Below are 56,639 nucleotides of genomic sequence, written 5' to 3' on the forward strand. Positions count from 1 at the left end.
CTCGCCCTGGTCGCAGGCCTCGCCTACAAGGCCTACAAGGACTATCAGGCCGGTCAGCAGCCCGGCAGTCAGGCCTCTGGCGCAAATGCTGGCCCAAACGCAGGCCCGAACGCTGGCCAGACGGGCGCATCGTCCGACATGGGCACCTCCGGTCCCTGGTCGCGCGCGCCGCTTGAACTGGAAGCCCCGCGTGGCACGGCCTTCGATCCCGAACGGGCACCGGGCGGCAGCCAGCAGGTGGCGGTGACCCTGCTTACCGCGATGATCGCGGCGGCCAAGGCGGATGGTCACATCGATGCCGATGAACAGCGCCGCATCTTCGGCAAGATGGATGAGGCCGGCCTCGACAACGAAGCCAAGGCGTTCCTGATGGACGAGCTGCGTGCGCCGTTGGACCTCGACAAGATCGTCGCCAGCGCCACCACGCCGGAAACCGCCGCCGAGATTTATGCCGCTTCGCGTCTCGCCATCGATCCCGATCACCGCGCCGAGCACGCCTATCTCCAGATGCTGGCGGCCCGGCTCGATCTTGATCCGGCCCTGGTTGCCGAGATCGAGAATGCGGTGAAGGAAGCAGAACTGGCCTGACCGCTTTGGTCTGACCACCACTTTTTGCGGCGAAGGCTGGGCCACTCGGCTATCGGGTGGCTGCGGCCGCTGCCCGCTGCCACTCTCCTGTCCGGATCTTGCAGTCCAGACAGGAGACACACATGGCATTCCAGATCGAACCATTGGCCGCTGACAGCTTCAGACATCTTTTCTCGATGTCCGATACCGAATTGGCTGCCCGCAATATCGACATCCACATCGCCGACAAGAAGCCGGGTTATCCCTGCCGTCTAGGGCTCCGTTTTGCCGAGGTCGGCGAGCGGCTGCTGCTCGTCAACTACGAGCATCTGCCGTATGACACGCCTTACCGGGCCTCACATGCGATCTATGTCTGCGCGGACGCCGAAAGCCTGCGCCCCGAGGTCTCGACGGTTCCGGAATCCCTGCGCGTGCCGGCCTTGTCCGTCCGCGCCTTCAACGCAGCGCACCGGATCGTCGATGCGAATGTGGTCAGCGGCAAGGACCTGACGGACGAGATCGAACGCATGTTTGCCGATCCGCAGGTCGACTATCTGCATTTCCACTATGCGAGCCGGGGCTGTTATGCGGCGAGGGCTGTGCGCGCCTGAGGGCAGGGTTTCTTTGCCGTGACAAGAAATGCAGGTCCGTTGTGCGGGCCTGCGCCTTGACCGCCGCCGCTGCCGGATGTCTCCTTGGTGAACGTGCAGACAACACTGCACGGCTGGAGGCAGCATGCAGGATCTGGGCACGTGGGATTACATCATCGTCGGCGCGGGTTCGGCCGGCTGTGTATTGGCCAACCGCCTGTCGGCCGATCCGGATGTCAAGGTTCTGCTGTTGGAGGCTGGCGGCCCGGACAATTACCACTGGATCCACATTCCCGTCGGCTATCTCTATTGCATGGGCAACCCGCGCACGGACTGGTGCTTCAAGACCGCAGCCGAATCCGGCCTTAATGGCCGCAGCCTCATCTATCCGCGCGGCAAGGTGCTGGGCGGCTGCTCGTCGATCAACGGCATGATCTACATGCGCGGCCAGGCGCGCGATTATGACGGCTGGCGACAGCTGGGCCTGACGGGCTGGGGCTGGGACGATGTGCTGCCGCATTTCCGCGCGTCGGAGGATCATTTCGCGCTGGACGACGATCTGCATGGCCAGGGCGGCGGTCTTCGGGTCGAGCCGCAGCGCCTGTCCTGGGAGGTGCTCGACGCCTTCCGCGATGCCTGCGTCGAGACGGGCATTCCGAAGGTCGATGATTTCAATCGCGGTGACAATTTCGGCGCGTCCTATTTCCAGGTCAACCAGAAGCGCGGCATTCGCTGGAACACGGCCAAGGGGTTCCTGCGCCCGGCGATGAAGCGGGCCAATCTCAAGGTCCTGACCCACGCCGAAGTCCAGTCCCTGACCCTCGAGGGACGTCAGGTCACCGGCGTGTCCTTGAAACTGAGAGGCCAGCCTGCTGTGGCGCGTGCCGCCGGCGAGGTTATTCTTGCCGCCGGTGCCGTGAAGTCGCCGCATATCCTCGAACTGTCGGGCATCGGCAAGGCCGCCGTCCTGGAGCGGATTGGCACCGAGATCCGGCACGAGATGCCGGACGTCGGCGAAAACCTCCAGGATCACCTGCAGCTGCGCACCATCTTCAAGGTCGACGGTGCCGTCACGCTCAACCAGATGGCCGGCACCCTGTTCGGCAAGGCGAAGATTGCCCTGCGCTATGCGCTCACTCGCTCGGGCCCGATGTCGATGGCGCCGAGCCAGCTCGGTGTCTTTGCCCGCTCGGATCCGTCCTTTGAGACCGCCAACATCGAATACCATGTGCAGCCGCTGTCCCTCGACAAGTTCGGCGAGCCGCTGCATCCCTTCCCGGCCATCACCGCCAGCGTCTGCAATCTCCGGCCAGACAGCCGCGGCCATGTGCACGCGGTCAATCCGGATCCGTCCGACCAGCCGGAAATCCGTCCCAACTATCTCTCCGCCGGCAGTGACCGCAAGGTTGCGGCGGACAGCATTCGCCTGACGCGCCAGATCATGCAGGCCCCGGCCATGGCGCGTTACCGCCCGTCCGAGTATCTGCCCGGATCGCGGTTCGAGAGCGACGAGGATCTGGCCCGGGCTGCCGGGGACATCGGCACCACCATTTTCCACCCGACCAGCACCTGCCGCATGGGCATCGATGACCGGGCCGTGGTGGACGAGCGGTTGCGGGTCCGGGGCGTCTCCGGCCTGCGCGTGGTCGACGCGTCGGTGATGCCGCTGATCACCTCGGGCAACACCAACGCCCCGACCGTCATGATTGCCGACAAGGGTGCGGCGATGATCCGCGAGGATCGCCGGCGCGGCTTGTCCAACTGAGGCGGCTCAGCAGACCGCTTCGATCTGGCGCGAATCTGCTCTAGTGTCAGCGCATGACGCAGCGTTTCATGAGACGGCGCCGGGGGCCGCGCCAACGGATTGCCATTGTCGCCGGACTTTGTCTGGTGGCGTTTCTTGTCGTCTGGCTGACCGGTGTTGCCAGCCTGCGCGTGTTTCTGGGGGATCTCAAGCTGCGCAAGGAGGCGGCGCTTGCCGTTCAGGCTGGAGCGCTGGAGAGTTTGCTGGACAAGTACCGGCTGATGACCCCGCTCTTAGCCCGCCGGCCTGACATCGCCCGCATCATCGAAACCGGCAGCCGCGCGGAGGGAGACCGGATCGCAGCCATTGCCGCAGCCATGTCCAGCGCGCGTGAGGTCTGGTTTCTTGATGCCGACGGCCAACCGGTCGCTGTCAGTCCGCCGCCAGACGGGCTCCCCACTCCCGCGCCGCCGGATATCCGTCATGCCTTCTCGGCCGCGATGTCGGGTCAACTCGGCCGTGAAGTTCTGGGCGGACAGGACAGGAATGCCGGCAGCTATATTTTCGCTTCCGGCGTGCGCGGCGAAACAGGCCTTGTTGGCGCGGTCGCGGTCAGGGTCAGTCTCGAAGATATCGAACGGGCCTGGGCGCTCAGTCTGGATGCGCTGATTGCGGTGGATGCGGAGGGGCGGATCGTAGCCTCGAATGTTGCCGGTTGGCGCGGCCTGTCCTACCAGCCAAGGGATGACCGGCGCGGTGCCTCGTTCCTCTTTGGTCTCGAACCGGGCGGGCTGGCTGGGGAATACCTGCTTGTCCGTGGTCCCGGCACCGGCATCGGGCGTCCCTATGTTGCCCTCGGCGAGGATCTGCCGATCCTCGGCTGGCGCGTCTATCTGCTCGCAGATACGGCCGAGGCGGAAACCCAGACCGCCAATGCCATGCTGATCGCCTTTCTGGTGTCCATTATCGCCGGTGGTGTGGTGTGGTCCGTGTTCGAACGGCAGGATGCGATGGCACGTCGCCTGCGCAGCAACCGGGCGGCGGCGCTCTGGCTGGAACGAAGGGTCCAGAGCCGCACCCGGCAGTTGACCCGCGCCAATGGGCTCCTGGCAGACGAGGTGCAGGAGCGCCAGCAGGCGGAAGAGGACCTGCGCCGGACCCAGGCAGGGCTCGTCCAGGCGGCGAAGCTGGCGACACTCGGGCAGATGTCGGCAGCGCTCAGTCATGAGTTCAACCAGCCGCTGGCCGTCATTTCCACTCACGCGGAAAATGCCGGCATGCTGATAGCGCGGGGGCAGGCAGACAGGGCGCAGGACAATCTCGCCCGCATCACGGCCATGGTTCATCGGATGGCCGAAATCGCCCGCACCTTGAAAGGGTTTACCCGCCGCGCCGGCACGGAGGTGCAGATTGTTTCGCTGACCCAGGTCGTGGAAGAAGCCCTGCTTCTGGTCATGCCGCAAGCCAAGCGCAACGGCGTGCCGCTGCGGGTCACGCGGCCGGATCATGATGTGCGTGTCGCCGGTGGGCGCATCCGGCTGGAGCAGGTGGTTGTGAACCTGTTGAGCAATGCGCTCGACGCCGTCGAGGGCCGGCCGGACCCTGAAGTCGAGATCCGCCTGAGGATCGACGATGCGGTCGTGCTCGACGTGCTCGACAATGGTCCGGGCATCCCTGAGGCGGTCATGGACCAGATCTTCGATCCCTTCTTCACGACCAAACCGGTCGGGGAGGGGCTGGGCCTCGGCCTTTCCATCGCCTACAAGATCGTTCACGATTTTTCCGGCAGTCTTGTTGCCTCCAACAGGGCGGAAGGCGGCGCCTGCTTCCGCATGCGCTTGCCGCTCGCAGAACCAGTTAACCGGGCGGCGGAGTAAGACATGGATCAGGCAACGGTCTATCTGGTGGATGATGAGGAGGATCTCAGGTCCGGCCTGGCCCAGGGCCTGGAACTGGCCGGGCATCACGTCATCACTTTCGATGATCCCGAGCACGTTCCGGAAAGCCTCGGGCGGGATGCCTATGGCGTGCTCGTTACCGATATCCGCATGCCGAAGATGGACGGGTTCGATCTGATGCGCCGGGCGCTGGAGATCGATCCGGCGCTTCCCGTCGTGCTGATCACCGGGCATGGCGATGTTCCGCTGGCAGTCGAGGCGATGCGCAGCGGAGCCTATGACTTCCTCGAGAAACCCTTTGCGGTCAGCCATCTGGCCGCTGTTATCGAGCGGGCACTGGAGAAGCGGCGCCTGGTGCTCGAAAACCGCATTCTGCGCGAACGCCTGGCCGACAGTTCCGATCTCGACAGCCGGCTTGTGGGCCGCGCACCGGTCATGGAGAGGCTGCGCCGGCAGGTGCTCGCGTTGGCCCCGACCGATGCCGATGTGCTGATCCTGGGCGAAACCGGGGCCGGCAAGGAGGTCGTCGCGCGGGCCTTGCATGAGCATGGTCCGCGGCGCGAACGGCCTTTCGTTGCCCTGAATTGCGGTGCACTGCCGGCTGATATCATCGAGTCCGAATTGTTCGGGCACGAGAAGGGCGCCTTCACCGGGGCCAGCGGCCAACGCATCGGCAAGCTCGAGCATGCCCATGGCGGCACGGTGTTTCTCGACGAGATCGAATCCATGCCGCTGGACCTGCAGGTCAAGCTGTTGCGGGTGATTGAAACCCGAACCATCGAGCGCCTCGGCTCCAACAGGGTGATCCCGCTCGACGTCCGCTTCGTCGCGGCCACCAAGGAGGATCTCGCCAAGGCCGCAGCCGAAGGTCGGTTCCGCAAGGATCTGGTCTACCGGCTCAATGTGGTGACCTTGTCGCTGCCCTCGCTGCGCGACCGGCGGGAGGACATTCCGCTGTTGTTCTTCCATCTGGCCCGCGAGGCCCGGGCTCGCTACCGACGCGAGATCCCCGATATGCCGCCGGACTACATGGCCGAGCTGATGAGCCGGGAGTGGCCGGGCAATGTGCGCGAATTGCGCAATGTCGCCGACCGCTTCGTCCTTGGGCTTGAAGGCTTCGACGAGGGCGGCACGCCCCGGGCTGACAGTCTGTTTTCGCGCGTGGCGGCTTATGAGAAGTCGCTGATCCTGGCCGAGCTGGCGCGCCAGTCCGGCAGCATCAAGGGCACCTATGAAACGCTCGGCCTGTCGCGCAAGGCGCTCTACGAGAAGATGCGCAAATACGGCCTTGGCAAGGACTACGAGAGCGAAGCCTGAGGGACGCGGCCTGATCTGATGTGTCGAGTTCGACCCATTTGCAACGTGATCCATGTGTCGGGTTCGACACATGGGTTTGCCGGTGGGGCGAGGGGTGTTTGGAAGGTGAGGGAATAATTTATTGATTTCAGTATCTTGCGGTGCGTCCATCGAGTTGGCATGGGCATTGCAAAAGGGCGAGTGCCGGACGCGAAGCTCCGGCCCTGAAGATTTGTCTGGGAGGACACCCATGAAGAAGATGTTGCTGGCTGCTGCTGCGGCCACGGTGATGCTTGCCACTCCGGCGCTGGCGGACGACTGCCAGCCGGGTGAAGTGGTCATCAAGTTCAGCCACGTGGTGGCCGCCGCCGGTCATCCCAAGGGCGAGGCCGCTGAAGTTCTGGCCAAGCGGATCAACGAGGAGATGAACGGCAAGGCCTGCATGCAGGTGTTCCCGAACTCCCAGCTGTTCGACGACGACAAGGTGATGGAGGCCCTGCTGCTTGGTGACGTGCAGCTCGCAGCGCCGTCGCTGGCGAAGTTCGAGGCCTACACACTGAAGTACCGCCTGTTCGACCTGCCGTTCCTGTTCAAGGATTCTGCTTCGGTGGACCGGTTCTTTGTCAGTGATGCCGGCAAGGGCCTGCTGACCTCCATGACCGATGTCGGGTTTCTCGGCCTTGGCTACTGGAACGCCGGCCTGAAGCAGTTCTCCGCCAAGAAGCCGTTGCAGTTGCCCTCCGATGCAAATGGTCTCAAGTTCCGCATCCAGACCTCGGATGTGGCCGAAGCCATGATCTCGGCCATGGGCGGCAATGCCCAAAAGCTAGCGTTCAAGGAAGTTTATGGCGCGTTGCAGACCGGTGTTGTCGATGGGCAGGAGAACACCTGGTCCAACATCTACACCCAGAAGTTCTTCGAAGTGCAGGACGGCATCACCGAGACCAACCACCAGCTCCTGGCCTATCTGCTGGTTACTTCGGATGAGTGGCTGAACAGCCTGCAGCCGGACGTCAAGGAACAGTTCCTGAAGATCGTCGATGAAGTCACGGTCGAAGCCAACGCCAGTGTTGCCCGGATCGAGTCCGAGAACCGCGAGCGCATCAAGGCGGCCGGGACCGTTTTGCGTGAACTGACACCGGAGCAGCGCCAGGCCTGGGTCGAGGCGATGAAGCCGGTGTGGACCAAGTTCGAAGGCGATATCGGTGCTGATCTGATCAACGCCGCCGTTTCCGCCAACAGCGGCAGCTAAGCACACAAGTCGACAGTCTCGCGCACCGGAGGGGTTTGCCCCTCCGGTCACCCGGTGGCATCGCGCCGCCGGGGCGGGGATGTTTTATCCTGGGGGCACGTCCATGCAACGTTTCGATTCCCTGGTTACCCGCTTCGAGGAGGGGGTGATCGCCTTTCTCATGGCGGCGATGACCATTGTCACCTTCACACAGGTGGTTGCCCGATATGGCTTCAACTCCGGCTGGACCGGCGCTCTGGAGTTCACCCGCATCCTCTTCGCTTGGCTGATCCTGTTCGGCATGAGCTACGGGGTGAAGATCGGATCGCATCTGGGCGTTGATGCCATTATCCGGCTGTTTCCGAAGCCGGTCTTCCGCACGCTCGCCGTGTTCGGTGCGCTGTGCGGTGCGGCCTATGCGGTGATTCTCCTGTCTGCGGACTGGCTGCAGTTTTTCGGCATCAATGCCCGTGGTGGCGCCATCGACTACTGGTCGAAGATGTACAAGGTCGGCATTGGTCTTGATGACCTGCGCTACCCCGAAATCATCCAGGAGACCTTCGGCACCAAGGAGCGCGTGCAGCGCTGGATTGCCTATCTGATCCTGCCGATTGGTCTTGCCCTGCTTGCCTTCCGCTGTTTCCAGGCAGCCTGGCAGATCATCACGGGCCAACGCGAGATCATGATCGCTTCGCATGAAGCCGAAGAACTCGTTGCCGAGAACAAGGACGTCCTGAAGGACTGAGGGTCACCACCATGGAAGCTGCCATTCTCTTTATCATGGTGCTCGGGCTCCTGTTTCTCGGAGTGCCGATTGCCATTTCGCTGGGCCTGTCCAGCGTGCTCACCATCGCGCTGTTCTCGAACGACTCCGTGTCGTCGGTTGCCCTGCAGCTGTTCACGGCCTCGCAGAACTACACGTTGCTGGCCATTCCGTTCTTCATTCTCGCGTCTGGCTTCATGTCGACGGGCGGTGTGGCGCGGCGCATCATCCGCTTTGCCATTGCCTGCGTCGGCCATATGCGCGGCGGCATGGCCATTGCGGCCGTGTTTTCCTGCATGCTGTTTGCCGCCCTGTCCGGCTCGTCGCCGGCGACCGTGGTTGCCATCGGCACGATTGCCATCGCCGGCATGCGCGAGGTTGGCTACACGAAGGAGTTCGCCGCCGGCGTCATTGCCAATGCCGGCACACTCGGAATTCTCATTCCGCCGTCGATCGTCATGGTCGTCTACGCGGCCGCAACGGATGTCTCGGTCGGGCGCATGTTCCTGGCCGGCGTCATTCCGGGCCTGGTTGCAGGCCTCATGCTGATGGCCGCGATCTACGTCAATGCCCGGATCAAGGGCATGCCGAAGCAGACCTTTGCCGGTGTGAAGGAAATTCTGTCGGCAGGTGGTGAGGCCGGCTTCGGACTGCTGCTCATCGGCATCATCCTGGGCGGCATCTACGGCGGCGTCTTCACGCCGACGGAAGCTGCCGCTGTCGCCGCCGTCTATGCGTTTTTCATCGCGGTTTTCATCTACCGCGACATGGGGCCGCTCAAGGGCGTGCCCATGCGCAAGGACGGAGAGTCGATCGGAACTGCCATCGTGCGCAACCTGTGGCTCACGATAGCAAACTTCGTGCCTGGTTTCTTCCACGCCGAGACACGCAAGGTGCTGGTTGACGCCGGTCGGACGACGATCATGCTGATGTTCATCATCGTCAACGCCCTGCTCTTCGCGCATGTGCTGACATCCGAGCGTATCCCGCAGATCCTGACCGATGTGATGGTGGATGCCGGGTTCAACTGGTTCACCTTCCTGATTGCCGTCAACATCATCCTGCTGATCGGCGGTCAGTTCATGGAGCCGTCAGGCTTGCTGCTGATCGTGGCTCCGGTGGTGTTCCCGATTGGCATGGCGCTCGGTGTCGATCCGATTCACCTGGGCATCATGATGGTCGTGAACATGGAAATCGGCATGATCACGCCGCCGATCGGCCTCAATCTGTTCGTCACGTCCGGCATAACGGGGATGAGCCTGATCCAGGTGGTGCGGGCGTCCATGCCCTTCGTGGCGATCCTGTTCCTGTTCCTGATCCTGGTGACCTATGTCCCGGCCCTGTCGACCTGGCTGCCTTACACGCTGATGGGCCCGGAACTGATCCTGAACAAGTAGGCACCCGCACCAGACACGAAACAGGCCGGCTCGCGAGAGCCGGCCTGAGCTTGATGACAAACCTCGACCTCACCGAAGTCATCCCGGCCAAGCGAAGCGCCGAGCCGGGACCGGAGAGCCGCGACCTCTATCTTTCAATGAGTTACCCTAGGAGAGACCTTGGCCCTCCGGTCCCGGGTCTCCGCTCCGCTGCGCCCGGGATGACGATAGAGGGTTTATCAGCAGTCTGAGGCCGGCCCCTGTGAGCCGGCCTTTGTTTTACGGGACATGCTCACGCTGCCGGCATGGGGCCGACATAGCGGGAGCCGGGGCGGATCAAACGGCCGGTCGCCCGCTGTTCGGCGACATGGGCGCACCAGCCGGCAACACGACCCGTGGCGAAAAGCGGCGTGAACAGACCGCGGTCGATGCCTGCCGCTTCCAGCAGCACGGCCGTGTAGAACTCGACGTTGGTGTTGAGCGGCCGGTCCGGCTTGTGCCGGGCCAGGGCTGCCACCGCCTCCCGTTCCACCCCCTCGGCCAGCGCCAGGCGGCCGTCGGCGGCTTCAAGCGTCGCCAGTCCCGCTTTCAGCACATCCGCGCGCGGATCCCGCTGCCGGTAGATCCGATGGCCGAAGCCCATCAGCCTTTCACCTCTTGCAAGGGCGTCGGTGATCCAGGGTTCCGCCCGCTCAGGGGTGCCGATGGCATCGAGCATATCGAGCACCGGGCCCGGCGCGCCGCCATGCAGCGGGCCTTTCAGCGCCCCCATGGCCCCCAGCACCGCCGATCCCATGTCCGCACCCGTCGAGGCGATCACCCTTGCGGTGAAGGTCGAGGCGTTGAAGCCGTGGTCGAGGATGGTGACAAGGTAGCGGTCGATTGCAGCCACCGCGCGTGCGGTCGGTGCCGTGCCTGTCAGCATGGTCAGCAGGTCTTCCGCGCTTGCGGCCGTCGGGCTTGGGGCAATCGGGGCTTCGCCTCTCCCGATCCGCGCGGCGGCAGCCAGCAGCACGGGCAGGGCGCCGGTGATTGCGAAGGCATCTTCTGCGGCCTCTTCGCGGCACAGGGCAGCGAGCCCCAGTCGCATCCGCTCGTAGATGCCGAGCCCGGGTCCGGCTGCCCGCATCACCGGGACGGCGGAGGCAAAGGCCTGCAGGCGGGCGGCGGCGAGGGCGTCGGCGAGGGCGTCGGCAAGGGGCCGGGTCTGCGGCATTGGCAGCAGCCCTTGCCAGAAAAACTCCAAGGCTGCCTCGAAAGTCAGATGACCGGCAAGGTCCTCGATGTGCCTCCCCCGCAGGATCAAACGGCCATTGGCGCCGTCGACTTCGCTCAGGATCGTGTCGGCGGCAACAATGCCCTCGAGGCCTGGGGCAAGGATGGCACGCGTGGCGGTGCTGGGAGGGAAACTGACGGTCATGGGACGCTCCTGTGTCTGGCAATCCGGCCAAGCTTCGCGTCCCGGCGTTGATATCGTCAATATTGATAGATACAATCAATGTGTGACAACTCCGCTCTATCTTTCCGCGCGTGAGGCTGCGGCCGAACTCGGCGTGCAGCCCGCCACGCTCTATGCCTATGTCAGCCGTGGCCTGATCCGGTCTGTTCCCGGTCCCGGCAAGCAGAAGCGGTATGATGCCTCCGACATCCGGGGACTTGCGGCGCAGCGCGACCGGCCTGAGCCGGTTGCGACAACGTCTCTGACCGGCGGCGCTGTCCTTGAGACGCGCCTGACGCTGATCGCCGAAGATGGACCGTGGTACCGGGGCCATTCAGCGCTGGATCTGGCGGAGAGTTTCACGCTCGAGGCCGTCGCCGGGCTGCTGTGGGCGTGCGACAGCGATCCCTTTGCCACACCGCCGCCGCCCGCCTTGCCGGTTCCACCCGACGGCTGCGCACCGCTGGAGCGATTGATGCTGGCGCTTGCGGCGTATCCCTTGATTGATCCCGCCGCCTACACCCGGGCTCCGGCGTTGCTGCCGGTCAAGGGCGCCGCTCTGCTCAGGATCGGTGTCGCCGCACTCGCGGGGCTGCCGGTTCCGTCTGCGGAACCGCTGCATCGTCAGCTGGCGCTAGCCTTTGGTGTAGCGACCGAGGCCGGCGCAGATCTGGTCCGGGCGGCGCTGATCCTGTCGGCGGATCATGAGCTCAACACCAGCGCGTTTGCCGTGCGCTGTGCCGCGTCCACCCGCGCGCCGCTGCATGCGGCGCTGCTGTCGGGCGTTGGGGCATTCAGTGGCCCGCGTCATGGGGCCGCGTCCGATCGGGTCGCGGCCTGGCTGGCCGAGATCCGCGATCCGGTGGATATTGCCCCGGTGCTGCAGCAGCGGCTTCAACGCGGGGATCCGCTCCCCGGCTTCGGACATATGGTCTACCGTGGCGAGGATCCGCGCGCGACCTGTCTCCTGGCGCGCGCACGTCGGGCCCTGCCGGACAATCCTGTTCTGGAATTGGCGCCTGCCTTGATCGCCCGGGCGGCGGAATTGTTCGGCGCGGCGCCCAACATCGACTTTGCCCTCGCACTTGTCGTACGTGCGCTCGGCCTGCCGCCGGATGCCGCGAAGATCCTGTTCTGTGCCGGTCGAATTGTCGGGTGGATTGGTCATGCGCTGGAGCAGATAGCGGTTCCCGAGCAGATCAGGCCACGCGCGACTTATGTCGGCGAGCGCCCGCGCCGGGGCAAGTGATAGAGGCCGAGGTTACCAGTTAACCTTGTTTCTCATGACAATCTTAAACAAGTTCACCGACCCTTGGGGCTGGTTTCCAGCGCCCATGAAAGGGGTCCGCCGTGCGTTTGCGGCCTGTTGTCATCTCGGGCTTCCTGCTTTCGGCCCTGCTTCTGCTCAGCGGCTGCGGCTCGCTGTCCGGCGTGACGGGGCTTGGCTGGATGACGTCGTCGTCCGACAAGATCACCTATAACGACACCGAATGGTGCGTGCCGCGCAGCCTGAAGAAGGTGCTCAACCGGGTCGCTGATCGCTATGGCCGGGTGACGGTGCACTCGACCAAACGCTGGTGGTTGGAAAACTGGTGGAAGGGCGGCGCCAGCAACTCCTACCACCTCGATTGCAAGGCGGTCGATTTCACCGTGCGCGGCGATCCCGGCGCGATCCTCGCCTTCCTGAAAGCGCAACCGGAAGTGGGCGGTTACAAGCGCTATGCCTTCGGCCACTACCACATCGACACCGGCCCGCGCCGCACCTGGTAGGCGGCAAGCGGCGCCTGCGGCAGCAGGTTCAGGCTATTCAGGCCAGTTCGCCCATTTCGATGGCGAGTTCCCACGAAACCGGGTCGAAGCCGAGCAGCGTCCGGCCCTTGGCAACCACGATTGGCCGCTTGATCACCGAGGGCTGGTCCAGCATCAGGGCCAGCGCGCTGGCGGCATCCTTCACCGCAGCCTGGTCCTCCTCCGGAAACTTGCGCCATGTTGTCCCCTTGCGGTTGACCACCTGGTCCCAGCCGAAGGTTTCGATGAAGCCCTGCAGCGTGGCTGCGTCGGCGCCATCCTTCTTGTAATCATGGAAGGTATAGGCAAGCCCCGCCGCTTCCAGAAAAGCCCGGGCCTTTTTCACCGTGTCGCAGTTCCTGATGCCGTAAACGATCATTCCACCCTCGCGTTTGCCGCCTCTGCTCATGGGCCCTAGATGCGCCAGCCAGCCGGTAAAATCCACCCCTGTTGATGCCGATGGCGACAGCCATCCTGCCGGACGGGCTGGACGGGCTTGCAGGACAGAGGTTGCGGCGGCATACGTAAACATGCGGTGCGGTTCGATCCGCTCCGGCAGGAGGGGATAAGGTCATGGCCCGGCAGGACACGCGCACACCACCTGGGAAGGGGCCGGTTACCCAGCAGCTCCGGCTTTATTCCGGGCTTGTCCTGTTTGTGTTTGCCTCAACGCATTTTCTCAATCATGCCCTTGGCAATATTTCCCTCGAATGGGCGCAACGGGCGCAGGATCTCAGGATTGTGGTCTGGTGGTCATGGCCGGGAACCATCCTTCTTTACGGCGCCTTGCTGCTGCATGTCGGTTTTGCCCTCTACCGGATCGCGATGCGGCGCACGTTCAAGATGCCGGCCTGGGAAGCGCTTCAGATCCTTCTCGGTCTTGCCATTCCGTATCTCCTGATCCGGCATATCGCGATGACCCGCGGGGCCGTGGCCCGCTATCATTCGTTTCTCGATTACCAGCACGAACTTTCGGTGCTCTGGCCCGGATCCGGCCTGACGCAGAGCTTCCTGCTGGTGATCGTCTGGCTGCATGGCTGCTTCGGCCTGCATTTCTGGCTCAGGTTGAAGCCTTGGTATCCGAACTGGCGTGGGACGTTGCTGACGTTTGCCGTGGCGGTTCCGATCCTGGCACTGACGGGCTGGATCAACGCGGCACGCCGCCTGGTGCTGGAAGGCCAGTTTCAGCTCAAGGTCACGGCCGAACAGACGGCCGAGTTGCAGGTGCTGGCCGATGCCGGGCGCATCGCGTTCTTTTCGCTGCTGCTGCTGGCCATTGCTGTCTCGCTGCTGCGCCAGTTCGGCACTCTCGGCAAGCGGCCGATCACGGTGCATTATCTGGGCGAGAAATCCGTCCGCGCGCGGCCCGGCCCGACACTCCTTGAAATCAGCCGCATGAAGGGTGTGCCGCACATGTCGGTTTGCGGCGGCCGGGCGCGCTGTTCCACTTGCCGCACCCTCATCGTTTCCGGTGGGGGCGATCTGCCGCAACCTGGCCTGACGGAACAGCAGGTGCTGCAGCGGATCCATGCCGGTAAGAACGTCCGTCTTGCCTGCCAGGTGCGGCCCGCCACCGATCTGGTTGTCCGGCCGTTGCTGAATGGTGGCGCTGCCTTCCCGCGGGAAGGCCTGCAGGATCGCTACCGCTGGGGCACGGAGCAGCCGGTCGTGGTCATGTTCGTCGACTTGCGCGGCTTCACCGCCCTCAGCGAGGGGCGGTTGCCTTTCGATGTCGTGTTCATCCTCAACCGGTATGTCGACAGCGTCGTACGGGTCATCCGCAAGCATGACGGCATGATCGACAAGGTCATGGGGGATGGAATCATGGCGCTCTTCGGTGTTGAAAGCGGCATGGCGGCCGGGTCGCGCTCTGCGCTGGCTGCCATTGTCGACCTCGCCGAGGAACTGAAGCGGGTCAACAGGGATCTGGCGGCACAACTGTCCGCACCCTTGCGCATCGCCGTTGGCCTGCACGGCGGCTCCGCTATTCTCGGGCGCATTGGCCTGGATGGACGCAATGGCGTTGCCTCGGGCCTGACGGCGCTGGGCGACGTGGTCAATGTCGCCAGCCGGCTCGAAGGCGTTGCCAAGGAGCAGAATGCGCTGGCGGCGATTTCGCTGGATGTCCTCAAGGCATCAGGAGCGGGGCTTGATCCGTTCATGCCCTTGCTGCAGGTGCCGATCCGGGGCCGTCTGGCTCCGCTCGACGTGGCTTGTCCGGCCAGCACCGCCCCTATTCTGGCGGCCCTCGAGCGCGCCGCCGCTGCCTGACCCTTGGCCCAGCAAGGTCGGATCTGCGCAGGTGCCGCTGGATGCAGTATTGCGAATATATCAAGAAACACAAAAATTTAGCTCTGGACGGCGAGACTCCCCCTCTGCAAATATAAAACAATGTGCCGGTCTATCCGGCAAAGGTTTTACCGAAGGCGGACGATCTGCGGACGGTTCGGATCTTGGGCAAGGGGATGCGAAAGATGAAACTGCAACAGGTTCTGCTGGCGGCAGGTCTGGCCGCAGGGGTATGGGGCGTGGGACTTCTTGAAGCCGGGCGAGCCGAGACATTGAAGTTCTCCTATCAGGGGTCACTGAACCAACTGGACCCCTACAGTCTCAATGAGAGCTTCACGCTCGCGACGCTCGCCAATGTTTATGAGGGGCTGGTCCGCCGCAATGCCCAGCTCCAGCTGGAGCCGGCCCTGGCCGAGCGTTGGGAAATTCTGTCCCCGACCCATTGGCGCTTCCATCTGCGCAAGGGCGTCAAGTTCCACAATGGCAGTGACTTCAATGCCGATGATGTCCTGTTTTCGGTCGAGCGCGTTCGCTCTGCCGGCTCCGACCTCACCAAGCGCATTGATGCCAGTGCGACGGTCGAGGCCGTCGATCCTTATACGGTGGATTTCCGGCTCGACACCGCCAATCCGATCCTCCACGCCGAGTGGGAAACCTGGTTCATCATGGACAAGGAGTGGACCGAGGCCAATGACGCCGTGAAGGTCACGTCCGCGTCCGACACCAGCGCCAATCATGCCGCGCTCCATGCCAATGGCACAGGGCCCTTCCGCATCACCAGCCACGAGCCAGGCGTCAGGACCGTGTTCGAGCCCAACGCTGACTGGTGGGACGTCCCCTTGCACAATCTCACGAGGGTCGAATTCACGCCCATCGCATCTGATGCGACGCGGGTTGCGGCGCTTCTGTCCGGGGAACTGGACCTGATCTATCCGGTGCCGGTCCAGGACATCAAGCGTGTCGAGGACAACGCCGGGACGCGGGCCCTGATCGGCCCGGAACTGCGCACGATGTATCTGGGTATGGATCAGCGGCGGCCGGAATTGCTGTTCTCCAGCGTCAAGGGAAAGAATCCCTTCCAGGACGTTCGCGTGCGCAAGGCGCTGTATCAGGCCATCGACATCGAGGCGATCCGGACCAAGATCATGCGTGGCATGTCGACGCCGACCGCGCTTCTGATTTCGCCCTATCTGTTCAGCCGCGCCGGCGAAATCGAGCGCTGGCCCCATGATCCGGCGGCAGCAAAGGCCCTGCTGGCAGAGGCTGGCTATCCGGATGGCTTCGAACTGGTGATGGACTGCCCCAATGATCGCTATGTCAATGACGAGGCGATCTGTCAGGCCGTCGCGCAGATGCTCACCAAGGTCGGCGTCAAGACCAGCGTGAATGCCCAGCCGAAGGCGAAGTATTTCGCCCGGATCCTGCCGTCAGGCGGCTTCGAGACCTCGTTCTTCCTGCTCGGCTGGACGCCGGGCTCGCTCGACAGCTGGAATGTCCTCGAAAACCTCACCACCTGCCGGGACGATGCCGGCAAGGGCGGGGCGTTCAACATTGGCGGCTACTGCAATCCGAAGTCGGACGCGTTGGTCAAGGCGATCATGGCAGAGATTGATCCGGCCCGGCGTGACGCCCTGATCCTGGAGGCCTTTCAGCTGCATCATGCGGACGTGTCGCATATTCCGCTGCATCAGCCGGGTCTTGCCTGGGGTGTCTCCAATCGGATTGCCCTTGCCCAGCGGGCTGATGACACACTGATGTTCCGCTCCGTGACCAAGAACTGAACCAGGGCGGCCGGCGGTCTCATCGGCTGCAGCGCTCCCAGCCAGGGAAACGGCAGGACATGATCGGTTTCGCCTTCAGACGGTTCATGCAGGCGGTTGCGGTGTTGCTGGTCGTGGCACTCATCGCCTTCTCCCTGTTCCAGCACGTGGGTGACCCGGTCAACCAGATGGTCGGAGTCGAGACCTCGACCGAGCAACGCGAGGCCCTGCGCGAGCAACTGGGCCTTAACGACCCGATGCCGCTGCAGTTTGTCCGGTTCCTCGGCAATGCCGCGCGGTTCGATTTCGGCACGTCCTACCAGTTTCGCCAGCCGGTCGCCGATCTCTTTGCCAAGCGCATTCCGGCGACGCTGGAACTGGCCTTCACATCAGCGCTGCTTGCCCTGGTGGTGGGTGTTCCCATGGGTGTCTACGCGGGTCTCCGGCGAGAGACGGTTCTGGCGCGGCTGTTCCTGTCGCTGTCGCTGGTCGGTATTTCGCTGCCGACTTTCTTCCTCGGCATGCTGCTGATCTACATCTTTGCGGTCAGCCTGCAATGGCTGCCCAGCTTCGGGCGCGGCGATGTGGTGGATCTTGGCGGATGGTGGACGACCGGGTTTCTCACCGTGTCGGGGCTGAAGGCCCTCGTCTTGCCGGCCATCACGCTGGCGCTCTACCAGATGACATTGATCATGCGGTTGGTCCGGGCCGAGATACTTGAGGTGGTGCGGGCCGACTTCATCCGCTTTGCCCGCGCGCGCGGCCTGCCGGACCGCCTCGTGTACTTCCGTCACGCGCTCAAGAACACGCTCGTTCCTGTTGTCACCATCACCGGGCTGCAACTGGGCTCGATCATCGCCTTCGCCACCATTACCGAAACAGTATTCCAGTGGCCGGGCATGGGGCTGCTGTTTTTGCAGGCGGTGCAGAATGTCGATATCCCGGTCATGGCCGCCTATCTGATGCTGACTGGGCTGTTGTTCGTCACGATCAATTTCATCGTCGACATCCTGTATTTCCTGATCGATCCGCGCCTGCGGGCCAGCGCATGAGGAGGGGGCGATGAACATGCCCGCGGCGCGCGCCTGGCTGACACGGCTTCTTGAGAGCGATCTGTGCTATGATTTTCGCCGCTCCCCCGTTGCCATCGCAGCGGCCGTGCTTGTGTTTCTGTTCGTGCTCGGGGCTTTGCTGGCCCCTCTGATCGCGCCGCAGGATCCCTTCGACCTTGCCGAAATCAGCATCCTCGATTCCCGCCTGCCGCCGATCTGGATGGAGGGTGGTGACCCGCGCTTTCTTCTGGGCACCGATGATCAGGGCCGCGATATTCTCTCGGCCATCCTCTACGGTCTGCGCATCTCCCTCGGCGTCGGCATTACGGCGGTGCTGGCGGCCGCCTGTATCGGCATCAGCCTTGGACTGGTTGCCGGCTATCTCGGTGATCGGATCGACGCGGTTCTGATGCGCATCGCCGATGTGCAGCTGACCTTCCCGGCCATCCTGATCGCCCTGCTCATCGATGGCGCCGCCAACGGCCTGTTCGGGCGGCTGGACCGGGAGGTCTTCGCCTTCTGGATCCTCGTGTCCGCCCTCGCGCTCTCCTTCTGGGTGCAATATGCCCGGACCGTGCGCGGTGCCACCATGGTGGAGCGGAACAAGGACTATGTTCTGTCCGCCCGCATCATGGGCCTGCCCGCGCATCTGATCCTGATGCGCCATATCCTGCCGAATGTACTGGGTCCGGTTCTGGTCATCGCAACGATCAATCTGGCCGTTGCCATTGTCACCGAAGCGACCTTGTCATTCCTGGGGGTCGGCATGCCGCCCACCCAGCCCTCGCTCGGCACGCTGATCGCCTCCGGCAATGACTTTCTGTATGGCGGCGAATGGTGGATCGCCCTTTTCCCTGGGGCGGCGCTGGCGATGCTGGTTCTGGCGGTCAATCTCCTGGGCGACTTCCTGCGCGACGCGCTCAATCCGAAACTGAGGTAGCGCAACCGCCTCACTGCGCGGGCCACCCGCGAGCCCCTCAAGCAGGTCAGTTGGGCAGGGGGGAAATCAAGTCTTCACTGCTCCGGCCAATCCCTATACGCGGCATTTGCTTGCCATGACGCCGTCAATGGCACTGCTCGCCTCACCTGAAGATCCGGTCGAACGCAAGGTATAAGTTGGAAAAAAGAAAAGGGGAGAGACGCCCCCGTCTCTCCCCTCGCTTACGACGCCCGGTGTAATGATCTAAACATCTGCCTGACCCCTTAATACATCGGGTCAACTTAAATTCCGCAAAGTCAGAATACCGCATTGCAGCATGTTTGGAAGGGGTGCGCTGCACAAATTGGCGGCAAAACAGCGGCTTCCGCGCCAAAATGTCGTGCAGTGCGGAAGGGGCTTGACCTTCCAGTGACTGGAAGCCCTATCTGGGGCCAATCAGGAAAGGCTGAACTGCTTCGCCGGTTCGCCTCCGCCCCCACCAGATGCCTCTCGTCAGCTAGGATCCCGACCATGGCTCCGCACCGCGCCGCGACCGCCCCGACCGTAACGCTCGACATCACCGGCATGACCTGCGGCGGCTGCGCCGCGCGTCTCCAGCGCACGCTGGCGTCAGCCGAAGGCGTCAGCGATGCCAATGTGAACTTCGCGCTCGAGCGCGCCACCGTGACCCTGCGCCGAAAGATGTCACCTGCGCCCTTCATTGCGTTGGTCGAACAGGCCGGCTTCCAGGCGCGCCTGCACGATGAGCCGGGCGTCAACGCAAGGCAGGAGCGTGATAAGGCGGAAGCCGGTCAGCGGGCTGACGAGCGGCGCACCGGTCTGCTGCTGGTGATGGCCGTTCTGCTCACCCTGCCGCTTGTCGTGCCCATGGTGCTGATGCCCTTTGGCATTCACTGGATGCCGTCACCGATGACACAGCTGCTGCTGGCGACGCCGGTGCAGATCTTCGTCGGCGCGCGGTTCTATCGCGGCGCGGTGAAGGCCCTGGCGTCGGGCGGGGCGAACATGGACGTGCTGGTTGCCCTCGGCACCTCCGCCGCCTTTGGCTACAGCCTTTACCGGGTGTTCGTTCCCGGTGGGGCAGGGCATCTCTATTTCGAGGCATCGGCCGTCATCCTGACGCTGGTTCTCCTTGGTAAGCTGCTGGAGGCCCGCGCCAAGCGGTCGACGTCCGCCGCTGTCCGCGCGCTGGCTGCCCTCCGGCCCGACACCGCCAACCGGATGGTCGGGGACGACGTTGAAACGGTTCCGCTCAGCGAAATCCGACTGGGCGACCGCGTTCTCGTTCGTCCGGGCGAGCGGGTGCCGGTGGATGGCACGATCCTCAGCGGCACCAGCGAGCTGGACGAAGCGCTGATCACCGGGGAAAGCCTGCCGGTCACCCGCCAGAGCGGTGACTGGGTCACCGCCGGTACCGTTAATGGCTCCGGTGCCTTGCAGGTCGATGTCGGCGCGCTTGGCGAGGACACGACGCTCGCCCGCATCATTCGCCTTGTCGAAGGGGCGCAGGCCTCGCGCGCACCGGTGCAGAAGCTGGTCGATCAGGTCTCCGCCATCTTCGTCCCGGTCGTGCTGGTCCTCGCCGCCCTGACCTTCGCCGCCTGGTGGTTCCTCGCCGCAGACTTTGATGCGGCCCTGTCCACGGCGGTTGCCGTGCTGGTCATCGCTTGCCCCTGTGCGCTCGGCCTTGCCACGCCGACGGCGCTTGTCGCAGGCACCGGCGCTGCTGCCCGGGCCGGCATTCTCATCCGCGACATCGAGGCCCTGGAAGTGGCGCACCGGCTAAAGGTCGTCGCCTTCGACAAGACCGGAACGCTGACGGAAGGCCGCCCTGTCGTCACGGATGTGGTTGCCTTCGACAAGGACACCGACCGGCTCCTGTCGGTTGCCGCCTCGGCCCAGCTTGCCAGTGAACATCCGCTCGCCCATGCCATGGTCAATGCGGCCCGGGCGCGCAACCTGCCGCTGGCCGCGCCGAAGGAATTCGAGGCCGTACCGGGGCAGGGGCTTGTTGCTGTCATTGGCGGCCATGCGCTCGCCATCGGCAACGAGGCGCTGATGGACCAGCTGAAGATCGACCGCTTCACGGCAGACTCCCTGCGCCGCAATTTCGAGGCCGATGGCAAGACCAGCGTCATCGTCGCGCTGGATGGCCGCGCCGTTGGTGTCATCGCCATGGCCGACGAGATCCGCCCGACAGCGCGCGGGGCACTCGAAGCATTGAAAACCCAGGGCATCCGCACCGCCATGGTCACCGGCGACACGGAAGCGGTCGCCCGGTCTGTTGCCTCGCGCATCGGGCTGGACGACGTGCGCGCCAGCGTGCGTCCGGAGGGCAAGGCGGAGGCGATTGCCAGCCTGCGCCAGTCCGCTGGCGGTGCCGTTGCCATGGTCGGCGACGGGCTCAACGATGCCCCGGCGCTGGCGGCGGCCGACATCGGCATTGCCATGGGGTCCGGCGCGGATGTTGCCATGGAGGCCGCAGGCATCACGTTGATGCGGTCTGATCCGCTGATGGTGGCCGAAGCCATTGCCGTGTCGCGGGCGACCTTCGCCAAGATCCGGCAGAACCTGTTCTGGGCCTTCGCCTACAACGTCATCGGCATTCCTCTGGCGGCTATGGGGCTTCTGTCGCCCGCGCTGGCCGGGGCTGCCATGGCGCTCAGCTCTGTCTCCGTGGTGACCAACGCCAGCCTGCTGCGCCGCTGGAAGCCGGGCAAGCGCTGACGGAGCCGGGACGCCGTGCCCGCTCCCTCAGCGCATGAGATTTCATTTGTATGATGAATGACTGTTTCTGTATGATCTATTCAGATCAACAGGATCAGACGCCTCGTGCTGCCCAGTTCCCGCCCCGCCGCTGCCGAGATCGATGACGATCAGACGCCGACCCGCCGTCCGCGCGTGCGCAAGATGGTCACGCGCGCGCTGGCCGCTGACATCTGCGGCGGCGCATTTCCCCCCGGTGCCACGCTGCCAACCGAGAATGACCTGTGCCTGCGCTACGGCGTCAGCCGCACGGTGATCCGCGAGGCGCTCAAGACCCTGGAATCCAAGGGAATTGTCGTGACCCGCTCGCGCGTCGGCACACAGGTCTGCGCCCGGGAAAGCTGGAACATTCTGGATGCCGAGGTACTGGACTGGATCGGCGCGCAGATCCTCGATTTCGGCCTTCTGACCAATGTCCTCGAAGCCCGCCGGGCCATCGAGCCCGCAGCCGCCGATCTCGCAGCGCAGCGGGCAACGCTGCAGGACATTGCCGATGTCGAGCATGCCTTTGCTGCGATGCGTGACTCCGGCGGTGACCTCGAGCGCTTCACCGAAGCCGATGTTGCCTTCCATGTTGCCCTCCTGAAGGCGAGCCGCAACCAGGTGTTCCTGCAACTGGCCGGCATCATCGAGACCGCCATGCGCCTGTCGCTGCATGCCTCCAACGCGGTGGCGGATCTTCCCGGTGAAGCCATCGAGGCCCATGGCGCCTTGGTCGAAGCCCTGCGCCTGCGCGACAGCACGGCCGCCCGCAGGGCCTCCGGCCATATCCTCGATCTCGGCGAGCGCGACATCGCCATCGCCCTGCAACGCGGGACGGCGCGGCCGTCCCTGACCTGATCATCCGACACGACCGCCCGGCCTGACGCCTCGGGCAAATTCTGAGGGAGAGACTGAAATGACCGAGAGCAAGCGCCGCCCCCTGCGCTCCAGCCTGGTTCGACAATCCGTCCGATCCGGGCATGACCGCGCTCTACATCGAGCGCTACCTCAATTTCGGCATCACCCGCGAGGAGCTGCAATCCGGCAAGCCGATCATCGGCATCGCCCAAACCGGCTCGGATCTCTCCCCATGCAACCGGCATCATCTGGAACTGGCCAAGCGCGTGCGCGAGGGCATCGTCGCGGCCGGTGGCATCTGCTTCGAATTTCCGGTGCATCCGATCCAGGAGACCGGCAAGCGGCCCACCGCCACGCTTGACCGTAACCTTGCCTATCTCGGCCTCGTCGAGCTGCTCTACGGCTATCCGATCGACGGCGTCGTGCTGACTATCGGCTGTGACAAGACCACCCCGGCCTGCCTGATGGCAGCGGCAACCGTCAACATCCCGGCCATTGCCCTGTCCGTCGGTCCGATGCTTAATGGCTGGCACAAGGGCGAGCGCACCGGCTCCGGCACCATCGTCTGGAAGGCGCGCCAGCAGCTCGCTGCCGGCGAGATCGACTACAATGGCTTTATGGATCTGGTCGCCTCCTCCGCGCCCTCGGTCGGCTATTGCAACACCATGGGCACGGCCACGACGATGAACTCGCTCGCCGAGGCGCTCGGCATGCAGCTGCCCGGCTCGGCCGCCATTCCCGCGCCCTACCGGGAGCGCGGCCAGATTGCCTACGAGACCGGCCGGCGCATCGTCGACATGGTCTGGGAGGACCTGAAGCCCTCCGACATCATGACCCGCAAGGCCTTCGAGAACGCCATCGTCGTCAACTCGGCCATCGGCGGCTCCACCAACGCCCCGATCCACCTCAACGCCATCGCCGCGCACCTCGGCGTGGCACTGACCAATGATGACTGGCAGGCCGTGGGTCTCGATGTGCCGCTGCTCGTCAACCTGCAGCCGGCCGGCGCCTATCTCGGCGAGGACTATCACCACGCAGGCGGCGTGCCGGCCGTCGTTGCCGAGCTGATGCGCAACGGCAAGCTGCCACATCCCGATGCCGTTACCGTCAACGGCAAGTCCATCGGCGACAACTGCGGCCACGTCACGACCGATCTGCCGGATGTCATCCGCAGCTTCGACAATCCGATGAAGGAGAAAGCGGGCTTCATCAATCTCTCGGGCAATCTCTTCGACAGCGCCATCATGAAGACGAGCGTGATCTCGAAGGAATTCCGCGACCGCTATCTCTCCAACCCGGACGATCCGGAGGCTTTCGAGGGCCGCGCCATCGTGTTCGAGGGTCCGGAGGACTACCACCACCGCATCGACGATCCGGCGCTCGAGATCGACGAGCACTGCATGCTCTTCATCCGGGGCACGGGCCCGATCGGCTATCCGGGCGGGGCGGAAGTGGTGAACATGCAGCCGCCGGCGGCCCTCATCAAACGCGGCATCACGGCGCTGCCCTGCATTGGCGATGGCCGCCAGTCCGGCACGTCCGGGTCCCCGTCGATCCTCAACGCCGCGCCAGAGGCTGCCGCCATGGGCGGTCTGGCCTTGATCCAGACCGGCGACCGGGTGCGCATCGATCTGGGCCGGGGCACGGCCAACATGCTGGTGTCCGATGAGGAACTGGCCCGCCGCAAGGCCGATCTGGTGGCCAAGGGGGGCTTCCCCTATGCGCCCAGCCAGACGCCCTGGCAGGAAATCCAGCGCGGCATGGTCGAGCAGTTCGACAAGGGCATGGTGCTGAAGCCGGCCGTTGCCTACCAGGACGTCGCCCACAGCAAGGGACTGCCGCGCAACAACCATTGATGTCTTTTTCCCCGGCGCGCCCACATGTGGCGCGCCGGGGCATGGCACCGGTTGGTAATCCCGTTCTTACACTTCCCCGCTAAACTGTCGCCAACAGGCAAAGCGCGCTTGACGATTACGTAAAGGGTATGCTTGGGTCCGTGCAAACCGGCGAGAGGCGCCGGGCATTCGGGAGATGAGACATGACGCTGGAACAACTGACGGAAGCGGTGCGTGGCAAGGTCGCCGGTGGCGGCATTGACGAGAGCGTGAAGTTCGACCTTGGCGACGCCGGTGTGATCGTCATGCAGGGCACGACCGTCACCAATGACGATTCAGATGCTGATTGCACCATCACCATTTCCGCCGACAACCTGGCCGAGCTTCTGGCCGGCGACCTGAACCCGACGATGGCGTTCATGTCCGGCAAGATCAAGGTCGCCGGCGCCATGGGCGTCGCCATGAAGCTCAGCAGCGTCCTCTGAGACGTCTGGTCTTGGTGCCTTGAAACAAAAAAAAGCCGGCGCATGCGCCGGCTTTTTTCTTGAGTGCTGGCCTATCCCTCAGCGGTCATCCCCGCCTCGTGCGGGGATGACGTCCGGGTTTAGGTCTTTGCCGCTGAAGAGCCACCGCGAGGCTGCCAAATACAAAAAAAGCCGGCGCATGCGCCGGCTTTTCCATGTTCACAAACGCCCGCTCAGCAGAGCCAGCAGTTTTCCGGCATCTTCGGGGCTTCCACCGGGCCACCGGCGGAGATCCAGCCGTTCATGCCGGCGGTGACATGGCCGAGGTTGCTGAAGCCGATGTTGTCGACCAGATACTTGGCCAGCACCGAGCTGCGGTTGCCAGAGCGGCAGATCAGGATCAGTTCCTTCGACGGATCATCGACCAGCTTCTGCAGTTCCGGGCCGAAGTTCGGGTTCACCTGACCGGCCGGGTCGAAGAAGGTGACCAGGTTGACGCCGGCGATGACGCCGGTTTCGGTCCATTCCTGCGGCGTGCGGATGTCGATCACGGTGGCGCCTGCGGCCATCCGTTCCTTCAGCTTGTCGTTGGTGAGTTCGGAAAAGCTCTTGCTCTTCACGCTCAGCAGCTCGACTTCGAACTTCAGCGTGGCATTCGGCGGAATGACGCCGCCCGCGCCGCGCTCGCCATAGGCCAGCTCCGGCGGAATGATCAGCTCGCGCTTGCCGCCGACCTTCATGCCGACCACGCCCTGTTCCCAGCCTGCGATCACCCGGCGCTCGCCCAGGGTGAAGCTGAAGGGCTGGCCCCGGTCGAGGCTGGAATCGAACTTGGTGCCGTCCATCAGCCATCCCGTGTAATGCACGCTCACGGTCATGCCGACATCGGCCTCCTCGCCGGTGCCTATGATCAGGTCCTTCATCTGCAACTCCTCTGCTGCGGCGGGAAACGCCAGGACAATCGTCAGCACGGCCGCTGCAATTCGCTTGAACATCGATGCGCCTCTTCACGTCGCAGGCCGGATCCGGCCTAGGGTCCTTGCTCTGTTCCGACTTGGGGGCAGGAGTGGGCGCAAGTCAAGTCACGGGTCAGTCGACCAGCGCATAGTAACGCTGCGACAAAGCGCGCAGCTTCGGTGATGAGAAGTACTTCAGCTTGGCCGGCTGCACGTCATAGGCGATGCCGACCCGGGTGCCGGCGCGCCACCGGATCGTTGCCAGCGCCACCGTGTTGTCGAGCTCGTCATAGAGCACCAGCTCCTCGGGCAGGGTGATCCCCTCCGGGACAGTCAGCCGCGCGCCGCCCGCCGACACATCATAGATGCCGCAGTCGCACAGGAACCTGTTGTCGGCATCGGCCAGCCGTCCGGCCCTGAGGCGGGTGCGCTGGCGCGGCTGACGGCGCAGGTCCTTGGTTGCGGCGGAAACGGAACGCATGGCAAGCCTCCTTTGCAGGTCTTGCGGCTGTAGGGAGCCCGCTTGCGACAAAAAGGCGAGCTCCGGGCCGGTTGCAACCCACTTAGGCTTTGTAGGGCTTGCCTGAAGCTTGCGTGAATATTCCGCAGCGGGATCGGACGTTTCAGCTGACTGGTGTCTCGGCGACAGGGGTCAGAACGGTGCGGTGGTGGAACCAGCCGGTCAGGTTGTCGACAACCAGCTGCCCCATCGCGTTGCGTGTTGCCTCGGAGGCCGAGCCCACATGCGGCAGAAGCACGGCGTTCGGCAGGTCCAGCAGCGCCTGCGGCACATGCGGCTCGTTCTCGAACACGTCGAGCCCGGCCGCCAGGATCGTCCCCTTGCGCAGCGCTTCGGCAAGCGCCGTTTCGTTCACCACCGATCCCCGGCCGATGTTGATCACGACACCCTGAGGTCCAAGAGCTTCCAGCACCCGCTCGCCCACCATATGGCGCGTTTCCTCGCCGCCGGGGGCGACCAGCATCAAGGTGTCGACGGCTTCGGCCAGGCTGACGAGGCTGGGGTGATAGGTATAGCCGACGCCGTCCTGCCGGTTGCGGCCGTGGTAGTGGACCGCCATGCCGAAGGCTTCGGCCCGTTCGGCAATGGCCTTGCCGATGCGGCCAAGGCCGAGAATGCCCAGCGTGCGGCCGCGCAAGGTGCCGCGTGTCAGGGGAAAGGCGCCCTGGCTCACCCACTTGCCCTGCCGCAGCCAGCGTTCGGCGGCCGGCAGTTCGCGGATGGTCATGATCATCAGCGCAATCGCCGTATCGGCCACTTCGTCCGTCAGCACGTCCGGCGTGTTGGTGACGATGATGCCCTTCGTGCCGCAGTAGGCCGCATCCACATTGTCGTAGCCGACGCCGAAATTGGCGACGATCTCCAGCTTCGGCAGCCTGTCCACCAGAGCCTTGTCGATCGGCCGGAACGAAATGGCGATGCCGCGGATTCGCTCTGCCACATCACGCAGCATGGCCTCCCGGTCGGCAGCCTCGTACAGCTTGTGCAGGGTGAAATGCGGCTCCAGCCCGCCGAGAATCATGTCGCGCATCGGGGCGGGGACGAGAATGTCGGGGCGGCTCATGGGCATGTCCTTCAGGCATTGGTGGCAAGGCTGGCATATCAGACCAGCCTGCCTGAGCTTGCAAGGGCTTCGCGTGTCTTTCCGGTTCGCGCGATGGTTGACCCGACATGCCGCCTTTGACACAGTGCGCCAGAGCCTGGGGAGAGGCGCCGGAGCGGTCCGGCGGCACGCTTTGTTCCCGGAGCGGGAGTAAGCATGCCGAGCCTGCCCGACTTCGTGAACCGTCTGTCCGTTGGCGCGGCGTGGCTGGCGGTGATCTTGTTTTCCGCAGCCGGTCTGTTGCTTGCCTTTGATGGTCTGTCCGGTTTTATAGCGCACCGTGCCTTGCCGCACGCGGGAGACGCCGCGCAGCTGCTCGGGCTCTGGGGGGCCCTGCTTCCGCTTGCCTTCCTCTACAGTGCGAGGCGCAACTGGAGCCCGCAGCATTTCAATGAGTCCGCCGGGCGCGGGGCGGAGCGACGGCGCATGTTGAAGCCTGGCCCCCGGTTGATCCAGTCGCTTGTCGTCGTCGTTGCGCTGTTTGTCACGGGGCTCGGCTTGGTGCAATTGCTGCCTGCCTTTGACGATGGTGGCTGGTCGATCCTTGCCGCGCTGGCGCTGCCGACCGGATTTCTCCTGGTGTGCCTGCAGGCGATCACGGATATGGCGCCGCGTCCCCTCGCCACCAGACCTGATGCCAGACGCAAGGCGCCACGATGACAGCCGATGCTATGACCGGCCTCGGCGGTCTTTTCCTTCTCGTCTCCCTGCTCTTGATGCGCATGCCCGCCGCGCTCGGGTTGCTGGCTGTCGGGCTTGCCTTGATGCTTCTCTCCGGTGCCCCGGTTGGCGGCATTCCGGCGGTGATACTGGCAACACTTGACCGGCAGGATGTGCTCGCCATTCCGCTGTTCCTGTTTTTCTCGCATGTGATGGTGAAGGGGGCGGCGGCGGATACCTTGCTGCGGTTCAGCCAGGCCCTGGTCGGGCATTGGCCCGGCGGCTTGCTGGTCGCTGCGGTTGCTGCCAGCGTTCTCCTCGGCTTCGTGACCACCTCTGGCGTTGCAGCCACCGCAGCTTTGGCTGCGCTTGCCATGCCTGGCCTCCTTGCTGCCGGCTACCCACGTTGGCTTGTTCTCGGACTGATGGCCGGCAGTGGCACGTTGACCCTGCTGCTGCCGCCATCCATGCCGCTGATGATGCTTGGGCTGGTGATGGATCAGCCGGTGGGTGATCTCCTCATCGCCGGGGTCTATCCCGGCTTGTTGCTGTCGGTCCTGCTTCTGATCATGGCATGTGTCCTCGGCGCGCGGTTCGGCCGGCGTCACAAGAAGATGCCAGCCCCCCGACGCCGGGAAGCCCTGATTGGCGGCGTTCCCTTGCTGCTACTGCTTGGCGTCCTCGTCAGCTTTGCTTTCTTTGCCGATCTGGCAGCCGCGCAACTGGCGGCGATTGCGGCGACGCTGGCGGTTCTCGTCATTTGCGGCGTCTATCGCCGTTTGCCGTTGCGCCAGTTGGCAGACACCGCCTTTGAGAGTGCTGTCGGCGCGGCGTCGCTGCTGGCTATTGCAGCGGGCGCAAAGGCCCTGCTGCTCGGCCTGTCGGTCACCGGTTTTCCCGGCGCGCTGGTGGATTTGGCAACGGGGCTGCCTGGGGTCGCCGTCTTCATCGTCCTGCTCAGCCTGCTGGTCATCGTGCTGGCGTTCCTGCTCGACGGGCTCGGCCTGTTGCTGGTGGTTCTGCCTGTCCTGTTGCCGGCCGCGCTCGTGTTGGGTCTCGATCCGGTGTGGCTCGCGGTCTATTTCGTACTGCTGCTGCAGGCTGCGCTGGTGCTGCCGCCCTCCGGGCTCAATCTCCTGATCATCCAGGGACTGGCCCGGTCACAGCCTGCGGAAATCACGGAAGGGGCGGCGGTGTTTCTGGTGCCGCTCGCACTTGTGGCTCTGGTCTGGTGCCTCTGGCCCGGGTTGCCCTTTGGCGAACCGGTCATCCTCACCCTTGTGCCCACCGCCTGGTGATCCCTTGATATCTTCGTCATGCCATGGCTCGACCATGGCATCCATGCCGTGACCTCTCCTGTCCGGTGGCACCCATTATGACTGGCAACGCCGGTCCCGAAGTCCTTCGTCACCCGCATCGGGAGGCAAGGGCGTGGATGCCATGATCAAGTCATGGCATGACGGCTGCTAGAGTTTGGCGTCTTTTCCTCGCCCCTCCGCACCCGCACGGGGGCGGGGATGACCTTCGGAACGAAACTCAGTCCAGCCTACTGACCAGGCGTCCATAGCCGGGACATGTCGAAGGCATGCACATCCTTCAGCAGCTCCACAAAGCCCTCAGCGGCATGGTCCAGCGAGGCCTTGCCCTTTTCTGCCGTGGCACGGGCGGCGTTGCCCACGGCACCGGCTGGGTTGAGGTCTTGCGCCTTCCAGCCGAACTGCTGCTGACCGTGGCCGCGCAGATATTTAAACTCCTTGATGAAGTCCTGCTGCGCCGAGGGGAAGTCGATGGCCTTGTCCATGCGCACCAACTCCGGATGCAGATGCAGCATGATCGAGGTCTCGATGTCACCGCCGTGGATGCCATAGGTGAATTCTTCGGCCGGGAACACGCCCTCCGGCTGGCCGAAACGCGACCAGGCGGTGGCTGTCACCAGCATGTCGTGGCTGTTGCGCAGCTCCCGCGCCACGATGTCGATGATCGGCACGTTGCCACCGTGGGAGTTGATCAGGACCAGCTTGCGGATGCCGGCGCGGGCGACGCTCTCGCCGATGTCGATCCAGGCCCGCGTCAGCGTCTCCCAGGAGATGGTCAGCGTGCCGGGCGAGGAAATATGCTCGTTCGACTTGCCGATCTGCTGCACCGGCAGGAACGTCACCGGCAGGTCGTCAGGCAGCAGCTCAACGGTGCGGCGGATTTGCCCCTTGGCGATTGCCGTGTCTGTCCAGACCGGCAGATGCGGCCCGTGCTGCTCGATCGCCGCCACCGGCAGCACGGCAATCCAGCCGCTGGTGTTTGAGCCGGAGAAGTCGGTCGTGGTCATCTCGTGCCAGAAGCGGCGCGGCAGGGCGGTCATGAAAGGCCTCGCTGGAGCAATCGGAAGGTCCGCCGAGATTAGCCGCCTGTTCCCCTGCCGTCATGCCCGTTCTTGTGGCGATACGGCCTGTCCCGGTGGCTCACGCAAAACTGATCAAAGGCGTTAATGGCCGTTAACGGCTTGGAAATGCCCCTCAGGCATCGTCTTGCCTATGGTGACCGCTCTTGCCGCCCTGTCGGCTGGGGCCACCCCGCGTGGAGGCTACCAGTCCCAGCAAGGCCCGCTCACGGCTGATCCGCGTGACCGGGACGGGACAGTCGTGTCCGCCCGCCAGAGCGCCGCCGCCGCCCCGCGTCAGGCCGAACGCACCGGCGCTGTGGCCACCTTTTCTGCCGTGGCCCTGCAGGTATTGCAGGATGGCGAAGCGCTGCAGCCGAAAGACAACCGCAAACCCGGGCAGTCGCCCCGCCCGCCGTCCAATCCGTCGCCCGGCGGTACAGATGCGGGACAAGCAGCTGCGCAAGCTCAAGCGCAGCCACAGGATGCAACAGCGGATGCATCTGCGGCTGCATCTTCCGGTGACAGCGAACCGGTGACGGGCGCGTCCAGCGAGGAAGATCCGGATCAGGACGGGCTCACAGAGGAAGAGGAAGAACAGGTCGAGAAACTGAAGCAGCGCGACCGCGAGGTGCGGGCGCATGAGCAGGCGCATGCCCGGGTCGGTGGCCCTTATGCCAGTGCGCCCAGCTATACATTCCAGCAAGGGCCGGATGGCGGTCGCTATGCCATTGGCGGCGAGGTCCAGATCGATACTTCGCCTGAAAGCGAGCCGGAAGCCACGGTCCGGAAGATGCAGATCGTCATCCGTGCCGCGCTCGCCCCGGCCGAGCCGTCCTCACAGGATTTGCGGGTGGCACAGCTCGCCCGTTCGCAATTGCAGGAAGCCCAGGCGCAGGCCCGCGCCGAAGCCGCTGCCGAGCTGCGCGGCGAGGAGGAGGGAGCGGCGGAGGCCGGACAGACATCGGCGGTGACCGGTCCTGCCGACAGGTCGAACCCGGCAGGTCCGTCTGATCGTGACACAGAAGGATCCGGCTCCTCCGAAAGCCCCATTGCCTCCCGGGCGGACGAGCGTCGCTCTAAGGAGACAGCCAATGCCTATCAGCGTGCATTGGAGCGCTTCAGCCGGGAGGAGACGGCACAAGGCGTCTCGGGATTCTTCGCCTGAGATCAACTGGCGCCGGTTGTTTTTGCCATCTGGTGCTTGAGTTTGTCACCCGGTGGCCGCAATTAGCATCGATACGTGTTTTGCCTTCCTTCTGCGCTCATCCGGATTCCCGCCATGTCCCATCTCGCCCGCGCCCGGCTCGCCGTGGCCATCGTGTTCTTTGCTGTCGGCAGCCTGGTTGGCACGTGGGCCTCGCGCATTCCGGACATCAAGTCCTATCTCGGCCTTTCAGAGGCCGGCTTCGGGGTGCTGCTCTTGATCATGGCGGTTGGCGGTATCCTGTCGTTTCCCCTGTCCGGCCGGGCCATCGACCGTTTCGGCGGTGTGACCGGGGCGCGGATCGGCGTTGCACTGTGCTTCGTCTTCTTTGCGCTCGTGCCGCTCGCCGGATCCGTCTGGGTGATCGCGCCGATCCTGGCCGCCTTCGGTGCCATCATCGGCGCATCGGACGTGGCCATGAACGCCTGGGCCGCCGAGGTGGAAAAGGCCATGGCCAAGCCGATCATGTCCTCGTTCCATGGCCTGTACAGCCTGGGGGCGGGCGTTGGCGCCGGCTTCGGCGGTCTCACGATTTCGCTGGGCTGGAGCGTGTCTACCCATGTCTGGGTCGTGCTCGCGGTCCTCTCGGTTATCTGCCTCATTTTCTTGCGAGTGCCCTGGACGTCCGAAACGCGTGAAACCTCAGGCAGACGTCCGCCGCTGGTGGCCCTGCCGCGCGGCGGGCTGATCTTCATCGGCGGCATGGCCTTTTGTGCCGCGGTCAGCGAAGGGTCTGCCGTCGACTGGGCCGCGCTCTACCAGATCCAGGAACTGGGCATCGAGCCGTCGATGGCGGCCATCGGCTTTTCGGTCTTTTCGGTTGCCATGGTCGGCATGCGCTTTGCCGGCGATACCATCATCGCCCGCTTCGGCCAGATGAACACCGCCATCGCCAGCGGCATTACCGCCGGCATCGGCGCCATGATCTTCGTGCTCGGCAGCGACCCTTATGTGATCTGGCTCGGCTGCGGCATCATGGGGCTCGGCAATGCGGTGATCTTCCCCATCGCCTTCTCCCGCGCCGCTGCTGATCCGGACATGTCGCCGGGCGAGGCGCTGGCCGCCGTCTCGACGCTCGGCTATGGCGCCTTCCTGTTCGGCCCGCCGCTGATCGGTTTCATTGCCGAAGCGTCGTCGCTGCGGGCCTCGTTTGTGTTGATCGCCGTGCTGTCGTTCCTCATCGCCGTCTTTGCCGTTCTCGGCCGGCGGCAGGAACGGCGGGTGCTCTGAGGATCGGCACCTAGAGGCTGTGGAGGAACCGCCTCGCGGCCTCGCCATGCTCGTGGCGCAGGCGGCCTGTGTCGATATGGACCGGTTCGCCGTCGGTCACGGTCCACGCCCCGCCCACCATCACCCGGTCGGCCCGGTGCGCGCCGCACAGGATCAGCGCCGCGAGCGGGTCTCCCGCACCGGAGAAGCGCAGCTCGTCGAGGGTGAAGAAGGCCAGATCCGCCATCTTGCCGATCGCGATCGCGCCGATGTCGTCCCGGCCGAGACACCGGGCCGAGCCTTCCGTGGCCCAGCGATAGGCATCCAGATGCGTCACCGAGGCCGCGCCATAGGTCAGCCGGTTGATCATCAGCGCGTGGCGCAGCCCTTCCATCAGGTTGGAATTGTCGTTGGAGGCCGAGCCGTCGACGCCGAGGCCCACCGGCGATCCGGCCGCCTCCAGCTCCTTCGTCCGGCACTGGCCCGACGCCAGCACCATGTTGGAGGTCGGGCAATGGCAGACGCCGACGCAGGCATGACCAAGCCGGCGCACCTCGTCGTCGTTGAAATGGATGCCATGCGCCAGCCAGGTCCGGCTGGTCAGCCAGCCGCAGTCCTCGAGGTAATCCACCGGGCGGCAGTTGAACTTCGCCTCGCAATAGGCGTTCTCGTCGTGGGTCTCGCCCAGATGCGTGTGCAGGCGGCAGTCATGCCGCTCGGCCAGAGCGGCGCTTTCCTTCATCAGCTCGCGCGTGACCGAGAAGGGCGAGCAGGGCGACAGCGCCACCTGCAGCTTCGCGCCCTTCGACCGGTCATGGTATTTCGCCAGCACCCTTTCGCAGTCGGCCAGGATCGTGTCCGTCTCCTGCACCACGCTGTCGGGCGGCAGGCCGCCGTCCTTCTGGCTGAGGTTCATGGACCCGCGCGTCAACGTCATGCGCAGGCCCACCCGCTCGGCCTCCTCGGCCTGGATGTCCATCGCCGCTTCCAGCCCGCCCGGATAGAGATAATGGTGGTCGGCGGCGGTGGTGCAGCCGGACATCATCAGCTCCGTCAGGGCAAGGCGGGTGGCGAGGCGAAAGGTCTTCGGCGTCACGGCCCGCGCCCAGATCGGATAGAGCGCCTGCAGCCAGGGAAACAGTTCCTTGTTGATCGCCTCAGGGTGGGCCCGGGTCAGGGTCTGGTAGAAGTGATGATGCGTGTTGACGAGGCCGGGCACGATGACATGCCGTCCGGCGTTGAAGGTGCCGTCCACCGGTAGCATAGGCGTGCGGCCGCGCCCCACCAGTTCGGTGATGACGCCGTCCTCGACGACAATCCCCCGTTCCGCGCCCTCACTGAGGATGGCGATCGGGTCCTTGATCCACAAGCGCATGATTAATCCGGTCCTTTTGATCGAGACGTGATCTGGACCTGCAGGCTTTGATAGCGGTGTTCAACTTCACCGCCCGAGTTCCGCACAGGGCTTCCTGGGGGCATCCTCTGCTCTTTCGAGGCGATGCCTGCTTTGCGCCTTTACAGGCAAGCAAGGATACGTGACCGGATTTCTGGCACAACCTCCAGGCTTCTGTCGAGCCGCTCGCGCCATTTTGGCCCGTTCTGCCGTGCGTCTTCCCAGGCCTGTGCCAGATCATCGGGCCGGTCTTCTGCCAGCGCGTCGATCAGAAATGCCGCCTGTAGCCGGTCCTTGCGCGCCTTGAGGCTGCCCGGTCCCTCGCGGCGACGGTCTGCAACGATCAGTTTGTGGATGGCAAAGCGCTCCGGCCGGGGGATCTGCACCAGCACGCCCGAACGATAGAGAACGGCCGCCGGGATGGGGGCTGCGATCAGGTAGTTCAGGAAATGCAGGGACTGCGCGCTGACACCGAGAGCCTCCAGTGGGCGAAGGTCCTCCTCGGCACGGAACGAGGGGGTGAGAAACTCCACCAGCGTGTCGTTTCGGGTTTGCCGCCAGCGCCACACCCGGCCCGGGTCGAGGCTTGGCACCGGATCAAAGGTGAAGTCCGACAGCACGTCCTGGATTGGTGGAGAGACCTGCTCCTCTTGCGAGAGAGAAAGCGACAGTTGCTCGAAGCTGGCGATATCCATGTCCTGCGTCATCGCCGTCTGGTCAAAACGGTAGCGGATGCCCAGTTCTCCTTCATAGAGACGGAAGGCATGGGTACCGATCACAGTGCCGCCAAGGCGGAACACCCCGGCGGTCGCCATGGCCGCGAGGAGGCTGCCGGTGGCGCCGTCGGAGCCGAGAAAGCCTTCTGCGCGCAGCAGCCGGATCAGCCGGGAGCGTTCCTTTTTGCGGGCCTCTGTCTCGTCTTTGAGGGCTTGGTGACGGTCAATGCGGGCCTGCAGGTCCTCGCTGTCTTCGCCAATGTAGCGTTTGCGCACGTCGGTGCCGACCCGGTAGGTGTCGTACCAGTAGGTCTTGCCCTTGCGGGTGACCCGCGTCGGCGTGCCACGCATCCCGGCCACTGATTCATCGAGCAGCGATCGAAGCAGGTCGTGATAGGCGGCGTGGCTGACAGGGGAATGCCGTTGCATGGCGCTCATGTTCAACGAATGAAAATTTTGTTGAACATAGCATTTCGGGACGTGTTCAACAAAAATTATTTTCGTTGAACATGGGCCGAGCCTCGCAGACCTCAGTCCGCCTTTGCCGCAATGACCTCCACCTCCACGACAAACTCCTCACGCGTGAAGCCGCCGACGATCATCAGCGTCGAGGCGGGTGGGGGCAGGGCGGTGAATTCGTCGCGGGTCTTCATGTAGCCGGCCATGTGTTCGCGCGCCGTGACATAGGCGTTGATCCGCACGATGTCGGCCAGCGTCATGCCGGCTGCCTGAAGGATGTGGCCAATGTTGCCGAAGCACAGCCGGGTCTGGGCCTCGACGCCCTGTGGGATCACGTCATCGGGTCCAATGCCGAGCTGGCCGGAGCAGAACACCAGCCTGTGTCCGGCCGGCACTTCCACGGCGTGGCTGTAGCGGGCAAAGGGTGGGCGGATTGTTGTCGGCGTCACGGCGCGGGTCATTTAACGGCCTCGGTCTCGATAGGTTGCGGCGCGGAGCCATAAATGCCTTGCGTTGCAGGCAGATGGAAGGAAACTGGTTCGAAGGCTAGAAACGGATGTCGATCTGCGCAAGGCGTATGCATGCTGAAGTGAGTGGCATATGACTGGAAATTATGCACAGTTGACCATGGGGGAGCCCAGCAATTTTGGCCAGAAGTCGGCGCTGCATATGCGCAGTTGCCGGTGAGGCAACGCAGCTTGAACGTGGCACAGGCCTTGCAGAACGTGTTCAGCGTGATTGCCTGAACCGCTCCCAGGGCCTGAGGAGGCACAGCGGCAGAGCTTTGACAAAAGCACACGGAGGCGGAAGACAACATGCGTAAAGTGACTTCTCTTGCAGGCCTTGCCATGGGCCTGGCTTTCACTGCTGGCCTCAGCACCAGCGCTCTTGCTCTTGACGAAGTGAAGTTCGGCACCAACTGGCTCGCCCAGGCTGAGCACGGCGGCTACTATCAGGCGGTTGCCGACGGCACCTATGAAAAATACGGCCTCAAGGTCGAGATCCTGCAGGGCGGGCCGCAGGCAGCCAACCGGGCGCTGCTGCTGGCCGGCAAGATCCAGTTCTACATGGCCGGCAACATGCTGCAGCCGCTCAGCGCGCTGGCGGAAGACATTCCGGTGCTGGAAGTCGCCGCGATCTTCCAGAAGGATCCGCAGGTCCTCATCGCCCATCCCGACACCGGCATCGAGACCTTCGAGGATCTGGCCAAGCTGCCGACGATCTTCATGGGTGCGGACGGCTTTGCCTCCTATTTCCAGTGGATGAAGTCGGCCTATCCCGGCTTCAAGGACGAGCAGTACAAGCCCTACCAGTTCAATCCGGGTCCGTTCCTGGTCGACAAGCAGTCGGCGCAGCAGGGTTACATCACCTCCGAACCTTTCGCCATCGAGACGGAAGGCGGCTTCAAGCCGAAGCTGTTCCTGCTCGCCGACGCCGGGTTCGAGACCTATTCCACCCTGATCGAGGGCCGGAAGGACTTTGTCGAGGCCAACAAGGATCTCACCCAGCGCTTCGTCGATGCCACCATCGAAGGCTGGTACAATTATCTCTACGGCGACAACACGGCAGCCAACGCCCTGATCAAGGCCGACAATCCTGAAATGACCGATGACCAGATCGCGTTCTCGATCGCGACCATGAAGTCGTTCGGCCTCGTGGAATCCGGCGAGGCTTTGGACAAGGGCATTGGCTGCATGACGGATGCCAAGCAGCAGGCCTTCTATGACGCCATGGTCAAGTCCGGAGTCGTCAAGGAAGGCATCGACATCAAGCAGATCTACACGACCGAGTTCGTCTGCAAGGGCGTCGGCATGAACCTGAAGAAGTGAGATGATGTCGGGCCGGCGGGGGATTCGTCCCGTCGGCCAGCGACCGCCTCCCTGCTTTTGGTTGAACGGAGCCCGTGCGTCCCATGTCCGCAGTGCCTGAAACCGCCAGCCTGGCTTTCGCCGGGCGGGTGCCTGCCTCGTCCCGTCCGCTTGTCCGCCTCAACGGCGTTTCCAAGACCTTTTCCAATGGCACCATTGCCCTCAAGGACATGACCCTTGATGTCGGGCAGGGCGAGTTCATCAGCCTTCTGGGGCCCTCCGGCTGCGGCAAGTCGACGGCGCTGCGCATCGTCGCCGGGCTGGGGGAGCCGTCCTCGGGAAGCCTTGACTGGCCCACCTCGGAGCACAATGCGGCCGGTAAGCCCGAACCGGAGATCAGCTTCGTCTTCCAGGAGCCGACGCTGATGCCCTGGGCCACGGCCTTCGAGAATGTCTGGCTGCCCCTGCGCCTCAAGGGCCTGCCGCGCAAGGCTGCCGACGAGCCGGTGATGGAGGCCCTGTCGATGGTCGGTCTCGACCAGTTCCGCGATGCCTATCCGCGCGAACTGTCCGGCGGCATGAAAATGCGCGTCTCCATCGCCCGCGCGCTCGTGACCCGGCCGAAGCTTCTCCTGATGGACGAGCCCTTTGCAGCCCTCGACGAAATCACCCGCTTCAAGCTCAACAACGACCTTCTGCGTCTGTGGCAGCGCTTCGGCTGGACGGTGCTCTTCGTCACCCACTCCGTTTACGAGAGCGTCTATCTCTCCAGCCGCATCGTGGTCATGGCCGCCCGCCCGGGCCGGGTGGTCAGTGACCTTGCGATTGACGCGCCCTATCCGCGCGACGAGGCCTTCCGTACCTCACCAGTCTACAACGAGCATTGCCGCCACACCTCTGCCGCCCTGCATGCGGCCATGGACGGGGGAGAGCACCTATGACCGCACTTGACCCTGCAAACGGACCCGTGAAGGGGGCTGCGACGGGGGGCGCTGGATCCCAGGCCGCGCACATGGATACCCCGCCCTTGATGCCACGCGCCGAGGAGGCCGGTGACCGGCTGATGCGCTTGATCATTCCGGTGGTGATGCTGGGGCTGCTGGTCCTCCTGTGGGCCTGGTATGTGGTGGCTTACGACGTCCCGCATTACATCCTGCCCAGCCCGTCGCGAGTTGCCCAGTCGCTGGTCAATGACTGGGCGACGTTGTCCTCTGCCCTTCTGGTAACGCTGAAGATCACTTTCATGGCCCTTGGGCTGGCGCTGGCCGGCGGTGTCGGTCTCGCCATCCTCATGACCCAGTCGCGCTGGGTCGAACTGGCGATCTATCCCTATGCGGTCATCCTGCAGGTGACGCCGATCGTGGCCATCGCGCCGCTGATCGTCATCTATGCGCCGACCACTCAGGTTGCCGTTCTCATCTGCGCCTTCATCGTCGCCTTCTTTCCTGTCCTGTCCAACACGACGCAGGGGTTGAAGTCGACGGACCACAATCTCCTCAACCTGTTCGAGATGTATGGCGCCAGCCGCTGGCAGACCCTGCGCTATCTCAAGCTGCCGGCCGCCTTGCCGTATTTTCTCGCTGGCCTGAAGATCGCCGGTGGTCTTGCCCTCATTGCCGCCGTGGTGGCCGAGTTTGCCGCCGGCTCAGCGGGCGCAAACTCCGGGCTCGCCTACCGGTTGCTGGAATCCCAGTTCCGCCTCAACATTCCCCGCCTCTTTGCCGCGCTCCTGCTCCTGTCCCTGACAGGTGTGCTGATTTTCGCCCTCACCAGCGCGGTGTCCCATCTTCTGTTGCGCCGGTGGCATGAAAGTGCCATCCGCCGGGAGAACTGATCCATGCGTGAAGTCCTGTCCGTTCCCATTCGCGGCACTGCCTGCCTCAGCCGTGCCCGCGTTCCGGCCGTGCTGTTGCCGCAGGCCGTTGCCGGATCCGATCCCTCGGCCCTGGTGCTGGTCGACATCGAGATCGAAGCCGGCACCATCCTCTCGATCACTCCGTCCGGCAGCCGTCCGCCGGTTTGCGGCGACTACAGCTATGACCTTGACGAGGGGCTGGTGCTGCCGACGCTGGTCGACATGCACACCCATCTCGACAAGGGCCACATCAGCCCGCGCCGGCCCAATCCGGATGGCACCTTCATGGGCGCGCTGACCGCTGTCGGCGCAGACCGGACCGCCAACTGGACGGCGGAGGATGTGCGCGCCCGCATGGAGTTCTCGCTCCGCTGCGCCTTTGCCCATGGCACGTCGCTGATCCGCACCCACCTTGACAGCCTGCCGCCGCAGGAGAGCATCTCCTGGCCCGTGTTCGAGGACGTGCGCGCCGACTGGCGCGAGCGGATCGAGTTGCAGGCCGCCTGCCTCTTCGGCATCGATCGCCTGGACGCGGATGACGGGTTCCTGACCGCCATTGCCGACCGGGTTGCTGCCGCGCGGGGCGTGCTGGGCGCCGTCACCTACATGATCCCGCGCCTTGACGAGCATCTTGACGCGATGATGGTCGCCGCCTCGGATCGCGGCCTCGATCTTGATTTCCACGCCGACGAGACCGGCGACTGCAATGCCCGCACCCTGCATCACATAGCCGAGGCCGCCATTCGCAATGGCTTCGAGGGCCGGATCGTCGTTGGCCACTGCTGCTCGCTCGCCCGCCAGCAGCCGGAAGAAATCGACCGCACGCTGGATCTGGTCGCAAGGGCCGGGCTCGGCATCGTTTCGCTGCCCATGTGCAACATGTATCTGCAGGACCGGCAGGCCGGTCGCACGCCGCGTTGGCGCGGGGTGACGCTGCTGCACGAGATGAAGGCGCGCGGCATTGCCGTTGCCGTCTCGTCCGACAACACGCGCGATCCCTTCTACGCCTATGGTGATCTCGATCTGGTCGAGGTCTACACCCAGGCAACCCGCATCCTGCAGCTGGATCATCCGGTCGGCGACTGGATCCGCACTGTCAGCACCACCCCGGCCGAGTTGCTCGGCCGGCCGGAGCAGGGCTGCCTCAGGGAGGGCGCTCCCGCCAATCTGATGCTGTTCCGAGCCCGCAACTGGAGCGAGTTGCTGGCCCGCCCATCCGGCCCGCGCACCATCATCCGCTCCGGCCGTTCCATCGACCGGACCTTGCCCGATTACCGTGAACTGGACGCCGTCCTTGCGGCGCGTCCCAAAGCCCTGGCCAAAGCCCTGGCCAAAGCAGTGGCAGGAGTTGCCTGATGAGCGCTATCGACACCCTGAAGTCCCAGCTGGCCGGCCTTGCCATCGAGGACAATCCGCAGATCGTCAAGCAGAAGAGCCGCGACTTCTTCTGGTACTCGCCGGTGCTGAAACAGCAGCTCGATCACGTCACCGGCGACCTCATCGTGACGCCAAGGTCCGAGGCCGAGGTCATCCGGGTGCTGAAGGCCTGCTACGCCCTCGACATCCCCGTCACGACGCGCGGGGCTGGCACCGGCAACTATGGCCAGGCCATGCCCCTGTCGGGCGGCGTCATCCTCAACCTCGCTGAAATGAACCGCATCCTGTCGGTTCGCCCCGGCGTTGTCGTGGCCGAGGCCGGGGCGATCATCTCGAAGATTGACGAGGAAACCCGTGCCCATTCCGGCCAGGAGCTGCGCCTGCATCCCTCGACCTATCGTACTGCGACCATCGGCGGCTTCATCGCTGGCGGATCCGGCGGCGTCGGCTCCATTTCCTGGGGCGGGCTCAGGGATCTCGGCAATGTGCTGAGCCTCAAGGTCATCACCATGGAAGCCGAACCGCGGGTGCTGCATCTCAAGGGCGCGGACCTGTCCAAGGTCATGCACGCCTATGGCACCAATGGCGTCATCACCGAGGTCGAGATGCCGCTGACCTCCGCCTATGACTGGGTCGATGTCATCGTCGGCTTCGACGCCTTCATGGACGGCGTCGTCTATGCCGATGCGCTGGCCAATCAGGATGGCATTCTCTTAAAGGAACTTGCCCCCATCGCCGCGCCGCTGCCGTATGACTATTTCCTTCGGCACCAGAAGTTCATCCGCAAGGACCAGTCGGTCGTAGTGATCATGGTCGCGCCTTTTGCCATGGATGCCTTCGCCACCTTCACGGCCTCGCATGGCCGCGCCTCGATCCTCTACCGCTCGGACGAGGCGGACGAGGCGACGCTGAAGACCCTGCCGCCGGCCTATGAACTCGCCTGGAACCACACCACCCTGCGCGGCCTGCGCGTCGATCCGACGATCACCTATCTGCAGGTTCTCTATCCCTATCCGGACCAGGTCGCCAAAGTCCGCAAGATGACCGAACTCTTCGGCGACGAGGTCCCCGGCCATCTGGAGTTCGTGCGCTTTGATGGCAAGATCACCTGCTTCGGTTTGCCGGTCGTGCGCTACAGCACGGAAGCAAGGCTCGACGAGATCATCCGCCTGCATGAGGAGGCAGGCTGCCCGATCTTCAACCCGCATCGCTACACGCTGGAAGAAGGCGGCATGAAGCAGACGGATGCGGTGCAGCTCGCCTTCAAGCGCGAGGCCGATCCCAAGGGGCTGCTCAACCCGGGCAAGATGATCGCGTGGGAAGATCCGTCCTACGATTTCACCTCTGGCAAGGTGTTCCTGTTCTCAGGCCTTACCCCGGCCTGATCTCCGGTCCGGCTTTGTTAGATGGCCGCCCTGGGTCCCGCCGGGTCCGGGCCGTCCCTGACGGCTGGCCGCAGCCCTGGCTTGCTCCCCGCAAGGCCGCGTCGAGAATGATCCCGTCTGGAGTGGTCCGATGAAAGTGCTCCTGCTCTATGCCCATCCGGTCGAGACCAGTTTCGCCGCTGCCCTGCGTTCCGAGGTGCGCGGGGCGCTGGAGCATGCCGGACATGAGGTGGATGACTGCGATCTTTACGCCGAAGGCTTCGATCCGCGCCTGACGCGGGAAGAACGGCTCGGTTACCACGACCTGGAACACAACCGGGCCAGCGTTGCGCCTTATGTGCAGCGGCTGCTGGCCGCCGAAGCGCTGGTCCTCGTGCATCCGGTCTGGAACTTCGGTTATCCCGCCATCCTCAAGGGCTTCTTTGACCGGGTGTTCCTGCCCGGCGTGTCCTTCCGGATGGAAAACGGCAAGGTCGTGCCGGCGCTCGCCAATATCCGCAAGCTGGCCATCGTCACCACCTATGGCGGCTCGCGGCTGAGGGCTTTCCTTGTCGGTGATCCGCCGCGCAAGCTCGGCACCCGCGTCCTGCGGGCCGTCATCCATCCCCTTGCACGCACGCGCTATCTCGCGCTTTACGACATGAACCGGGCCACCGATGCGGTCCGCGCCGCCTTTCTCATGAAAGTCCGCAAGACAATGGAGGTCTTCTGAACATGCGGGTGCTGGTTGTCTATTGCCATCCCTGCCCGGAAAGTTTCAACGCCGCCGTAAAGGAAACCGTGCTCTCGACGCTTGTGTCGTCCGGGCATGAACTCCGGGTCCTTGACCTTTACGGCGAGAATTTCCAGCCTGCCATGGGCGCTGAGGAGCGACGCGGTTATCACGACGAGGGCGGCAATGTGCGCCCGGTCGAGCGCCACGTCGAGGCGATCCTGTGGTGCGAGATGATCGCCTTTGTCTATCCGACCTGGTGGTTCGGCCTGCCGGCCATGCTGAAGGGCTGGCTCGACCGGGTCTGGGTGCCGCATGTCACCTTCGAGATGCCGACCGAGACGACCGGCATGCGCCCAAAAATGCAGAATATCCGCAAGATCGCGGTCATCACCACTTGCGGTGCCACTTGGTGGGTGTCCAAGCTGATGGGGGAACCGGGACGCAAGACACTGCTGCGCGGCATGCGCGTCCTGTGTGCCCCGCGCTGCAAGACCCTTTATCTGGCTCACTACCGGATGGACAGCTCGACACCGGCCAGTCGGGCGCAGTACCTTGAAAAGGTTCGCAGGAAACTTGCCCGGTTTTGAAGCTTTGCCACGCCGCTGTCATTTGACGGTTAAGGAACGCGGCTAGTCTCGCGACGAATCGTGCGGGGCTGGGATCCCGTGTGGTCGCAAGCTAGGCTTCGCCAACCGGCAGTGGAGTGATCGACGATGGCATTCAGTTACAAGAAGAGCGTGACTTTCCGTCTGCTGCAGGCGGCCAAGGCCCAGCGGGCTCGCTCAGGCGGTCATTTGATGCGCATTGGCCTGCATCCGGGGCAGGAACTGGTGCTGAAGGTGCTGTCGGATGGAGATGGCCGCACGATGAGCCAGCTGGCCCTTGCCCTCGGCGTGCAGCCACCCACCGTGACCAAGATGGTGACCCGGCTTTCGGCCCAGGGTCTTGTCCGCCGCCAGGTATCCGAGACCGATGGCCGTCTCGCCCGCGTGTTCCTGACCGATGAAGGCCGCACCCGCGTCCTGTCCGTCGACAAGGCCTGGAAGCGTCTCGAGAAGGAAGCGATTGCCGGTCTCGATGACAAGGACCGCAAGAAGCTGCGCAAGTTGCTGCGCCAGATCGAGAAGAACCTGTCGCTGACCACCGAGATCGATCCGGAACTCGACAATGACACGGATGTCGATGATCTCGACGAGGACGCGCCCGTCGCAACCGTCGTCCCGCTCGCCGTCGAAGCCTGAGGCTCCCGACGCACGCTGGATTGGCATCGCCGCAACGTGTCGTCATCCGGGGGAATGCCGTACCGCTTTCGTCCTGCATGATCTTTCAGCGGCGCGATGAGCGGTCTAGTGTAAGGGTCTGGCGGCGCACGTGCGTCGCCGGCTGATCGGCCCTCCCGCCAGCGGACCCAAGACAATGACCGAGCCCATCACGCCCCTCCCGTCGAAGGACAGCGAGGCGGCGGCGGAAAAGCGTTCGCAGCTCATCGCCATCGGCATGATCCTTGCGACCTGCCTGTGCTTTTCCATCCTGGACGCCACAGCCAAGTATCTGACGACCTATACCCATTTGCCGCCACTGCAGATCGTTTGGATGCGCTTTGTCAGCCATCTGGTGATTGCCTTCTTCATGTTCCGCATGTGGGCGCATCCTGAGATTTTCCGCACCGACCGTCCGTGGCTGCAGTTCGTTCGCGGCCTGACCATGCTTGGCACCACCTCGTTCAACTTCCTCGCCGTGCAGCATCTGCAACTGGCCGAAACCATGTCGATCTTCTTTGCAGGTCCCATTGTCGTCACCGCGCTCGCCGGGCCGCTGCTGGGTGAATGGGCCGGCATCCGGCGCTGGGCGGCGATCTTTGTCGGCTTCATCGGTGTGTTGATCATCGTTCAGCCGGGCAGCGGGGCAATGCACTGGGCGGTGATCTATTCTGTCGCCTCGATGCTGTGCTACGCGCTCTATGCGCTGATGACGCGCATGCTCACCTCCACCAATTCCACCATCGGCATGCTGGTCATCCCGGCCGTGATCTCGTCCATTGCGATGACCGGACCCGGGCTCGCCGTCTGGGTCAGTCCGCCGGACCTGTTCCACTGGGTGCTGCTGCTGTCCACCGGTGTCTGGGGCGGGCTTGGGCACTGGATCTTCATCGCCGCGCACCGGCGCGCCCCCGCACCGCTTCTGGCACCCTTCACCTATCTGCAGATCATCTGGATGATTGGTCTTGGCTTTCTCGTGTTTGGCGACATTCCCGGCAGCGCCACCATCATCGGCGCCAGCGTCGTCGTTGCCTCGGGCCTCTACATCCTTTACCGGGAGCAGGTGGTGAAGAAGACTTAAGTGAACGGCGGCCCGGGTGGTTGACGCCGCAGCGTTCCCCTTGCCAAATGGCGCCAGATTTCAGGCTTGCGCTTCGGGGGGAACATGCGGGCAGAACACGTTTTGGGGGCAGTTTCGAAGGCCTGTTCCGGCGGGGTGCTGTCGCTTGTGATCGCCGCGGCGCTGTTGACGGGCTGTCAGGTCCTGAGTGACGCCGAAAAGCCGCAGACGCCATCGCAGGCGGCCGGCTTTGCGCCGGGAACCGAGGAAGAGTTCATGCTCGACGTCGGCCGGCGGATCTACTTTGCCGAAGGCGTCGCCGATCTCGACGACAAGGGCCGTGAGACCGTCCTGCGCCAGGCGATGTGGCTCAAGACCAATCCGCGCTGGCTGGCCAAGATCCAGGGCCATGCGGATGAACCGGGCGGGGAAGCGGCCAACAAGCGCCTGTCCGAGCGCCGGGCCAAGGCCGTCTATGATGTCATCCTTGCCCAGGGTGTCGACCCCAAGCGGATCTGGATCAAGGGCTATGGCATCGAGCGGCCGGAGACCGACTGCGATCCGGCCGAGTGTTCTCGCATGAACCGCCGTGTCGTCGTCAACCTGCGCGAGGAGTATGACGACACAGCGCCGCAGCGCTGAGGCTTCGGCATCGGTTGCACCGGCAACAATCGCGCGGCACACTTTCACCTTGCGGGAATCACAGGCTGGCGGCTAGCTGAGCCAGCACGAGGCCCGCATGGGTAACGTTTGAGGTGGCGCGCATGAGCGACAATCCGGGTTCTGGTTCAGGGGTTCACCCCGATGAACCGCGCGGCCGCCGCCTGACGCTGGGCGACATTGCCGAGCGGCTTGGCATTTCCACCGCCACTGTTTCGCTCGCCCTGCGCGATTCTCCGCTTGTTGCCAAGACCACCCGCGACAAGGTCAAGGACATGGCCCGGCAGGTGGGCTACATCTACAACCGCTCCGCCGCCTCGCTGCGCACCTCGCGCACGCAGATCGTCGGCGTTGCCGTGCATGACATCATGAACCCCTATTTCGCCGAGATCTTTTCCACCCTGGAAGATGAACTCGAGCGTCAGGGGCAGATGGTCTTCATCTGCAATCACCGCGACAATGTCGAGCGTCAGCGCGTGTTCATCGACACGCTGCTGCAGCACCGTGCCGATGGGCTCATTCTCTGCGCCTCGGTCGGCACCACGCCGGAAGAGATCAACCGGCTGATCGACCAGGGCATCTCGGTGACCCTCATCTGCCGAGATGTCGAGGGCGCTGCCGCTCCGAGCGTGCGCGGTGACGATGAGACCGGAGCCTTTCTCGTCACCCAGCATCTGATCCGCCAGGGCCATCGCCGCATCGCCATGGCGGGCGGGCGGCGCGAGACCTCGACAGGCCGCGACCGCAACGCCGGCTGGCGTCGGGCGCTGGCAACGGCCGGCATCGATCCGGACTCCCAACTGGACATTCCCGAGCTGATGAACCAGACCGACGGCCAATCCGTGGTGCCGCGCCTCTTGGCTGCGCCGGAGCGTCCGTCGGCGGTCATGTGCTTCAACGACATGGTTGCGCTTGGCATGATGCCAGCCCTGCGCTGGGCCGGTGTCGAGCCCGGGCCGGGCATGGCCGTCACCGGCTATGACGATGTCGATGGGGCTGCCGCGCGGACCCCATCGCTCACCACCGTTGCCAGCCATCCGGACCGTATCGGCTCGATGGCGGCCTCGCTCATCCTGCGACAGATCGGCGGCGAGGACGTGCCCGTCACTCGTCACCTGATCGAGCCGGACGTCAAGATCCGCGACTCCTCCCCACCCCCCGGCGTCCGCCACGGCCGCCGCCTCGGGGCATAAGGGCCGCGCCTACTGCGGCAATGGTGCCAAGGGCCTTGCGGTCTTGGCGAGATCGACTAGGCCGATGAAAGCCGCCCGGTGGCCGGCGCTGTCCTCGCCCCTTGCGGTGCGGGCCAGGGCCACCACGTCGTCCAGCGTGTAGTCCTTCGTGAAGCGGCCACCCTTCAGAATGTCGCCGAAGGCCGCAACCGCAGTGGCAAAGCGGAAATCCGCATCGGCCGCCTCGAAGCTGTCAACGGCCACCGCCTGCGTCACCGGCTGCTCGATCAGCTTGCTCTCGTTTTCACCGGGCGTCTTGTAGCGGATACGCAGGAACGCCAGCTCATCCGAGGAACCGGCCGGCGCTGCAGGCGGCGTCACCTGATAGCGCAGGGGCTCGGTCAGGCCACCGGTCACGCTCGCGGGCGTGAATTCATACAGCGCCGTCACCGTGTGACCGGCCCCGATATCCCCGGCATCCACCTTGTCGTTGCTGAAGTCCTCCTGGCGCAGGGCGCGGGTTTCATAGCCGATCAGCCGGTAGTCCTTCACTTCGGCCGGGTTGAATTCGACCTGCAGTTTGACGTCGCTTGCCACCGTAAAGAGGGTCGCGCCGACTTCCTCCACCAGCACCTTGCGGGCCTCAGTCAGGCTGTCGATATAGGCGGCATTGCCATTGCCGTTCTGCGCCAGCGCCTGCATCAGCTCGTCATTGTAGTTGCCCTGGCCAAAGCCCAGCACCGACAGGGTCACGCCGCTCGCCCGCTGCCGTTCGACGAAGGCCTTCAGATCGGCGACTTCGGTGAAGCCGACGTTGAAGTCGCCGTCGGTCGCCAGGATTACCCGGCTGACGCTGCCGTCCGTCTTGCCGGCTTCCGCCAGCGCATAGGCCTGGCGCAGGCCTTCGCCGCCCGCCGTGGAACCGCCGGCGTCCAGACGCTCCAGCGCGGCTAGGATCTTCGCTCCCTCTTTGGCCTGTGTCGGCTCCAGCACCGTTCCCGCGCTGCCGGCATAGGCGACAATCGCCACCGTGTCCTCCGGCTTCAGCGTCGTCAGCAGCAGTCGGAAAGCGTTCTTCAGGAGCGGCAGCTTGTCGGGTGCATTCATCGACCCGGACGTGTCGATCAGGAACACCAGATGCGCCGGCGGCATCGCGCCGCGATCCGGCACGGCCGTCTTCAGCCCGATGCGCAACAGCCGCGTGTCCTTGTTCCAGGGCGTCGGTGCGATCGACAGGCTGGTGGCAAAGGGGGCTGCGTCCTTCGCCGGCACCGGATAGTCATAGCTGAAATAATTGATCAGTTCCTCGGTCCGGATGGCATGGGGCAGGGGCAGAACCCCGTCCATCAGCGCCGCGCGCATCACGCCATAGGAGACCGTGTCTACATCGGCTGAAAAGGTCGAGACTGGATTATCGGCCACCCGTTTGACCGGATTGTCATCGGCCTTCGGAAACCGGTCGCGGCCCTGGTCCGCGGAGGCAACGCCCGGCACCGCTACGGCCGGCTTGCTCATCTTGGCGGCACTCGGCATGGCCATCGGGGCCATTGTCCCACCGGGAGCCGGCATCAGCGCCGGGGCAATCGGTGCCGGTTGCGGCAGGGCGTCGGCCACAGCAGCTGGAGCCTCCTCGGCCAGCCTCGCCCTGTCCTGCGCCACCAGGGGCTGGGTTGCATTCTTTGCCAATTCTGTCTTTTCGCTCGCCTGCGGCATCTCCGCATCGCCAGAGGTGTCGCGCAAGGTCTCCTGCCAGGGCGCAAGCTGCACCGTCAGGGCAATCGCGGCGAGGCCAACGCCTGCGCCGGCAACGCCCGGCCATATGGATCTGCGGCGCGGTGCATTCGGTTCTGTGGTCATGCCAAGCATCCTTCCAAGTTGGTCTGTCCAGTTCCTGCCCCAACTTGTCTGACGCCGTGGCGCTGCCGCTTCTTGGCTGGCCTGTGAAATTTTCTGCTGCTGATCAAAGGCGGCCATCGCTGCGCCAAGTGCACGTGCCCTCGCTGCCGGGTCGGCGGCCGGTGGCGTCGTCTCAAGCGCCTGTCTGGCCTCGTCCAGTTCATCACGCATGATCGCGCTCCTTCAGGGCTTTCAGTTTCTGCCGCAGGTCCGACAATCGCCAGGAGATCGTGCCCTGCGACACCGCCAGCACCTCTGCCGCTTCTGCGTGTGTCATGTTCTCGCCCAGCACCAGCAGCGCGGTCGCCCGCAGCGGATCGCCGATTTCGTCCAGTGCTGCCATCAGCCAGGCATGGGCTGCTGCAGCCGCATTGGCCTCCGCCTGTGTGCCGGCCTGGCTGCGCGCGTAGTCCGCGTCCCGGGCGAGGGAGCGGGATTGCCCGCGTCGCCGGTCTGCCGCCGCATTCAGGGCCAGCCGGTACAGCCAGGTGGTGAAACGGGCCTCGCCCCGAAAGCTTTTCAGCCGTGCGGGCAGGGTGGTGAGGATGTCCTGCGTCAGGTCCTCCGCCTCGGCCTTGGCACCGCAGAACCGCCAGGCCAGGCGGTACAGCCGGTCATAGTGACGCTCCGCCAACAGGCGAAAGGCCTCGCGGTCGCCCTGTCCGGCCCTAAGGGCAAGGTCTTCATCGCTGGTTACGGCATCCATCAGGCGTCCACAGTGTTTCCGGAGTGTCTCCGTCCGGGGGATCTGTCCTTAAGACGCCGCCGGATGGCCAAAGCTTGGCCCGGCTGGTGTGTTTTTTCAAAGGCTCGATGGGATTGATGCGAAAGGCGTGAACTTGCCCGCACAACATCCTATATTGCGTTCCAATCCGACCCGACCTATCGCGGTGCGAATCGAACCGGACCCTCCGCCGGCGTCGCCCCCACTGACAGGACCTTGCGCTCATGACCACTGCCGCACCCGAACCAACCAAGCAGATCCCGGTCACCGTGCTGACCGGCTATCTCGGTGCCGGAAAGACCACACTGCTCAACCGGATCCTCTCCGAAAATCATGGCCAGCGCTACGCCGTCATCGTCAATGAATTTGGCGAGATCGGCATCGACAATGATCTGCTCGTCGAGTCCGACGAGGAAATCTTTGAGATGAACAACGGCTGCATCTGCTGCACCGTGCGCGGCGACCTGATCCGCACCGTGCAGAACCTGATGAAGCGCCGTGGCAGCTTCGATGCCATCATCGTCGAGACCACCGGCGTTGCCGATCCGGCCCCGGTGGCCCAGACCTTCTTCATGGATGACGACGTGCGCGCCGCCTCGCGCCTCGATGCGGTGGTCGCCGTCGTCGATGCCCGCCACGTGCTGCAGCGCCTCGCAGATACCCGCGAGGCCGAGGACCAGATCGCCTTTGCCGACGTGATCCTCCTCAACAAGACCGACCTCGTGTCGCCGGAGGAACTCGCCGCCGTCGAGGCCCGGATCCACAAGATCAACCCTTATGCCGTGCGTCACCGCACCGAGCGCTGCGCCATCGACATCGCCAAGGTGCTGGATCGCGGCGCCTTTGACCTCGACCGCATCCTGTCGCTTGATCCTCAGTTTCTCAACACCGGTCATGGTCACGACCACCATCATGACCACGACCACGCGCACGATCACCACCACCATGATCACGACCATGCCTGCGGCCCCGACTGCACGCATGACCATCATCACCACCATGACCACGATCACGGGCATCACGCGCATGAACATGATCACGAACATGATCACAACCATGATCACGTCTGCGGCCCGGACTGCGACCACGACCATCACCACCACCATGACGATCCGCATTCTGTCCGCAGCATTTCTCTGCGCGCCGGCGAACTGGATCCGGACACCTTCTTCCCCTGGATCAACCGCGTGACCCAGGAAGACGGCGCCAAGATCCTGCGTCTCAAGGGCATCCTGGCCTTCAAGGATGACGCGCAGCGCTACGTGCTGCAGGGTGTGCACATGATCGTCGAGGGCGATCACCAGCGCGACTGGAAGGAAGGCGAGCCGCATGAAAGCCGCCTGGTCTTCATCGGCCGAGAGCTGGACTTCGACGCCTTGAAGCAGGGCTTCGCCGCCTGCGCGGTCTGACGGGAGAATTCGACGTGACGACGCTTGCTGCGGCTGACGTCTCGGGCTTCGTTGTCCGGGCCGGCTTTCTCAAGGACACGCCCTATTTCGCCCTCGGCGGCGGCGAGGTCGTGTTTCTTGCTGGGACCCAGATACACGTTCCCGCCCATTCCGGCGGCCTGCTGGCGGCGGACGAACGCCCGGACGGCTCGGGTCTGGTCACTGGCGGCGATGATGGCCGCGTGGTCGAGGTCAAGGTGGACGGGTCCGTCTCGGTCCTGTCTGAACGTCCGCGCAAGTGGATCGACCTGGTTGCCTGCGGTCCTTCCGGGGCTGTCGCCTTCGCCAGCGGCCGCACGGCTTATGTCCGGCTGGCGGATAGCACGGAGAAGGAATTTGCTCATGCCCGCGCCGTCGGTGGCCTTGCCTTCGCGCCCAAGGGCCTGCGCCTGGCCGTGGCCCGCTACGACGGGGTGACCCTGTGGTGGGTCAACACGCAAGGCGCGCCGCAGCAGCTCGACTGGCCCGGGGCGCATCATGCCATCACTGTCTCGCCGGATGGCAAGTTTGTCGTCACCACCATGCAGGAAAACGCCCTGCATGGCTGGCGGCTGTCGGATGGCCAGGACATGCGCATGACAGGTTATCCCGGCAAGGTGAAGTCGTTCAGCTGGTCGGCCAAGGGCAAGTTTCTTGCCACGTCCGGCGCCAATGCCGCGATTGTCTGGCCCTTCTCCGGCAAGACCGGCCCGATGGGGCAGTCTCCGCTGCAGCTCGGAACCCGTTCCGACATGCTGGTCAGCATGGTCGCCTGCCATCCCAAGGAAGAGGTCGTTGCCGTCGGCTATCAGGACGGCATGATCCTGCTGTGCCGCTTTGCCGACAATGCCGAGGTGCTGATGCGCCGTCCGGGCAAGGCACCGGTGTCGACGCTGGCCTGGGACCGGGACGGTTTGCGGCTTGCCTTTGGCACCGAGGACGGGGAAGCTGGCGTCATCGCGCTGGAGTGAGGAGACCGCCATGCTCGCCAGACCCATTGCGCTTGCCGTCGGCATTCTGGCGGGTGTGACCTCCTCGCAGTTGCCCGAGTTTGCGCAGCAATATCGCCAGCGCCTCGGCGGGGCCATCGATGCCCTGCAGCAGGTCATGGCGGTCACGGCCGAGGATGCGGCCCGCAACGGGCTGGATGTCGATGGGGCGCTGGCCCGTCTGAAAGGCAGCAGCGATCCGCTCGTGGCCGCCCAGGGGCGCTCGCTCGAGGAAATGCGCGAAAAGCTGGCCAACATGCGCGCCCAACGTGATGCCTTTGCGCAGTCCGACGAGTTCGGGCGGCTCGTTCTCTTCCTGACATCCGCCGACCCGGATGTGGTCCGGGGCACCTATGAGGACTTCGAACCGGCAGTGCCGGCAACGGCGGAAGGCATTGTCACGGCCCTTCTTGGCGGGTTGGCCGGCGTTGGCCTTCTGCGCCTGATCGGCGCCTTCCTGCGCGGTCTCTGGCGCGTTCTGGTGCCACGTCCGCATTGACGCACTGGCGCCAAATATTCATTTCTGACGGGAGAAGCAGATGGACACCATAACCTCATCCGGAGGCATGGTCGTTGCCCCGCATATGGCAGCGGCACGGGCCGGGGCGGACATTCTCGCTGATGGCGGGTCGGCAGTCGAGGCGATGATCGCCGCTGCGGCGACCATTGCGGTTGTCTACCCGCACATGAACGGCATCGGCGGCGACGGCTTCTGGCTCATTGCTGCCCCTGGGCAGGACCCCAAGGTGATCGAGGCCTGCGGTCCGGCAGGATCCGGGGCAACGATTGCAGCCTACAACCGTGCCGGCCACGGCACGGTGCCAACGCGCGGTCCGCTTGCCGCGCTCACGGTTGCCGGCACGGTCGGCGGCTGGCAGAAAGCCTATGAGGCCGCCGCCAGCCTCGGTGGCCGCATGCCGCGCCGCGAGCTGATGCAGGCAGCCATCGCCCACGCCAAGGACGGTATTGCCGTCTCGAGAAGCCAGGCGCATCTGACGGCGGAAAAGCTGACCGAACTCGAAACCCAGCCGGGCTTTGCCTCCGTGTTCCTGAAGGACGGCAAGGCGCCGGAGGCCGGTGACGTGATCCGCCAGGAGCGGCTGGCCGACACGCTGGATCATCTCGCCATTGCCGGCTTTGACGACTTCTATCGCGGCGACGTTGGCGCCTCGATTGCTGATGATCTGGAACGCATCGGTGCCCCGGTCACCAAGGCCGATCTGGAGCGTTATGAAGCCCGCATCCGCCATGCCCTGAAGCTGCAGACCCGTGCCGGCACGATCTTCAACGCCCCGCCACCGACGCAGGGGCTCGCCTCGCTGTTGATCCTCGGCCTCTACGACCGGCTCAACGTTCCGGCCCGCGAGGGCTTCCCGATGTTGCATGGCCTCGTCGAGGCGACGAAGCGGGCTTTCCTGGTTCGGGATCGCGTGGTCACCGATCCAGACCGCCTGCCGGAACCTCCGTCACGCTTTCTGGACCCGGACTGGCTTGGGGCGGAGGCGGCGCGGATCTCCATGTCCGAGGCGCTGGGCTGGCCGGTCAAGTCGGCGCTCGGCGACACGATCTGGATGGGCGCCGTCGATGCCCGGGGCTGCGCCGTCTCCTTCATCCAGTCGGTCTATTGGGAATTCGGCTCCGGGTGCCTGCTGCCGAAGTCCGGTATCCTCTGGCAGAATCGCGGTGCCAGCTTCTCGCTGCACCCGGAAGCACTCAATGCCCTGGAGCCTGGACGCCTGCCGTTCCACACGCTCAACCCGGCAATGGCTCGCCTGTCCGACGGCCGTCTGGTCACCTATGGCACCATGGGCGGGGAGGGGCAGCCGCAGACCCAGGCCGCCATCTTCACCCGCGCCATTCTCAACGGTATGCCGGTGGGCGAAGCGATCGATGCCCCGCGCTGGCTGCTCGGTCGCACCTGGGGCGATGCAACGACGGCGCTGCGTCTGGAAGCGCGGTTCGATCCCGATCTCATTCGCCAGCTGGAGCGCGCCGGCCACGAGGTGGTGGTGCTTGGCGAGGATTATTCCGATACGATGGGCCATGCGGGCATGATCATCCGCAACGCGCGGGGCGGGCTGGAAGGCGCACACGACCCGCGCGCGGACGGCGGCGCGGCGACGGCCTGAAGACGACCTGAACGGGCAAGGGAGACGAGGCAATGGACGCCATCACGCGCATGCGCTGCTTCATCCAGGTGGTGGACAGCAACGGCTTTTCCGCCGCAGCCCGGGAAATGGGCCGCTCGAAGGCGCTTGTCTCAAAATACATCGGCGAGTTGGAGGACGAACTGGGCGTGCGGCTCCTCAACCGCACCACACGCCAGATCTCGCTGACCGAGGTTGGCGAGGCGTACTACAAGGAAGCCTCCGATATCCTGCAGCGCATTGACGACCTGCAGGCCTCGGTCCAATCCACCCATCATGAGGCGCGGGGCCGCCTGCGTGTGTCTGCGCCACGCTCGATGGGCGATGGCCTCATCAACCGGGCAATCATGGAGTTTCTGGTCGCCGAGCCCGAGATCACCATTGATCTGCGCCTCGATGACCGCTTCGTCGATCTGGTGGAAGAAGGCTTCGACGTCGCGATCCGCGTCACGGATCTGGAGGATTCGAGCCTCATCGCCCGCAAAGTCGCGCCCTTCAGCACGGTGGTCTGCGCCACTCCGGCGGTGCTCGAGCGCTATGGCCAGCCACAGCACCCGAGTGACCTGGCCGGCAAGCCCTGCATCGTCGACACGAACTACCGTCACAAGACCAACTGGCATTTCGCCGAGAACGGCAGCCGTTTCGCCGTGCCCGTGCGCGGACGCATCGAGGTCAACAGTGCGTCTGCCGCCCGTGATGCCGCGATCTGCGATCTCGGTTTCCTGCGAACGCCGCGCATGTTCGTGCACCAGGACCTCAAGGATGGCCGCCTGGTCCCCGTGCTGGAGGGCTTTGATCACGACGGCCCCGCGATCTATGCGGTCTATCCCCACCGCCGCCACCTCTCCGGCAAGGTGCGCTCCTTCGTCGACTTCCTCGCCGCCTGGTTCGGTGAGCGCCGGAAGGCCGGCGAAATGTGCTGAGGCTGACAACCGGCAGCATGGCGTGTAGGCTACAGTGCAGAGAGGTGCGACGTGACGGCACAGGTTCACAATGGCAAGGCCATTGAAGCGCTACTGAGCAGATTGCTTGCGACGGGCCGCTATGCAACGGCAGACGATGCGTTGCTTGCAGGTCTCACCTTGCTTGCCGAGCGGGAGCTGCTGCGCAGCGCAATTCAGGATGGCATTGCCAGCGGATCAGGCATTCCTGCCGACGAGGTCTTCACCCGTCTCAAAAGGAAATATGCGAGCTCCGGCAGCGGACCGCAGTCTTGAATCTGGAGTTTTCGCCTGCAGCTGCGGGTGACCTCGAGCAAATTGCCGATCAGATCGCTTTGGACAACCCTGCACGTGCTTTGCAGTTTGTCGATCAGGTTGAGGCCCTTTGCCGAAGCTTGACAGATTTTCCTTTTCGCGCTGCGGAGCGGAGCGATATTTCGCCTGGTTTGCGCCTGAAACCTTTCGGGCTTTATTTGGTCGCCTATAGGGTCCTGCCAAATCGACTGCGTATCGAACGTATTCTGCATGGCGCACGCGATTTGCCGGCCCTCTTTGCAGACTCTGGCGGCAATCGCGATCTCTGAGCGTCCCCCTCCCGCCAGCCGTCCGGCAAGCGGGAGGAGATCAGATCAGCGACCGGCTGCGGCGAGACGTTCTTCTGCCATCCGGTCGGCGATGCGCTCCGGGGTCACGTTCTCGTCTCTGGCGCGTTCGAAGATGCGGGTCAATGTTGCGCCGATAGCCAGGGTCTTGTCCCGCACCAGCAGGTCATCACCGCCCGGACGGGCGAGGGCGATGGAGATGACGCCGCCGGCGTTGATCGCGTAGTCCGGGGCATAGAGAATGCCACGGGCTTTCAGGGCTTCGCCATCGGACGGCGTTGCCAGCTGGTTGTTGGCAGCGCCTGCAACGATCGCCGCGCGGATGGCCGGAATGGTGGTGGCGTTAAGCCCGGCGCCGAGTGCGCAAGGGGCGAAGACATCCGCTTCCACCGCATGCGCTTCGCCTGGGTCGACTGCGATTGCGTCAAAGGCCGCCACGGCACGATCCACCGCCGGAGCATGAATGTCCGATACGATCAACCGGGCGCCTGCGGCGTGCAACTGGCTGGCCAGATCGAAGCCGACATGGCCGAGGCCCTGGACCGAGACAGTGCGGCCGGCCAGATCGTCGCTGCCGAAGACATGGGCCAGCGCGGCGCGGATGCCAGCGAAGACGCCGAGTGCAGTATAGGGCGACGGGTCGCCAAGCCCCGTGCGGGCCGTGCCACGCACATGATCGGTGCAGTCTGCGACGGCTTCCATGTCAGCCGGGGACACGCCCACGTCCTCGGCGGTGATGTAGGAGCCGTTCATCCGCTCCACGTGCCGGCCAAAGGCGCGCATCAGGTCAGCGGTCTTGTCCCGGCGCGGATCGGCAATGATCACCGCCTTGCCGCCACCCAGATCCAGGCCCGCGAGGGCGTTCTTGTAGGTCATCCCGCGCGACAACCGCAGGGCATCGGTCAGGGCTTCGCCCGCGCTGGCATAAGGCCAGACGCGGCAGCCGCCGAGTGCAGGTCCGAGGCGCGTGTCATGAACGCACAGGATTGCCTTCAGGCCGGTGTCCCGGTCATGGGCGAACACCACCTGTTCATGGGCGTCGAATTCGGGATGGTCAAAGGCCGCGCCGGCAACAAGGGCAGCGGGACGGGTTACGGCATTCATCGGCACTCTCGCGTCCAGAGGGGAAATGCGTGCCGAAAATTGCCGGTTTCGAAGGGAAATAGGTGATCAATCTTCCGAAAATTTTCGGATTATCGGGAAATTTTTCCCTCTTAATCGCAGTTTAGGGCAGAAAGCTGCGTTGCTTCCTGTTGCGTTGCGGAACGCATTTGTCACAGCCATGTTCCTGCCGCCTTCTGGCATCATGCCAGTGTGGCAGAATCACCCAGGTCTGTCTGCGAACGTCCCTGATCCCCAGAGCTTGAGCCGGTTCCTCGATGCGTGCTT

At 64.4% G+C, this 56,639-nt stretch carries 52 protein-coding genes and 1 pseudogene (2 of these 53 only partly in view); 41 read left to right on the plus strand and 12 right to left on the minus strand.

The annotated features are described in order from the left end of the window. The 8 genes from ACTIFE_RS00250 to ACTIFE_RS00285 all read left to right on the plus strand — a co-directional run. Nucleotides 1-588, plus strand: the 3' portion of a protein-coding gene (locus ACTIFE_RS00250; protein WP_439527158.1) for a tellurite resistance TerB family protein. Its footprint begins 222 nt before the window's first position; only the last 588 of its 810 coding nucleotides appear in the window; the start codon falls outside the window, past its left edge; the stop codon is at nt 586-588. A 122-nt stretch (nt 589-710) separates the two neighbouring features. After that, nucleotides 711-1,178 (plus strand): DUF1203 domain-containing protein, encoded by a 468-nt coding sequence (locus tag ACTIFE_RS00255; protein WP_439527159.1) that lies wholly within the window; start codon nt 711-713, stop codon nt 1,176-1,178. Nucleotides 1,179-1,302: 124 nt separating this feature from the next. Continuing rightward, nucleotides 1,303-2,922, plus strand: a complete 1,620-nt coding sequence (locus ACTIFE_RS00260; protein ID WP_439527160.1) for a GMC family oxidoreductase — start codon at nt 1,303-1,305, stop codon at nt 2,920-2,922. A gap of 68 nt (nt 2,923-2,990) precedes the next feature. Beyond that, a complete protein-coding gene (locus ACTIFE_RS00265) occupies nt 2,991-4,778 on the plus strand; it encodes a sensor histidine kinase (protein WP_439527161.1) in 1,788 nt (595 codons plus the stop codon). Between the two features lie 3 nt (nt 4,779-4,781). Beyond that, the gene (locus ACTIFE_RS00270) at nt 4,782-6,116 is read left to right on the plus strand and encodes a sigma-54-dependent transcriptional regulator (protein ID WP_439527162.1); all 1,335 of its coding nucleotides are present in this window, start codon (nt 4,782-4,784) and stop codon (nt 6,114-6,116) included. Between the two features lie 229 nt (nt 6,117-6,345). After that, entirely contained in the window at nt 6,346-7,347 is a 1,002-nt protein-coding gene (locus tag ACTIFE_RS00275) for a DctP family TRAP transporter solute-binding subunit (RefSeq protein WP_439527163.1), read from the plus strand. A 103-nt stretch (nt 7,348-7,450) separates the two neighbouring features. Then, on the plus strand, nt 7,451-8,071 hold the full coding sequence (locus ACTIFE_RS00280) for a TRAP transporter small permease (RefSeq protein WP_439527164.1): 621 nt from the start codon (nt 7,451-7,453) through the stop codon (nt 8,069-8,071). Nucleotides 8,072-8,082: 11 nt separating this feature from the next. Further along, nucleotides 8,083-9,486, plus strand: a complete 1,404-nt coding sequence (locus tag ACTIFE_RS00285) for a TRAP transporter large permease (RefSeq protein WP_439527165.1) — start codon at nt 8,083-8,085, stop codon at nt 9,484-9,486. A 271-nt stretch (nt 9,487-9,757) separates the two neighbouring features. Here ACTIFE_RS00285 and ACTIFE_RS00290 read toward each other — a convergent pair whose 3' ends face one another. Further along, nucleotides 9,758-10,885 carry a citrate synthase gene (locus ACTIFE_RS00290; RefSeq protein ID WP_439527166.1) on the minus strand — a complete coding sequence of 376 codons (1,128 nt, stop codon included), beginning with the start codon at nt 10,883-10,885 and terminating at the stop codon, nt 9,758-9,760. 82 nt (nt 10,886-10,967) lie between these two features. On the opposite strand from ACTIFE_RS00290, the gene ACTIFE_RS00295 reads away from it, so the two are divergent. Both ACTIFE_RS00295 and ACTIFE_RS00300 read left to right on the plus strand, forming a co-directional pair. Then, a complete protein-coding gene (locus tag ACTIFE_RS00295; protein WP_439527167.1) occupies nt 10,968-12,152 on the plus strand; it encodes a citrate/2-methylcitrate synthase in 1,185 nt (394 codons plus the stop codon). A 101-nt stretch (nt 12,153-12,253) separates the two neighbouring features. Beyond that, nucleotides 12,254-12,673, plus strand: a complete 420-nt coding sequence (locus tag ACTIFE_RS00300) for a YcbK family protein (protein ID WP_439527168.1) — start codon at nt 12,254-12,256, stop codon at nt 12,671-12,673. Between the two features lie 37 nt (nt 12,674-12,710). On the opposite strand, the gene ACTIFE_RS00305 is transcribed toward ACTIFE_RS00300, so the two are convergent. Then, nucleotides 12,711-13,070: an ArsC family reductase gene (locus ACTIFE_RS00305; protein ID WP_439527169.1), complete on the minus strand. Its 360-nt coding sequence runs from the start codon at nt 13,068-13,070 to the stop codon at nt 12,711-12,713. A 194-nt stretch (nt 13,071-13,264) separates the two neighbouring features. Between ACTIFE_RS00305 and ACTIFE_RS00310 the strand changes: the two genes are divergently transcribed. From ACTIFE_RS00310 to ACTIFE_RS00345, 8 genes and pseudogenes are all read left to right on the plus strand, one after another. Continuing rightward, nucleotides 13,265-14,962: an adenylate/guanylate cyclase domain-containing protein gene (locus tag ACTIFE_RS00310; protein WP_439527170.1), complete on the plus strand. Its 1,698-nt coding sequence runs from the start codon at nt 13,265-13,267 to the stop codon at nt 14,960-14,962. Nucleotides 14,963-15,165: 203 nt separating this feature from the next. Beyond that, nucleotides 15,166-16,761, plus strand: coding sequence for an ABC transporter substrate-binding protein (locus ACTIFE_RS00315; RefSeq protein ID WP_439527171.1), 1,596 nt, complete (start codon nt 15,166-15,168; stop codon nt 16,759-16,761). A gap of 59 nt (nt 16,762-16,820) precedes the next feature. Further along, on the plus strand, nt 16,821-17,792 hold the full coding sequence (locus tag ACTIFE_RS00320) for an ABC transporter permease (RefSeq protein WP_439527172.1): 972 nt from the start codon (nt 16,821-16,823) through the stop codon (nt 17,790-17,792). Nucleotides 17,793-17,802: 10 nt separating this feature from the next. Further along, a complete protein-coding gene (locus ACTIFE_RS00325) occupies nt 17,803-18,732 on the plus strand; it encodes an ABC transporter permease (RefSeq protein ID WP_439527173.1) in 930 nt (309 codons plus the stop codon). A 510-nt stretch (nt 18,733-19,242) separates the two neighbouring features. Beyond that, the gene (locus tag ACTIFE_RS00330; RefSeq protein WP_439527174.1) at nt 19,243-21,459 is read left to right on the plus strand and encodes a heavy metal translocating P-type ATPase; all 2,217 of its coding nucleotides are present in this window, start codon (nt 19,243-19,245) and stop codon (nt 21,457-21,459) included. A gap of 183 nt (nt 21,460-21,642) precedes the next feature. Beyond that, nucleotides 21,643-22,338 (plus strand): FadR/GntR family transcriptional regulator, encoded by a 696-nt coding sequence (locus ACTIFE_RS00335; protein ID WP_439527364.1) that lies wholly within the window; start codon nt 21,643-21,645, stop codon nt 22,336-22,338. Nucleotides 22,339-22,433: 95 nt separating this feature from the next. Beyond that, nucleotides 22,434-24,194, plus strand: a pseudogene (locus ACTIFE_RS00340) (IlvD/Edd family dehydratase); the annotation flags it as partial. 182 nt (nt 24,195-24,376) lie between these two features. Beyond that, on the plus strand, nt 24,377-24,658 hold the full coding sequence (locus tag ACTIFE_RS00345) for an SCP2 sterol-binding domain-containing protein (protein WP_439527175.1): 282 nt from the start codon (nt 24,377-24,379) through the stop codon (nt 24,656-24,658). Between the two features lie 212 nt (nt 24,659-24,870). Here ACTIFE_RS00345 and ACTIFE_RS00350 read toward each other — a convergent pair whose 3' ends face one another. From ACTIFE_RS00350 to ACTIFE_RS00360, 3 genes are all read right to left on the minus strand, one after another. Then, nucleotides 24,871-25,632, minus strand: a complete 762-nt coding sequence (locus ACTIFE_RS00350; protein WP_439527176.1) for an FKBP-type peptidyl-prolyl cis-trans isomerase — start codon at nt 25,630-25,632, stop codon at nt 24,871-24,873. A 94-nt stretch (nt 25,633-25,726) separates the two neighbouring features. Further along, the gene (locus ACTIFE_RS00355; protein WP_439527177.1) at nt 25,727-26,074 is read right to left on the minus strand and encodes a PilZ domain-containing protein; all 348 of its coding nucleotides are present in this window, start codon (nt 26,072-26,074) and stop codon (nt 25,727-25,729) included. A gap of 142 nt (nt 26,075-26,216) precedes the next feature. Next, on the minus strand, nt 26,217-27,176 hold the full coding sequence (locus ACTIFE_RS00360) for a 2-hydroxyacid dehydrogenase (RefSeq protein ID WP_439527178.1): 960 nt from the start codon (nt 27,174-27,176) through the stop codon (nt 26,217-26,219). A 195-nt stretch (nt 27,177-27,371) separates the two neighbouring features. Here ACTIFE_RS00360 and ACTIFE_RS00365 point away from each other — a divergent pair, with 195 nt between their 5' ends. Both ACTIFE_RS00365 and ACTIFE_RS00370 read left to right on the plus strand, forming a co-directional pair. After that, nucleotides 27,372-27,875 carry a hypothetical protein gene (locus ACTIFE_RS00365; protein WP_439527179.1) on the plus strand — a complete coding sequence of 168 codons (504 nt, stop codon included), beginning with the start codon at nt 27,372-27,374 and terminating at the stop codon, nt 27,873-27,875. After that, a complete protein-coding gene (locus tag ACTIFE_RS00370) occupies nt 27,872-29,173 on the plus strand; it encodes a TRAP transporter large permease subunit (protein ID WP_439527180.1) in 1,302 nt (433 codons plus the stop codon). Before ACTIFE_RS00365 ends, ACTIFE_RS00370 begins: the two co-directional genes overlap by 4 nt. A 248-nt stretch (nt 29,174-29,421) precedes the next feature. Here ACTIFE_RS00370 and ACTIFE_RS00375 read toward each other — a convergent pair whose 3' ends face one another. After that, on the minus strand, nt 29,422-30,231 hold the full coding sequence (locus tag ACTIFE_RS00375; RefSeq protein WP_439527181.1) for a creatininase family protein: 810 nt from the start codon (nt 30,229-30,231) through the stop codon (nt 29,422-29,424). A gap of 172 nt (nt 30,232-30,403) precedes the next feature. On the opposite strand from ACTIFE_RS00375, the gene ACTIFE_RS00380 reads away from it, so the two are divergent. After that, a complete protein-coding gene (locus ACTIFE_RS00380; protein ID WP_439527182.1) occupies nt 30,404-31,417 on the plus strand; it encodes a putative metalloprotease CJM1_0395 family protein in 1,014 nt (337 codons plus the stop codon). 114 nt (nt 31,418-31,531) lie between these two features. Then, entirely contained in the window at nt 31,532-32,686 is a 1,155-nt protein-coding gene (locus tag ACTIFE_RS00385) for an MFS transporter (RefSeq protein WP_439527183.1), read from the plus strand. A 10-nt stretch (nt 32,687-32,696) separates the two neighbouring features. Here the strand turns inward: ACTIFE_RS00385 and ACTIFE_RS00390 are convergent, their stop codons facing one another. The 3 genes from ACTIFE_RS00390 to ACTIFE_RS00400 all read right to left on the minus strand — a co-directional run bounded on the left by ACTIFE_RS00390 (nt 32,697) and on the right by ACTIFE_RS00400 (nt 35,694). Further along, nucleotides 32,697-34,040, minus strand: coding sequence for an 8-oxoguanine deaminase (locus ACTIFE_RS00390; RefSeq protein WP_439527184.1), 1,344 nt, complete (start codon nt 34,038-34,040; stop codon nt 32,697-32,699). Nucleotides 34,041-34,180: 140 nt separating this feature from the next. Beyond that, nucleotides 34,181-35,203: a nucleotidyltransferase family protein gene (locus tag ACTIFE_RS00395; protein ID WP_439527185.1), complete on the minus strand. Its 1,023-nt coding sequence runs from the start codon at nt 35,201-35,203 to the stop codon at nt 34,181-34,183. Nucleotides 35,204-35,304: 101 nt separating this feature from the next. Then, nucleotides 35,305-35,694, minus strand: coding sequence for a RidA family protein (locus ACTIFE_RS00400; RefSeq protein WP_439527186.1), 390 nt, complete (start codon nt 35,692-35,694; stop codon nt 35,305-35,307). 354 nt (nt 35,695-36,048) lie between these two features. On the opposite strand from ACTIFE_RS00400, the gene ACTIFE_RS00405 reads away from it, so the two are divergent. The 11 genes from ACTIFE_RS00405 (at nt 36,049) to ACTIFE_RS00455 (ending at nt 46,545) form a co-directional block, all read left to right on the plus strand. Continuing rightward, complete coding sequence (locus tag ACTIFE_RS00405) at nt 36,049-37,062, plus strand: ABC transporter substrate-binding protein (RefSeq protein WP_439527187.1); 1,014 nt, start codon at nt 36,049-36,051, stop codon at nt 37,060-37,062. Between the two features lie 83 nt (nt 37,063-37,145). Continuing rightward, nucleotides 37,146-37,982: an ABC transporter ATP-binding protein gene (locus ACTIFE_RS00410; RefSeq protein ID WP_439527188.1), complete on the plus strand. Its 837-nt coding sequence runs from the start codon at nt 37,146-37,148 to the stop codon at nt 37,980-37,982. Nucleotides 37,983-38,071: 89 nt separating this feature from the next. After that, nucleotides 38,072-38,875 carry an ABC transporter permease gene (locus ACTIFE_RS00415; RefSeq protein ID WP_439527365.1) on the plus strand — a complete coding sequence of 268 codons (804 nt, stop codon included), beginning with the start codon at nt 38,072-38,074 and terminating at the stop codon, nt 38,873-38,875. Between the two features lie 3 nt (nt 38,876-38,878). Further along, nucleotides 38,879-40,252, plus strand: a complete 1,374-nt coding sequence (locus ACTIFE_RS00420) for a cytosine deaminase (RefSeq protein ID WP_439527189.1) — start codon at nt 38,879-38,881, stop codon at nt 40,250-40,252. Further along, nucleotides 40,252-41,658: an FAD-binding oxidoreductase gene (locus ACTIFE_RS00425; RefSeq protein WP_439527190.1), complete on the plus strand. Its 1,407-nt coding sequence runs from the start codon at nt 40,252-40,254 to the stop codon at nt 41,656-41,658. Before ACTIFE_RS00420 ends, ACTIFE_RS00425 begins: the two co-directional genes overlap by 1 nt. Before the next feature lie 130 nt (nt 41,659-41,788). Continuing rightward, nucleotides 41,789-42,370 carry an NAD(P)H-dependent oxidoreductase gene (locus ACTIFE_RS00430; protein ID WP_439527191.1) on the plus strand — a complete coding sequence of 194 codons (582 nt, stop codon included), beginning with the start codon at nt 41,789-41,791 and terminating at the stop codon, nt 42,368-42,370. A gap of 2 nt (nt 42,371-42,372) precedes the next feature. Further along, nucleotides 42,373-42,960, plus strand: coding sequence for an NAD(P)H-dependent oxidoreductase (locus ACTIFE_RS00435; RefSeq protein WP_439527192.1), 588 nt, complete (start codon nt 42,373-42,375; stop codon nt 42,958-42,960). Between the two features lie 126 nt (nt 42,961-43,086). Next, nucleotides 43,087-43,614, plus strand: coding sequence for a MarR family winged helix-turn-helix transcriptional regulator (locus ACTIFE_RS00440; RefSeq protein WP_439527193.1), 528 nt, complete (start codon nt 43,087-43,089; stop codon nt 43,612-43,614). Between the two features lie 175 nt (nt 43,615-43,789). Continuing rightward, a complete protein-coding gene (locus tag ACTIFE_RS00445) occupies nt 43,790-44,713 on the plus strand; it encodes a DMT family transporter (RefSeq protein WP_439527194.1) in 924 nt (307 codons plus the stop codon). A gap of 84 nt (nt 44,714-44,797) precedes the next feature. Continuing rightward, nucleotides 44,798-45,334, plus strand: a complete 537-nt coding sequence (locus ACTIFE_RS00450; RefSeq protein ID WP_439527195.1) for an OmpA family protein — start codon at nt 44,798-44,800, stop codon at nt 45,332-45,334. A gap of 122 nt (nt 45,335-45,456) precedes the next feature. After that, nucleotides 45,457-46,545 (plus strand): LacI family DNA-binding transcriptional regulator, encoded by a 1,089-nt coding sequence (locus ACTIFE_RS00455; RefSeq protein ID WP_439527196.1) that lies wholly within the window; start codon nt 45,457-45,459, stop codon nt 46,543-46,545. 9 nt (nt 46,546-46,554) lie between these two features. On the opposite strand, the gene ACTIFE_RS00460 is transcribed toward ACTIFE_RS00455, so the two are convergent. Next, complete coding sequence (locus ACTIFE_RS00460; protein ID WP_439527197.1) at nt 46,555-48,381, minus strand: YfbK domain-containing protein; 1,827 nt, start codon at nt 48,379-48,381, stop codon at nt 46,555-46,557. 202 nt (nt 48,382-48,583) lie between these two features. Next, complete coding sequence (locus ACTIFE_RS00465) at nt 48,584-49,126, minus strand: RNA polymerase sigma factor (protein WP_439527198.1); 543 nt, start codon at nt 49,124-49,126, stop codon at nt 48,584-48,586. Between the two features lie 242 nt (nt 49,127-49,368). On the opposite strand from ACTIFE_RS00465, the gene ACTIFE_RS00470 reads away from it, so the two are divergent. From ACTIFE_RS00470 to ACTIFE_RS00500, 7 genes are read left to right on the plus strand one after another with little or no spacing between them, the layout of a single operon-like run. Then, a complete protein-coding gene (locus tag ACTIFE_RS00470; protein ID WP_439527199.1) occupies nt 49,369-50,553 on the plus strand; it encodes a CobW family GTP-binding protein in 1,185 nt (394 codons plus the stop codon). A gap of 14 nt (nt 50,554-50,567) precedes the next feature. Then, nucleotides 50,568-51,542: a WD40 repeat domain-containing protein gene (locus ACTIFE_RS00475; RefSeq protein ID WP_439527200.1), complete on the plus strand. Its 975-nt coding sequence runs from the start codon at nt 50,568-50,570 to the stop codon at nt 51,540-51,542. A 10-nt stretch (nt 51,543-51,552) separates the two neighbouring features. Beyond that, nucleotides 51,553-52,059 (plus strand): DUF2937 family protein, encoded by a 507-nt coding sequence (locus ACTIFE_RS00480; protein ID WP_439527201.1) that lies wholly within the window; start codon nt 51,553-51,555, stop codon nt 52,057-52,059. Between the two features lie 40 nt (nt 52,060-52,099). Then, nucleotides 52,100-53,689, plus strand: a complete 1,590-nt coding sequence (locus tag ACTIFE_RS00485) for a gamma-glutamyltransferase family protein (RefSeq protein ID WP_439527202.1) — start codon at nt 52,100-52,102, stop codon at nt 53,687-53,689. 32 nt (nt 53,690-53,721) lie between these two features. Beyond that, nucleotides 53,722-54,630 carry a LysR family transcriptional regulator gene (locus ACTIFE_RS00490; protein WP_439527203.1) on the plus strand — a complete coding sequence of 303 codons (909 nt, stop codon included), beginning with the start codon at nt 53,722-53,724 and terminating at the stop codon, nt 54,628-54,630. A 51-nt stretch (nt 54,631-54,681) separates the two neighbouring features. Next, nucleotides 54,682-54,924 (plus strand): ribbon-helix-helix domain-containing protein, encoded by a 243-nt coding sequence (locus ACTIFE_RS00495; protein ID WP_439527204.1) that lies wholly within the window; start codon nt 54,682-54,684, stop codon nt 54,922-54,924. Continuing rightward, nucleotides 54,921-55,232, plus strand: a complete 312-nt coding sequence (locus ACTIFE_RS00500; protein ID WP_439527205.1) for a type II toxin-antitoxin system RelE/ParE family toxin — start codon at nt 54,921-54,923, stop codon at nt 55,230-55,232. The genes ACTIFE_RS00495 and ACTIFE_RS00500 overlap by 4 nt, the downstream gene beginning before the upstream one ends. Nucleotides 55,233-55,277: 45 nt before the next feature. Here the strand turns inward: ACTIFE_RS00500 and ACTIFE_RS00505 are convergent, their stop codons facing one another. Further along, the gene (locus ACTIFE_RS00505) at nt 55,278-56,354 is read right to left on the minus strand and encodes a Glu/Leu/Phe/Val dehydrogenase dimerization domain-containing protein (protein ID WP_439527206.1); all 1,077 of its coding nucleotides are present in this window, start codon (nt 56,352-56,354) and stop codon (nt 55,278-55,280) included. Nucleotides 56,355-56,629: 275 nt separating this feature from the next. On the opposite strand from ACTIFE_RS00505, the gene ACTIFE_RS00510 reads away from it, so the two are divergent. Further along, nucleotides 56,630-56,639, plus strand: partial view of a DUF1007 family protein gene (locus ACTIFE_RS00510; protein WP_439527207.1) — the 5' end (the start) only. It continues 1,805 nt past the right edge of the window; only the first 10 of its 1,815 coding nucleotides appear in the window; its start codon is at nt 56,630-56,632; its stop codon lies off the right edge, out of view.

It is taken from the genome of Pannonibacter sp. (genome assembly GCF_051860505.1).
Classification (GTDB): domain Bacteria; phylum Pseudomonadota; class Alphaproteobacteria; order Rhizobiales; family Stappiaceae; genus Pannonibacter.

Coding starts and splice junctions, on each gene's coding strand:
- ACTIFE_RS00255 (WP_439527159.1), top strand. CDS start 711: ATGGCATTCCAGATCGAACCATTGGCCGCTGACAGCTTCAGACATCTT.
- ACTIFE_RS00260 (WP_439527160.1), top strand. CDS start 1,303: ATGCAGGATCTGGGCACGTGGGATTACATCATCGTCGGCGCGGGTTCG.
- ACTIFE_RS00265 (WP_439527161.1), top strand. CDS start 2,991: ATGAGACGGCGCCGGGGGCCGCGCCAACGGATTGCCATTGTCGCCGGA.
- ACTIFE_RS00270 (WP_439527162.1), top strand. CDS start 4,782: ATGGATCAGGCAACGGTCTATCTGGTGGATGATGAGGAGGATCTCAGG.
- ACTIFE_RS00275 (WP_439527163.1), top strand. CDS start 6,346: ATGAAGAAGATGTTGCTGGCTGCTGCTGCGGCCACGGTGATGCTTGCC.
- ACTIFE_RS00280 (WP_439527164.1), top strand. CDS start 7,451: ATGCAACGTTTCGATTCCCTGGTTACCCGCTTCGAGGAGGGGGTGATC.
- ACTIFE_RS00285 (WP_439527165.1), top strand. CDS start 8,083: ATGGAAGCTGCCATTCTCTTTATCATGGTGCTCGGGCTCCTGTTTCTC.
- ACTIFE_RS00290 (WP_439527166.1), bottom strand. CDS start 10,885: ATGACCGTCAGTTTCCCTCCCAGCACCGCCACGCGTGCCATCCTTGCC.
- ACTIFE_RS00305 (WP_439527169.1), bottom strand. CDS start 13,070: ATGATCGTTTACGGCATCAGGAACTGCGACACGGTGAAAAAGGCCCGG.
- ACTIFE_RS00310 (WP_439527170.1), top strand. CDS start 13,265: ATGGCCCGGCAGGACACGCGCACACCACCTGGGAAGGGGCCGGTTACC.
- ACTIFE_RS00315 (WP_439527171.1), top strand. CDS start 15,166: ATGAAACTGCAACAGGTTCTGCTGGCGGCAGGTCTGGCCGCAGGGGTA.
- ACTIFE_RS00320 (WP_439527172.1), top strand. CDS start 16,821: ATGATCGGTTTCGCCTTCAGACGGTTCATGCAGGCGGTTGCGGTGTTG.
- ACTIFE_RS00325 (WP_439527173.1), top strand. CDS start 17,803: ATGAACATGCCCGCGGCGCGCGCCTGGCTGACACGGCTTCTTGAGAGC.
- ACTIFE_RS00330 (WP_439527174.1), top strand. CDS start 19,243: ATGGCTCCGCACCGCGCCGCGACCGCCCCGACCGTAACGCTCGACATC.
- ACTIFE_RS00335 (WP_439527364.1), top strand. CDS start 21,643: ATGGTCACGCGCGCGCTGGCCGCTGACATCTGCGGCGGCGCATTTCCC.
- ACTIFE_RS00345 (WP_439527175.1), top strand. CDS start 24,377: ATGACGCTGGAACAACTGACGGAAGCGGTGCGTGGCAAGGTCGCCGGT.
- ACTIFE_RS00350 (WP_439527176.1), bottom strand. CDS start 25,632: ATGTTCAAGCGAATTGCAGCGGCCGTGCTGACGATTGTCCTGGCGTTT.
- ACTIFE_RS00355 (WP_439527177.1), bottom strand. CDS start 26,074: ATGCGTTCCGTTTCCGCCGCAACCAAGGACCTGCGCCGTCAGCCGCGC.
- ACTIFE_RS00360 (WP_439527178.1), bottom strand. CDS start 27,176: ATGAGCCGCCCCGACATTCTCGTCCCCGCCCCGATGCGCGACATGATT.
- ACTIFE_RS00365 (WP_439527179.1), top strand. CDS start 27,372: ATGCCGAGCCTGCCCGACTTCGTGAACCGTCTGTCCGTTGGCGCGGCG.
- ACTIFE_RS00370 (WP_439527180.1), top strand. CDS start 27,872: ATGACAGCCGATGCTATGACCGGCCTCGGCGGTCTTTTCCTTCTCGTC.
- ACTIFE_RS00375 (WP_439527181.1), bottom strand. CDS start 30,231: ATGACCGCCCTGCCGCGCCGCTTCTGGCACGAGATGACCACGACCGAC.
- ACTIFE_RS00380 (WP_439527182.1), top strand. CDS start 30,404: ATGGTGACCGCTCTTGCCGCCCTGTCGGCTGGGGCCACCCCGCGTGGA.
- ACTIFE_RS00385 (WP_439527183.1), top strand. CDS start 31,532: ATGTCCCATCTCGCCCGCGCCCGGCTCGCCGTGGCCATCGTGTTCTTT.
- ACTIFE_RS00390 (WP_439527184.1), bottom strand. CDS start 34,040: ATGCGCTTGTGGATCAAGGACCCGATCGCCATCCTCAGTGAGGGCGCG.
- ACTIFE_RS00395 (WP_439527185.1), bottom strand. CDS start 35,203: ATGCAACGGCATTCCCCTGTCAGCCACGCCGCCTATCACGACCTGCTT.
- ACTIFE_RS00400 (WP_439527186.1), bottom strand. CDS start 35,694: ATGACCCGCGCCGTGACGCCGACAACAATCCGCCCACCCTTTGCCCGC.
- ACTIFE_RS00405 (WP_439527187.1), top strand. CDS start 36,049: ATGCGTAAAGTGACTTCTCTTGCAGGCCTTGCCATGGGCCTGGCTTTC.
- ACTIFE_RS00410 (WP_439527188.1), top strand. CDS start 37,146: ATGTCCGCAGTGCCTGAAACCGCCAGCCTGGCTTTCGCCGGGCGGGTG.
- ACTIFE_RS00415 (WP_439527365.1), top strand. CDS start 38,072: ATGCCACGCGCCGAGGAGGCCGGTGACCGGCTGATGCGCTTGATCATT.
- ACTIFE_RS00420 (WP_439527189.1), top strand. CDS start 38,879: ATGCGTGAAGTCCTGTCCGTTCCCATTCGCGGCACTGCCTGCCTCAGC.
- ACTIFE_RS00425 (WP_439527190.1), top strand. CDS start 40,252: ATGAGCGCTATCGACACCCTGAAGTCCCAGCTGGCCGGCCTTGCCATC.
- ACTIFE_RS00430 (WP_439527191.1), top strand. CDS start 41,789: ATGAAAGTGCTCCTGCTCTATGCCCATCCGGTCGAGACCAGTTTCGCC.
- ACTIFE_RS00435 (WP_439527192.1), top strand. CDS start 42,373: ATGCGGGTGCTGGTTGTCTATTGCCATCCCTGCCCGGAAAGTTTCAAC.
- ACTIFE_RS00440 (WP_439527193.1), top strand. CDS start 43,087: ATGGCATTCAGTTACAAGAAGAGCGTGACTTTCCGTCTGCTGCAGGCG.
- ACTIFE_RS00445 (WP_439527194.1), top strand. CDS start 43,790: ATGACCGAGCCCATCACGCCCCTCCCGTCGAAGGACAGCGAGGCGGCG.
- ACTIFE_RS00450 (WP_439527195.1), top strand. CDS start 44,798: ATGCGGGCAGAACACGTTTTGGGGGCAGTTTCGAAGGCCTGTTCCGGC.
- ACTIFE_RS00455 (WP_439527196.1), top strand. CDS start 45,457: ATGAGCGACAATCCGGGTTCTGGTTCAGGGGTTCACCCCGATGAACCG.
- ACTIFE_RS00460 (WP_439527197.1), bottom strand. CDS start 48,381: ATGACCACAGAACCGAATGCACCGCGCCGCAGATCCATATGGCCGGGC.
- ACTIFE_RS00465 (WP_439527198.1), bottom strand. CDS start 49,126: ATGGATGCCGTAACCAGCGATGAAGACCTTGCCCTTAGGGCCGGACAG.
- ACTIFE_RS00470 (WP_439527199.1), top strand. CDS start 49,369: ATGACCACTGCCGCACCCGAACCAACCAAGCAGATCCCGGTCACCGTG.
- ACTIFE_RS00480 (WP_439527201.1), top strand. CDS start 51,553: ATGCTCGCCAGACCCATTGCGCTTGCCGTCGGCATTCTGGCGGGTGTG.
- ACTIFE_RS00485 (WP_439527202.1), top strand. CDS start 52,100: ATGGACACCATAACCTCATCCGGAGGCATGGTCGTTGCCCCGCATATG.
- ACTIFE_RS00490 (WP_439527203.1), top strand. CDS start 53,722: ATGGACGCCATCACGCGCATGCGCTGCTTCATCCAGGTGGTGGACAGC.
- ACTIFE_RS00505 (WP_439527206.1), bottom strand. CDS start 56,354: ATGAATGCCGTAACCCGTCCCGCTGCCCTTGTTGCCGGCGCGGCCTTT.